The sequence below is a fragment of the Klebsiella sp. FDAARGOS_511 genome (genome assembly GCF_003812845.1).
GTDB lineage: Bacteria > Pseudomonadota > Gammaproteobacteria > Enterobacterales > Enterobacteriaceae > Klebsiella > Klebsiella grimontii.
The window spans coordinates 1,541,097-1,598,767 of the sequence record NZ_CP033824.1; the positions used below are offsets into that span (position 1 = coordinate 1,541,097).

At 49.7% G+C, this 57,671-nt stretch carries 54 protein-coding genes (1 of these 54 only partly in view); 24 read left to right on the top strand and 30 right to left on the bottom strand.

The features are described 5' to 3' along the window. From clpX to bolA, 4 genes are all read right to left on the bottom strand, one after another. Positions 1-173 carry the 5' end (the start) of an ATP-dependent protease ATP-binding subunit ClpX gene (gene clpX, locus EGY08_RS08500; protein ID WP_004099538.1) on the bottom strand. The gene continues 1,102 nt to the left of window position 1, outside the view, so 173 of the gene's 1,275 nt are visible here — the first part of the coding sequence; it begins with the start codon at positions 171-173; its stop codon lies off the left edge, out of view. Positions 174-305: 132 nt separating this feature from the next. After that, positions 306-929: an ATP-dependent Clp endopeptidase proteolytic subunit ClpP gene (gene clpP, locus EGY08_RS08505; RefSeq protein ID WP_003021624.1), complete on the bottom strand. Its 624-nt coding sequence runs from the start codon at positions 927-929 to the stop codon at positions 306-308. Between the two features lie 315 nt (positions 930-1,244). Further along, entirely contained in the window at positions 1,245-2,543 is a 1,299-nt protein-coding gene (tig, locus tag EGY08_RS08510; RefSeq protein ID WP_004129807.1) for a trigger factor, read from the bottom strand. 347 nt (positions 2,544-2,890) lie between these two features. Then, entirely contained in the window at positions 2,891-3,208 is a 318-nt protein-coding gene (gene bolA / locus EGY08_RS08525; RefSeq protein ID WP_004133447.1) for a transcriptional regulator BolA, read from the bottom strand. A 303-nt stretch (positions 3,209-3,511) separates the two neighbouring features. On the opposite strand from bolA, the gene EGY08_RS08530 reads away from it, so the two are divergent. From EGY08_RS08530 to EGY08_RS08565, 8 genes are all read left to right on the top strand, one after another. Beyond that, complete coding sequence (locus EGY08_RS08530) at positions 3,512-4,090, top strand: lipoprotein (RefSeq protein ID WP_004129805.1); 579 nt, start codon at positions 3,512-3,514, stop codon at positions 4,088-4,090. A 45-nt stretch (positions 4,091-4,135) separates the two neighbouring features. Continuing rightward, on the top strand, positions 4,136-5,611 hold the full coding sequence (ampG, locus tag EGY08_RS08535) for a muropeptide MFS transporter AmpG (RefSeq protein WP_004129801.1): 1,476 nt from the start codon (positions 4,136-4,138) through the stop codon (positions 5,609-5,611). 479 nt (positions 5,612-6,090) lie between these two features. Continuing rightward, positions 6,091-7,038 carry a cytochrome o ubiquinol oxidase subunit II gene (gene cyoA, locus EGY08_RS08540; RefSeq protein ID WP_004129799.1) on the top strand — a complete coding sequence of 316 codons (948 nt, stop codon included), beginning with the start codon at positions 6,091-6,093 and terminating at the stop codon, positions 7,036-7,038. Positions 7,039-7,057: 19 nt separating this feature from the next. After that, positions 7,058-9,049, top strand: coding sequence for a cytochrome o ubiquinol oxidase subunit I (gene cyoB, locus EGY08_RS08545; RefSeq protein ID WP_004129794.1), 1,992 nt, complete (start codon positions 7,058-7,060; stop codon positions 9,047-9,049). Continuing rightward, positions 9,039-9,650 carry a cytochrome o ubiquinol oxidase subunit III gene (locus EGY08_RS08550; RefSeq protein ID WP_004099525.1) on the top strand — a complete coding sequence of 204 codons (612 nt, stop codon included), beginning with the start codon at positions 9,039-9,041 and terminating at the stop codon, positions 9,648-9,650. Before cyoB ends, EGY08_RS08550 begins: the two co-directional genes overlap by 11 nt. Further along, positions 9,650-9,979, top strand: coding sequence for a cytochrome o ubiquinol oxidase subunit IV (locus EGY08_RS08555; RefSeq protein ID WP_004099523.1), 330 nt, complete (start codon positions 9,650-9,652; stop codon positions 9,977-9,979). Before EGY08_RS08550 ends, EGY08_RS08555 begins: the two co-directional genes overlap by 1 nt. Before the next feature lie 11 nt (positions 9,980-9,990). After that, positions 9,991-10,878: a heme o synthase gene (cyoE, locus tag EGY08_RS08560; RefSeq protein ID WP_004129778.1), complete on the top strand. Its 888-nt coding sequence runs from the start codon at positions 9,991-9,993 to the stop codon at positions 10,876-10,878. Positions 10,879-11,156: 278 nt separating this feature from the next. Further along, positions 11,157-11,489: a hypothetical protein gene (locus tag EGY08_RS08565; RefSeq protein WP_004129776.1), complete on the top strand. Its 333-nt coding sequence runs from the start codon at positions 11,157-11,159 to the stop codon at positions 11,487-11,489. A gap of 35 nt (positions 11,490-11,524) precedes the next feature. On the opposite strand, the gene EGY08_RS08570 is transcribed toward EGY08_RS08565, so the two are convergent. Beyond that, positions 11,525-12,283: an IclR family transcriptional regulator domain-containing protein gene (locus EGY08_RS08570; protein WP_004129774.1), complete on the bottom strand. Its 759-nt coding sequence runs from the start codon at positions 12,281-12,283 to the stop codon at positions 11,525-11,527. Positions 12,284-12,436: 153 nt separating this feature from the next. Here EGY08_RS08570 and EGY08_RS08575 point away from each other — a divergent pair, with 153 nt between their 5' ends. The 10 genes from EGY08_RS08575 (at position 12,437) to EGY08_RS08625 (ending at position 24,969) form a co-directional block, all read left to right on the top strand. Next, positions 12,437-13,258, top strand: coding sequence for a shikimate dehydrogenase family protein (locus EGY08_RS08575; RefSeq protein WP_004129772.1), 822 nt, complete (start codon positions 12,437-12,439; stop codon positions 13,256-13,258). Continuing rightward, positions 13,255-14,931 carry an FAD-dependent oxidoreductase gene (locus EGY08_RS08580; protein ID WP_123828404.1) on the top strand — a complete coding sequence of 559 codons (1,677 nt, stop codon included), beginning with the start codon at positions 13,255-13,257 and terminating at the stop codon, positions 14,929-14,931. Before EGY08_RS08575 ends, EGY08_RS08580 begins: the two co-directional genes overlap by 4 nt. 13 nt (positions 14,932-14,944) lie before the next feature. Beyond that, the gene (locus EGY08_RS08585; protein ID WP_004099512.1) at positions 14,945-15,265 is read left to right on the top strand and encodes an NIPSNAP family protein; all 321 of its coding nucleotides are present in this window, start codon (positions 14,945-14,947) and stop codon (positions 15,263-15,265) included. Between the two features lie 10 nt (positions 15,266-15,275). Further along, the gene (locus EGY08_RS08590; protein ID WP_049114705.1) at positions 15,276-16,979 is read left to right on the top strand and encodes an FAD-dependent oxidoreductase; all 1,704 of its coding nucleotides are present in this window, start codon (positions 15,276-15,278) and stop codon (positions 16,977-16,979) included. Positions 16,980-17,041: 62 nt separating this feature from the next. Beyond that, positions 17,042-17,860, top strand: a complete 819-nt coding sequence (locus tag EGY08_RS08595) for a sugar phosphate isomerase/epimerase family protein (RefSeq protein WP_123828405.1) — start codon at positions 17,042-17,044, stop codon at positions 17,858-17,860. Between the two features lie 10 nt (positions 17,861-17,870). Continuing rightward, entirely contained in the window at positions 17,871-19,235 is a 1,365-nt protein-coding gene (locus EGY08_RS08600) for an MFS transporter (protein WP_112165824.1), read from the top strand. A gap of 406 nt (positions 19,236-19,641) precedes the next feature. Next, positions 19,642-21,042 (top strand): MFS transporter, encoded by a 1,401-nt coding sequence (locus EGY08_RS08610; RefSeq protein ID WP_004129763.1) that lies wholly within the window; start codon positions 19,642-19,644, stop codon positions 21,040-21,042. A 92-nt stretch (positions 21,043-21,134) separates the two neighbouring features. Next, a complete protein-coding gene (locus EGY08_RS08615; RefSeq protein ID WP_123828406.1) occupies positions 21,135-22,313 on the top strand; it encodes a Gfo/Idh/MocA family protein in 1,179 nt (392 codons plus the stop codon). 156 nt (positions 22,314-22,469) lie between these two features. Further along, on the top strand, positions 22,470-23,855 hold the full coding sequence (locus EGY08_RS08620; RefSeq protein WP_087828764.1) for an MFS transporter: 1,386 nt from the start codon (positions 22,470-22,472) through the stop codon (positions 23,853-23,855). A 787-nt stretch (positions 23,856-24,642) separates the two neighbouring features. Further along, complete coding sequence (locus EGY08_RS08625; protein WP_004129757.1) at positions 24,643-24,969, top strand: hypothetical protein; 327 nt, start codon at positions 24,643-24,645, stop codon at positions 24,967-24,969. Positions 24,970-25,130: 161 nt separating this feature from the next. Here EGY08_RS08625 and EGY08_RS08630 read toward each other — a convergent pair whose 3' ends face one another. From EGY08_RS08630 to EGY08_RS08715, 18 genes are all read right to left on the bottom strand, one after another. Beyond that, positions 25,131-26,117: a hypothetical protein gene (locus tag EGY08_RS08630; protein ID WP_004129755.1), complete on the bottom strand. Its 987-nt coding sequence runs from the start codon at positions 26,115-26,117 to the stop codon at positions 25,131-25,133. A 10-nt stretch (positions 26,118-26,127) separates the two neighbouring features. After that, positions 26,128-27,060: an ACP S-malonyltransferase gene (locus EGY08_RS08635; protein ID WP_004129753.1), complete on the bottom strand. Its 933-nt coding sequence runs from the start codon at positions 27,058-27,060 to the stop codon at positions 26,128-26,130. Positions 27,061-27,069: 9 nt separating this feature from the next. Beyond that, complete coding sequence (locus tag EGY08_RS08640; RefSeq protein WP_123828407.1) at positions 27,070-28,458, bottom strand: hypothetical protein; 1,389 nt, start codon at positions 28,456-28,458, stop codon at positions 27,070-27,072. Then, a complete protein-coding gene (locus tag EGY08_RS08645) occupies positions 28,455-29,243 on the bottom strand; it encodes an outer membrane lipoprotein-sorting protein (protein WP_004129747.1) in 789 nt (262 codons plus the stop codon). Before EGY08_RS08645 ends, EGY08_RS08640 begins: the two co-directional genes overlap by 4 nt. Before the next feature lie 9 nt (positions 29,244-29,252). Next, positions 29,253-30,563: an ABC transporter permease gene (locus tag EGY08_RS08650; RefSeq protein ID WP_049114699.1), complete on the bottom strand. Its 1,311-nt coding sequence runs from the start codon at positions 30,561-30,563 to the stop codon at positions 29,253-29,255. Next, positions 30,563-31,159, bottom strand: coding sequence for a hypothetical protein (locus tag EGY08_RS08655; protein WP_227635273.1), 597 nt, complete (start codon positions 31,157-31,159; stop codon positions 30,563-30,565). The genes EGY08_RS08650 and EGY08_RS08655 overlap by 1 nt, the downstream gene beginning before the upstream one ends. Positions 31,160-31,190: 31 nt before the next feature. Further along, positions 31,191-31,898 (bottom strand): ABC transporter ATP-binding protein, encoded by a 708-nt coding sequence (locus EGY08_RS08660; protein WP_004129744.1) that lies wholly within the window; start codon positions 31,896-31,898, stop codon positions 31,191-31,193. Positions 31,899-31,911: 13 nt separating this feature from the next. Beyond that, positions 31,912-32,874 (bottom strand): ATP-binding protein, encoded by a 963-nt coding sequence (locus EGY08_RS08665; protein ID WP_123828409.1) that lies wholly within the window; start codon positions 32,872-32,874, stop codon positions 31,912-31,914. Further along, positions 32,875-34,095 (bottom strand): beta-ketoacyl synthase N-terminal-like domain-containing protein, encoded by a 1,221-nt coding sequence (locus EGY08_RS08670; RefSeq protein ID WP_123828410.1) that lies wholly within the window; start codon positions 34,093-34,095, stop codon positions 32,875-32,877. It abuts the gene before it with no gap. Between the two features lie 4 nt (positions 34,096-34,099). Beyond that, on the bottom strand, positions 34,100-36,661 hold the full coding sequence (locus EGY08_RS08675; protein ID WP_112165836.1) for a beta-ketoacyl-[acyl-carrier-protein] synthase family protein: 2,562 nt from the start codon (positions 36,659-36,661) through the stop codon (positions 34,100-34,102). A gap of 81 nt (positions 36,662-36,742) precedes the next feature. Beyond that, entirely contained in the window at positions 36,743-37,903 is a 1,161-nt protein-coding gene (locus EGY08_RS08680; protein WP_087828321.1) for a glycine cleavage T C-terminal barrel domain-containing protein, read from the bottom strand. Between the two features lie 31 nt (positions 37,904-37,934). Next, positions 37,935-38,216 carry an acyl carrier protein gene (locus EGY08_RS08685; protein ID WP_004129731.1) on the bottom strand — a complete coding sequence of 94 codons (282 nt, stop codon included), beginning with the start codon at positions 38,214-38,216 and terminating at the stop codon, positions 37,935-37,937. A 19-nt stretch (positions 38,217-38,235) separates the two neighbouring features. Next, positions 38,236-38,784 carry a 3-hydroxyacyl-ACP dehydratase FabZ family protein gene (locus EGY08_RS08690; RefSeq protein ID WP_032742060.1) on the bottom strand — a complete coding sequence of 183 codons (549 nt, stop codon included), beginning with the start codon at positions 38,782-38,784 and terminating at the stop codon, positions 38,236-38,238. A 3-nt stretch (positions 38,785-38,787) separates the two neighbouring features. Further along, positions 38,788-39,543: a 3-oxoacyl-ACP reductase family protein gene (locus tag EGY08_RS08695; protein WP_004129725.1), complete on the bottom strand. Its 756-nt coding sequence runs from the start codon at positions 39,541-39,543 to the stop codon at positions 38,788-38,790. A gap of 18 nt (positions 39,544-39,561) precedes the next feature. Then, positions 39,562-39,930, bottom strand: coding sequence for a holo-ACP synthase (acpS, locus tag EGY08_RS08700; protein ID WP_075208570.1), 369 nt, complete (start codon positions 39,928-39,930; stop codon positions 39,562-39,564). An 18-nt stretch (positions 39,931-39,948) separates the two neighbouring features. Then, the gene (locus EGY08_RS08705) at positions 39,949-41,595 is read right to left on the bottom strand and encodes a ShlB/FhaC/HecB family hemolysin secretion/activation protein (protein ID WP_049114694.1); all 1,647 of its coding nucleotides are present in this window, start codon (positions 41,593-41,595) and stop codon (positions 39,949-39,951) included. A gap of 64 nt (positions 41,596-41,659) precedes the next feature. Then, complete coding sequence (locus tag EGY08_RS08710; protein WP_123828411.1) at positions 41,660-44,317, bottom strand: filamentous hemagglutinin N-terminal domain-containing protein; 2,658 nt, start codon at positions 44,315-44,317, stop codon at positions 41,660-41,662. Between the two features lie 1,223 nt (positions 44,318-45,540). After that, complete coding sequence (locus EGY08_RS08715) at positions 45,541-46,032, bottom strand: YajQ family cyclic di-GMP-binding protein (protein WP_004129715.1); 492 nt, start codon at positions 46,030-46,032, stop codon at positions 45,541-45,543. Positions 46,033-46,174: 142 nt separating this feature from the next. Here EGY08_RS08715 and panE point away from each other — a divergent pair, with 142 nt between their 5' ends. Next, positions 46,175-47,086: a 2-dehydropantoate 2-reductase gene (gene panE, locus EGY08_RS08720; protein ID WP_004129706.1), complete on the top strand. Its 912-nt coding sequence runs from the start codon at positions 46,175-46,177 to the stop codon at positions 47,084-47,086. Further along, on the top strand, positions 47,049-47,639 hold the full coding sequence (gene yajL / locus EGY08_RS08725; RefSeq protein ID WP_004129704.1) for a protein deglycase YajL: 591 nt from the start codon (positions 47,049-47,051) through the stop codon (positions 47,637-47,639). The genes panE and yajL overlap by 38 nt, the downstream gene beginning before the upstream one ends. Positions 47,640-47,697: 58 nt before the next feature. On the opposite strand, the gene thiI is transcribed toward yajL, so the two are convergent. Then, positions 47,698-49,146, bottom strand: coding sequence for a tRNA uracil 4-sulfurtransferase ThiI (gene thiI / locus EGY08_RS08730; RefSeq protein ID WP_032742058.1), 1,449 nt, complete (start codon positions 49,144-49,146; stop codon positions 47,698-47,700). Between the two features lie 198 nt (positions 49,147-49,344). Here thiI and xseB point away from each other — a divergent pair, with 198 nt between their 5' ends. The 4 genes from xseB to EGY08_RS08750 are packed head-to-tail and all read left to right on the top strand — an operon-like array spanning position 49,345 to position 53,403. Further along, positions 49,345-49,587, top strand: a complete 243-nt coding sequence (gene xseB / locus EGY08_RS08735) for an exodeoxyribonuclease VII small subunit (RefSeq protein WP_004129702.1) — start codon at positions 49,345-49,347, stop codon at positions 49,585-49,587. Further along, complete coding sequence (gene ispA / locus EGY08_RS08740) at positions 49,588-50,487, top strand: (2E,6E)-farnesyl diphosphate synthase (RefSeq protein ID WP_004129701.1); 900 nt, start codon at positions 49,588-49,590, stop codon at positions 50,485-50,487. It abuts the gene before it with no gap. A gap of 18 nt (positions 50,488-50,505) precedes the next feature. Beyond that, positions 50,506-52,368, top strand: a complete 1,863-nt coding sequence (dxs, locus tag EGY08_RS08745) for a 1-deoxy-D-xylulose-5-phosphate synthase (protein WP_004129698.1) — start codon at positions 50,506-50,508, stop codon at positions 52,366-52,368. A 60-nt stretch (positions 52,369-52,428) separates the two neighbouring features. After that, positions 52,429-53,403 carry an aldo/keto reductase gene (locus tag EGY08_RS08750; protein ID WP_004129695.1) on the top strand — a complete coding sequence of 325 codons (975 nt, stop codon included), beginning with the start codon at positions 52,429-52,431 and terminating at the stop codon, positions 53,401-53,403. Positions 53,404-53,543: 140 nt separating this feature from the next. Here EGY08_RS08750 and pgpA read toward each other — a convergent pair whose 3' ends face one another. From pgpA to nrdR, 6 genes are all read right to left on the bottom strand, one after another. Then, a complete protein-coding gene (gene pgpA / locus EGY08_RS08755; RefSeq protein WP_032721293.1) occupies positions 53,544-54,011 on the bottom strand; it encodes a phosphatidylglycerophosphatase A in 468 nt (155 codons plus the stop codon). Between the two features lie 25 nt (positions 54,012-54,036). Beyond that, complete coding sequence (gene thiL / locus EGY08_RS08760) at positions 54,037-55,014, bottom strand: thiamine-phosphate kinase (RefSeq protein ID WP_004129692.1); 978 nt, start codon at positions 55,012-55,014, stop codon at positions 54,037-54,039. Between the two features lie 75 nt (positions 55,015-55,089). Continuing rightward, positions 55,090-55,509, bottom strand: coding sequence for a transcription antitermination factor NusB (nusB, locus tag EGY08_RS08765; RefSeq protein WP_004099457.1), 420 nt, complete (start codon positions 55,507-55,509; stop codon positions 55,090-55,092). Between the two features lie 19 nt (positions 55,510-55,528). Further along, positions 55,529-55,999 (bottom strand): 6,7-dimethyl-8-ribityllumazine synthase, encoded by a 471-nt coding sequence (gene ribE / locus EGY08_RS08770; protein ID WP_004129690.1) that lies wholly within the window; start codon positions 55,997-55,999, stop codon positions 55,529-55,531. A 93-nt stretch (positions 56,000-56,092) separates the two neighbouring features. Continuing rightward, a complete protein-coding gene (ribD, locus tag EGY08_RS08775; protein WP_049114422.1) occupies positions 56,093-57,196 on the bottom strand; it encodes a bifunctional diaminohydroxyphosphoribosylaminopyrimidine deaminase/5-amino-6-(5-phosphoribosylamino)uracil reductase RibD in 1,104 nt (367 codons plus the stop codon). Positions 57,197-57,200: 4 nt separating this feature from the next. Further along, on the bottom strand, positions 57,201-57,650 hold the full coding sequence (nrdR, locus tag EGY08_RS08780; RefSeq protein ID WP_004099449.1) for a transcriptional regulator NrdR: 450 nt from the start codon (positions 57,648-57,650) through the stop codon (positions 57,201-57,203). Between the last annotated feature and the right edge of the window lie 21 nt (positions 57,651-57,671).

The following is a 57,671-nucleotide window of genomic DNA, read 5'->3' on the forward strand; positions in this document are numbered from 1 at the left end:
TGCGGCGCGACTTCTTTAATTTCTTCGCGAATGATGTCGTTACATAAATCAACGCATTCGTCGCAGATATACACGGATGGCCCGGCGATTAGCTTACGCACTTCATGCTGGCTTTTGCCGCAAAAAGAGCAGTACAACAGTTTGCCCGAACCATCTTTGCGTTTATCTGTCATGAGTCCAAACCTCTTATTAAGTTCTTTGTGCCGCACACGACGACGCAAATGCCATTCTCAGGCGCAAACCGCTGGAAAGCGTTGTGCCGCCCTCTTACAAACAAGTATAGCGGCCCCCTTGCGCCCGGGGCATCAATTACGATGAGTCAAAATGGAGTCGACGAGGCCGTATTCCACTGCTTCTGAGGCAGACAGGAAACGATCGCGCTCGGTATCACGCTCGATCTGCTCAAGGGATTGACCCGTATGATGTGCCATTAGTTCATTCATGCGGCCTTTCACTTTCAGGATTTCGCGGGCGTGGATTTCGATATCCGTCGCCTGGCCCTGATAGCCGCCCAGCGGCTGGTGAATCATCACGCGGGAGTTCGGCAGACAGAAACGCTTACCTTTAGCCCCAGCGGTCAGCAGGAAGGCGCCCATCGAAGCCGCCTGCCCCATACAAATAGTGCTGACGTCCGGTTTGATGAACTGCATAGTGTCGTAAATCGACATCCCGGCGGTAATCACGCCGCCCGGAGAGTTAATGTACAGATAGATATCTTTTTCCGGGTTTTCCGCTTCCAGAAACAGCATCTGCGCCACGATCAGGTTAGCCATGTGATCTTCTACCTGGCCAGTCAGAAAAATGACGCGCTCCTTGAGCAGACGGGAGTAAATATCAAATGAACGTTCGCCGCGTGAGGTCTGTTCAATGACCATCGGCACCAGGGCCATATGGGGTGCAAAGTTGTCTCGTTCGCCACTGTATGACATTTCCGTCTCCTGGATTAATTTGAAAAAAACCGCTGCACTGATTGTAACCTTACGGACGGATTATCAGCCAGAATTTCTGCCATCGGGCAGAAGTGCATTGATGCACGCTTCATTACGGCGCATGGTTATACCGCTGCGGTTACGTCTCCCGGTTATGGGGATGACGTTGCCTTAATTCAAGCATAACAATCTTTTGTCGTAACGCTATCACTGAAATCGCCTTTTCGCACGTATCCTAAGGCTATCATTGCAATAAAAAAACCCGCGGCCTTTCGGCAACGGGTTTTTACTCAAACCTTAAACCTTGCGGCGAAATTACGCTTGCTGGTTCATCAGTTCGCTGAAGGAAGTGGCTTTTTCAGACACTTTAGCTTTCGCCAGCACGGCTTCAACAGCCTGCTCTTCCAGAGCGACGTTGCGCATGTTGTCCATCAGCTCTTTGTTTTTGCTGTAGAACTCAACGACTTCTTTCGGATCTTCGTAAGCGGAAGCCATCTCTTCGATCAGGCCTTTCACGCGATCTTCGTCAGCTTTCAGCTCGTTGGTACGAATCACTTCGCCCAGCAGCAAGCCAACAACAACGCGGCGTTTAGCCTGCTCTTCGAACAGCTCACGCGGCAGTTCCAGAGCCTGTTGCTCGTTACCGCCGAAACGCTGAGCAGCCTGGCGGCGCAGAACGTCGATTTCGCTGTCAATCAGCGCAGCTGGAACATCGATATCGTTAGCTTTAACCAGACCTTCGATAGCCTGAGATTTAACGCGGTTACGCACAGCGCCTTTCAGCTCGCGCTCCATGTTTTTACGCACTTCAGCGCGCAGACCGGCTACGGAACCATCTTCAACGCCGAAACGCTTGATGAACTCTTCAGTCAGCTCTGGCAGTTCACGTTCTTCAACTTTCTTCAGGTTGATAACGAACTTAGCCGCTTTACCTTTCAGGTTTTCAGCGTGGTATTCTTCCGGGAAGGTCACGTCGATGGTGAACTCTTCGCCAGCTTTGTGGCCTTTGATACCATCTTCAAAGCCCGGGATCATACGACCCTGGCCCATCGCCAGTACGAAGTCAGAAGCTTTGCCGCCTTCGAACTCTTCGCCGTCAACGGAACCGGTGAAATCAACGGTAACGCGATCTTCGGCATCAACAGCGCCGTCTTTGTCTTTCCAGTTAGCCTGCTGCTTACGCAGAGTATCCAGCATGGTGTCAACGTCAGCGTCGGTCACTTCAACAACCGGTTTTTCAACTTCGATCGCTTCCAGACCCTGCAGTTCAACTTCCGGATAAACTTCGAACTCGACCGCGTAGGTGAAATCTTCACCCAGCTTGTATTCGCCCGGAACATAGTTCGGCGCGCCGGCCGGATTAATTTTTTCTTTGATGATCGCGTCAACGAAGTTACGGCTCATCAGGTCACCCAGCACGTCCTGGCGAACAGATGCGCCATAACGCTGAGCAACAACATTCATCGGCACTTTGCCTTTACGGAAGCCGTCAATGCGAACTTTTTTCGCTACGTTGACCAGCTCGCTTTTGACAGCATTCTCGATGCTGTCAGCGGCGATAGTAATCGTTACACGGCGCCCAAGGCCCTGAGTGGTTTCAACTGAAACTTGCATCTTGTTACCTCAAAAAAATCACAGTGCTCGGTCAACTCTGGAAGCGCGAACAGGTTGCTTCGCAGAACCGGGATGCCCTCTTCAAATCAGAAACACATTCCCTGTCGTCAGAATCATCCCGAAGACATTCATAATAAAAGACGCGGCATTATAGCGGCATCACTTTTGTGAGTCGAGAACGGTTGTCGCCCACTGCTGCGGCTTTTTTCACATTTCCCGAGCAAATTTGCCTGTAAAAAAGCGCAAGCTGCACATTTTCCAGGCAAAACAAAACGGCCCGCAGGCCGTTTTCTCATAAATCTTCACGCAACATACTGGAAAAGCTCCAGCGGTTGCAAATGCGATTTCTACGCGATACTCCCAGCCCCGCGACAAGGAGGAGAAGCAAAGACGGTATCCTGTAGCCCTTCCCACTCTTTGATTGTGTAGGTATGCAACGCCAGAGCGTGCACGGTGCTTGATAGTTCCTCAGTCAACGTTCCGTAAATCATACGGTGACGATTAAGAAAACGCTCGCCAAGGAAGCGATCGCTCACCAACACCACTTTAAAATGACTTTCAGAGCCCGCAGGAACGTTGTGGCGATAACTTTCATCCACGACTTCAAGATACACCGGGTCGAACGCTGCCCTAAGTTTTGCTTCGATCTGTTCACGTATCATCATGAATTTTCTCCTCCGACAACGCTGTATTGCCGCCATTCCCTTTAAATGTTAGCCGCTTTTACCGCTTCCATTGGGCGAAAACAACAAAAAATTGGCATTCCTCTGATATTTTCATGCAAAAGTATCGGCTTTACTGGTCTGGTATCCTGAAAGCCCCATCTGAATTGCGATATGCGATGCTGCAAGGACAGAAAACGCACAAGACGATGAATTTACATGCGTTGCCACTTCCCCTTGCCGTTGGCGATGTTATGATGGCGGGAATTGTCCTCATTACTACTCCCATGCGTTGAGACCCTGAACATGTTTAAGAAAATTCTTTTGCCTTTGGTCGCGCTGTTTATGCTGGCCGGATGCGCCACTCCGCCGACCACTATTGATGTATCACCGAAAATTACCCTGCCGCAGCAGGATCCCAGCCTGATGGGCGTGACCGTCAGCATTAACGGCGCCGATCAGCGTCCGGATCAGGCGCTGGCGAAAGTCACTCGCGATAACCAACAGGTTACGCTGACCGCCTCCCGCGACCTGCGTTTCTTATTGCAGGAAGTCCTCGAGAAACAGATGACCTCCCGCGGCTATATGATTGGTCCGAACGGCGCCGTTGACCTGCAAATTATCGTCAATAAACTGTACGCCGACGTGTCACAGGGCAACGTGCGTTACAACATCGCCACCAAAGCCGATATCGCCATCATCGCCACCGCCGCCAACGGCAACAAGATGACCAAAAACTATCGTGCCAGCTACTCTGTTGAAGGCGCATTTCAGGCCTCGAACAAGAATATCGCCGATGCGGTTAATAGCGTTATGACCGATACCATTAGCGATATGGCGCAGGACACCAGCATTCACGATTTTATCAAGCAAAACGCTCGTTAATTTAAGTTGCAGACCCGGCCCCGCGTCGGGTCTGCACAACAAGACATGTCCAATCATTACTTACGCATTTTTACGCAGCCAAAATCAGCGATCCTGCTGATCCTTGGTTTTGCGTCTGGATTACCGCTCGCCCTGACCTCAGGCACGCTGCAGGCGTGGATGACCGTTGAAAATATCGATCTGAAAACCATCGGTTTTTTCTCTCTCGTCGGCCAGGCCTACGTCTTTAAGTTCCTCTGGTCGCCGCTGATGGACCGCTACACGCCGCCGTTTCTCGGCCGTCGTCGCGGCTGGCTGCTGGCAACCCAGTTTCTGTTACTGATTGCTATTGCGGCGATGGGATTCCTTGAACCCTCCACGCAGCTGCGCTGGATGGCGGCGCTGGCGGTCGTCATCGCCTTTTGCTCCGCGTCTCAGGATATTGTGTTTGATGCGTGGAAAACTGACGTGCTGGCCGCGGAAGAGCGAGGCACCGGCGCGGCAATCAGCGTGCTGGGCTATCGTCTGGGGATGCTGGTTTCCGGCGGGCTGGCGCTATGGCTGGCCGACCGCTGGCTAGGATGGCAGGGAATGTACTGGCTGATGGCCGCGTTGCTGATCCCCTGCATTATCGCCACGCTGCTGGCCCCGGACCCCAGCGATGTCATTCCGGTGCCGAAAACGCTGGAACAGGCGGTTGCCGCGCCGCTTCGAGACTTCTTCGGTCGCAATAACGCCTGGCTTATCCTGCTGCTTATCGTCCTTTATAAGCTTGGCGATGCTTTTGCCATGAGCCTGACCACCACCTTTCTGATTCGCGGCGTCGGTTTCGACGCCGGCGAAGTGGGCATGGTCAATAAAACGCTCGGCCTGTTCGCCACGATTGTCGGCGCCCTGTACGGCGGCGTGCTCATGCAGCGCCTGACCTTATTCCGCGCACTGTTGATTTTTGGCGTGCTGCAGGGGGTATCCAACGCCGGATATTGGCTGCTATCCATTACCGATAAGCACCTTTTCTCCATGGCGACGGCGGTATTTTTCGAAAACCTGTGCGGCGGGATGGGCACCGCGGCGTTCGTCGCGCTGCTGATGACGCTGTGCAACAAATCCTTTTCAGCCACCCAGTTTGCCCTGCTCTCGGCGCTTTCCGCCGTCGGGCGCGTTTACGTCGGCCCCATCGCCGGCTGGTTCGTCGAGGCTCACGGCTGGCCGGCCTTCTATCTCTTTTCCGTCGTTGCCGCTGTGCCGGGTATTTTGCTGCTGTTAATTTGCAGGCGTACCCTGGAACACACCCAGCGGTCAGAGAGTTTTATGCCGCGCACGCTCTTTCCTCAGATCTACGCGCTGGCCTTAATTATTCTGGCGGTTGGCTGCCTGATGCTGGCGATATGGCTACTGCTGCTGGTGCTGAACGCGCTGGATTACACCAATTTCTCCTTCCTCGCGGGCCTGCTGGAGATCGCCGTACTCACCGCCGTTGCGGGTATTTTACTCGGCGCTTTCCTTGACTACCTGGCATTACGCAAAACCGAGCTGATTTAATCGTTACAGAAACGTTATTGGACGTTGTAATTACCATGGGTAATTATAACGTCTTATTAACGATTTTATATTTAGGCTACTGAGTTTGTTGTTTTGTGCGTTTTAGATTTCTGGAAATTATTGACAATTTTTATGCGAATCTTTAAATAATTTAAACGATTCAGCTTTACTGGTTTTATTTTCCGCTTTTATGATGTCTTTTATTTGATAATTAATTGTTAATTATTTGTGTTGTTTTGCAGATGGTTATGCTCATTCTCTTATAAACCCCCTGGTTCTTATCCCTTTCGTTATCAATCCCGCGTAAATCAAGCTTTGCAAGCGATAATGTCACACTCCGTAACATATGTGACAAGGCAAGCAGAAGCCGCTAACATAGAACAGACACAGCTCCAACTATGTTTACAGTAATGCAACCTTCCCGTAAAATGCCCGTACACTTTAAGCGCCACCAGATTCCGTGGAATTGAGGTCGTTCAATGAGACTTAGGAAATACAATAAAAGTTTGGGATGGATGTCATTAATCGCAGGCACTGTATTACTCAGTGGTTGTGATTCTGCACTCCTCGACCCAAAAGGACAGATTGGACTGGAGCAACGCTCTCTGATTCTGACGGCTTTCGGCCTGATGATGATCGTCGTTATTCCAGCCGTCTTGATGGCAGTAGGATTTGCCTGGAAGTATCGTGCGAGCAATAAAGATGCGAAGTATAGCCCGAACTGGTCACACTCCAACAAAGTTGAAGCCGTGGTCTGGACGGTTCCTATCCTGATCATCCTGTTCCTGGCCGTTCTGACCTGGAAAACAACTCACGCATTAGAGCCGAGCAAACCGCTTGCTCACGATGAAAAACCCATCACTATCGAAGTCGTTTCGATGGACTGGAAATGGTTCTTCATCTATCCGGAACAAGGTATTGCTACCGTCAACGAAATCGCCTTCCCGGCGAACGTACCGGTACACTTCAAAGTGACCTCCAATTCCGTGATGAACTCGTTCTTTATCCCACGTTTAGGTAGCCAGATTTACGCAATGGCCGGGATGCAGACTCAGCTGCACCTCATCGCGAACGAAGCTGGTACTTACGACGGTATCTCCGCCAGCTATAGCGGCCCGGGCTTCTCTGGAATGAAGTTCAAAGCTATCGCCACGCCGGATCGTGCAACCTTCGATCAGTGGGTAGCGAAAGCCAAACAGTCTGCGAATACCATGGACTCCATGGAAACATTCGACAAACTGGCTGCGCCTAGCGAATACAACAAAGTGGAATACTTCTCTAACGTGAAACCGGATTTGTTTAAAGATGTTGTTAACAAATTTATGTCTCACGGTAAGAGCATGGATATGACCCAACCGGAGGGCGAGCACGCAGCGCACGAAGGAATGGAAGGCATGGACATGAGCCACGCGGAAACCGCTCACTAAGGGGCCGAGGAAGAAAACGATGTTCGGAAAACTTACACTGGATGCAGTGCCCTACCATGAACCCATTATTGTGGTTACGGTGGCTGCAATTATCATTGGGGGACTGGCGCTTCTGGCAGCCATCACTTACTTCGGTAAGTGGTCCTACCTTTGGAACGAGTGGCTGACTTCGGTTGACCACAAACGTCTCGGTATCATGTACGTTATCGTAGCAATCGTTATGTTGCTGCGTGGCTTTGCTGACGCCGTTATGATGCGTAGCCAGCAGGTGCTGGCCTCGGCCGGGGAAGCAGGTTTCCTGCCGCCTCACCACTACGATCAGATCTTTACCGCCCACGGCGTTATCATGATCTTCTTCGTAGCGATGCCGTTTGTTATCGGTCTGATGAACCTGGTGGTTCCGCTGCAGATCGGCGCACGCGACGTTGCTTTCCCCTTCCTTAACAACCTGAGCTTCTGGTTCACCGTTGTGGGTGTGATTCTGGTTAACCTCTCTCTGGGCGTCGGTGAATTCGCGCAGACCGGTTGGCTGGCCTATCCGCCGCTGTCGGGAATTGAGTACAGTCCGGGAGTCGGGGTCGATTACTGGATCTGGGCTCTCCAGCTATCCGGTATTGGTACAACGCTTACCGGTATTAACTTCTTCGTAACGATTATCAAGATGCGTGCCCCTGGCATGACCATGTTCAAGATGCCGGTGTTTAGCTGGGCATCTCTGTGCGCCAACATCCTGATTATCGCCTCCTTTCCAATTCTGACCGTCACCGTCGCGCTGCTGACCCTGGACCGCTACCTGGGCACCCATTTCTTTACCAACGATATGGGTGGCAACATGATGATGTACATCAACCTGATTTGGGCCTGGGGTCATCCGGAAGTGTACATTCTGGTTCTGCCGGTATTCGGTGTCTTCTCCGAAATCGCAGCGACCTTCTCGCGTAAGCGTCTGTTTGGCTACACCTCGCTGGTATGGGCAACAGTGTGTATTACCGTTCTGTCGTTCATCGTTTGGCTGCACCACTTCTTTACTATGGGTGCGGGCGCGAACGTAAACGCCTTCTTCGGTATTACGACCATGATCATCGCTATCCCAACCGGGGTTAAGATCTTCAACTGGCTGTTTACCATGTACCAGGGCCGCATCGTCTTCAACTCAGCAATGCTGTGGACGATTGGCTTTATCGTGACCTTCTCCGTAGGTGGTATGACCGGCGTTCTGCTGGCGGTACCGGGCGCAGACTTCGTGCTGCACAACAGCCTGTTCCTGATCGCGCACTTCCATAACGTCATCATCGGCGGCGTAGTGTTCGGTTGCTTCGCAGGTCTGACCTACTGGTGGCCGAAAGCCTTTGGCTTCACCCTGAACGAAACCTGGGGCAAACGCGCTTTCTGGTTCTGGATCATCGGCTTCTTCGTCGCATTTATGCCGCTGTACGTGCTCGGCTTTATGGGTATGACCCGTCGCCTGAGCCAGCAGATTGACCCGCAGTTCCACCCGATGCTGGTTGTTGCAGCCTGCGGTGCGGCGCTGATCGCCTGCGGTATCCTCTGCCAGCTGATTCAGTTCTACGTGTCTATCCGCGATCGCGAGCAGAACCGTGACCTGACCGGCGACCCGTGGGGCGGCCGTACGCTGGAGTGGGCAACCTCTTCTCCTCCGCCGTTCTACAACTTCGCTATCGTTCCTGTGGTTCACGAGCGTGACGCGTTCTGGGAAATGAAAGAGAAAGGCGACGCGTACAAGAAACCGGCTGGCTATGAAGAGATTCATATGCCGAAAAACAGCGGCGCGGGCATCGTTATTGCTGCTTTCGCAACGGTGTTTGGTTTCGCAATGATCTGGCACATCTGGTGGATGGCGATTGCAAGCTTCGTCGGCATTCTGGCGACCTGGATTATTAAGAGCTTTGACGAGGACGTGGATTACTACGTGCCGGTTGCAGTAGTCGAAAAACTGGAAAATCAGCATTTCGATGAGATTAACAAAGCAGGGCTGAAAAATGGCAACTGATACTCTTGCGCATAACGCCCACGCGCACGAACACGGGCACCATGATACAGGACCGATGAAGGTATTCGGTTTCTGGATCTACCTGATGAGCGACTGCATTATCTTCGCCACTCTGTTCGCGACCTATGCCGTTCTGGTGAACGGCACGGCAGGCGGGCCGACCGGTAAAGATATTTTCGAACTGCCGTTCGTTCTGGTTGAAACCGCGCTGCTGCTGTTCAGCTCCATCACCTACGGCATGGCGGCTATCGCCATGTACAAAAACAACAAGAGCCAGGTGGTTTCCTGGCTGGCGCTGACCTTCCTCTTCGGGGCAGGGTTCATCGCAATGGAACTCTATGAATTCCATCACCTGATTGTTGAAGGTATGGGTCCGGATCGCAGCGGCTTCCTGTCAGCGTTCTTCGCGCTGGTCGGTACCCACGGTCTGCACGTAACCTCTGGTCTGATCTGGATGGCGGTGCTGATGGTACAGGTTTCTCGTCGTGGCCTGACCAGCACTAACCGTACCCGTATCATGTGCCTGAGTCTGTTCTGGCACTTCCTGGACGTCGTGTGGATCTGCGTGTTCTCTGTTGTTTATCTGATGGGGGCGATGTAATGAGTCATTCTACCGATCATAGCGGCGCTTCTCACGGCAGCGTGAAGAGCTACATGACGGGGTTCATCCTGTCGATCATTCTGACGGTTATCCCGTTTGCAATGGTGATGAGTGGCTCCGCATCGCATGCGGCTATTCTGGGAACCATCCTGGTCACTGCAGTTGTGCAGATTGTGGTACACCTCGTGTACTTCCTGCACATGAACAGTAAATCGGACGAAGGTTGGAACCTGACCGCATTTATCTTCACCGTAATCATCATTGCTATCGTAGTCGTCGGTTCCATCTGGATTATGTGGAACCTGAACTACAACATGATGATGCACTAAGAGCGGCGAGTATGTTTAAGCAATACCTGCAAGTAACGAAACCAGGCATTATTTTTGGCAACCTGATCTCCGTGATTGGCGGTTTCCTGCTGGCCTCAAAGGGCCACATAGACTATCCGCTTTTCATCTGGACGCTCCTCGGAGTATCCCTGGTGGTCGCCTCGGGTTGTGTTTTCAACAACTATATCGACCGTGATATCGATCGTAAGATGGAACGGACGAAAAACCGGGTGCTGGTCAAAGGGCTGATCTCGCCAGAAGCTTCGCTGGTATACGCCACCCTGCTGGGTATTGCTGGCTTCATGCTGCTGTGGTTTGGCGCCAACCCCCTCGCCTGCTGGCTGGGGGTGATGGGGTTTGTGGTTTATGTCGGCGTTTACAGCCTGTATATGAAGCGCCACTCCGTCTACGGCACGCTGATTGGTTCTCTCTCCGGCGCTGCGCCGCCGGTGATTGGCTACTGTGCGGTGACCGGTGATTTTGACAGCGGCGCCGCTATTCTGCTGGCTATTTTTAGCCTGTGGCAGATGCCTCACTCTTACGCTATCGCGATTTTCCGCTTCAAGGATTATCAGGCGGCGAATATTCCTGTTCTGCCGGTAGTGAAAGGCATTTCTGTGGCGAAAAACCATATCACCGTTTACATCATCGCTTTCGCCGTTGCGACCCTGATGCTCTCTCTGGGCGGCTACGCCGGATACAAATATCTGGTTGTCGCTGCGGCAGTGAGCGTCTGGTGGCTCGGAATGGCGCTGCGCGGTTACAAAGTGGCGGATGATAAAGTCTGGGCGCGTAAGCTGTTCGTCTTTTCCATCGTGGCCATTACCGCACTGTCGGTGATGATGTCCGTCGACTTTATGGTCCCGGATTCACATAATTTACTGACTATGGTTAGATAAAACCCTAATCAGCACCTGCCGAACGGCTCCCGCTTGCAAGACCGGGAGCCGTTTCTTTATCCCCCCTTCACTCTTCTGATTCATATTATGCAAATCAACTCCCTCCATTCGTTCATATCTATCGAAGTTACCTTCCTTCTCAACTCATTAGGTTCATAGAAAAATCATATAAAAATCATAGCCCTGGCCGGAACACCATCTGGTTTATCTCTATTTAGCGGTGTTAGTCTTTCGCGGTGAGCTTGTGCTCACTTATCCCGTTTAATAAGGAAATAAAAATGAAAGAATTAACATTTAACGAAATGGAGTACGTTTCTGGTGGTTTTAATTTAGTTGGCGCCGCAACCGGCTTTACCGATTTTGTGGTCAATTCCGGGCTGGGATTCAGCTCTTTTGTCGCTACCTCAGGAGCTGCATTCGCAAGCTTCGTGATCGACAGCACCGTTGAAATTGGCAAGTTTGTTGCTGGTCAAACCAACTGGAATACCTTTGTTACTAACGGCGCCAATAACTGGAATGGCTTTGTCAACACCGCGGCAAACAGCTGGTCAACATTCGTGAACAACGCTGGTGCAGACTGGAACGGCTTTATCGACACCGCTAAAGCATAATACATCGGGCAGGTACCCACCTGCCCTCTCTCTGACTACCCCACCAGCATTGCCTGAGCGCTATAAAGCAAATCCAGATGATCGCGGCACAGGGCCTCAATCGAGGTTCTGGACTGATGGCTGGTTAAGCTCAGCGCTCCCCAGTAGATCCCTTCCCGGTCTGACAGCGGTACGGCCAGCACTAGCATGCCAATTTCAAACTCCTGCTCAATCGCGGCATATCCCTGGCGGCGCACCTGGGCGATCTTCTCCAGCAGGGTCGTAACGTCGGTTACCGTATAGGGCGTGCGCTGTTCGCGTTTGATCCGTTGCAAAACATTCTCACACTCGGCTTCCGCTAACGACGCCAGCCATAGCCGACCACCAGCGGTACAGTAAATCGGCACCCGCTCCCCCAGGCGTACTGAAGTCGAGTTAAACGGCGTATGCTTACTGCGGGCGATATACACCAGCTCATCATCATCTATCACCCCCACCGAAGCGTGCTCTTCCGTCCGGCTGGCGATGTACTCAACGATCGGCCGTACCATGCGCGGGAATTGCGCTGAGTCAACATACGCCTGCCCCAGCCTCAACGCTTTGGGCGTCAGCCAGTAGTAACGTCCGTCGGTTTGCAGGTAGCGCTCGTGCAGCAGGGTAAGGAAAAACCGCCGCGCGGCGCTTTGCGTCAGGCCGCTCATTTTCGCCGCCTGCGGCACGGTGAGCCGCGGATGCTCTTTTGAAAATAGCTGGATCAGCGCCAGCCCCTTTTGCAGGCCGACGATCAGATCGCGGGGATGAATCTGGTTTTGCATACTTGTTCACACTTTCGCAACAATTAGATCGGTTTAGTGCGATTATCGCAGTAGTGGTGCGATTAACAACCAGTATGGTCGAATTCTGCGTTGTCGCTCTCAGCTTCCGCTGAAATACTTTCACAACATTCATTTAACAAAATGAGGTTTGAAATGGTCAGTGGATTCACTCAGGTCGTCGCCGTCATCGGTCACCCGATTACCCAGGTTAAATCGCCGGAGAATTTCAACCGCTACTTTGCAGACCAGCAGATGGACAGCGTCATGATCCCGGTGGATATCGCACCGGAAGCCGTTGCTGACTATCTGAAGACGCTGCGCGGCTGGCACAACATGAGCGGCGTGCTGGTCACCGTTCCACACAAACAGCGGGCCGCCGCCCTGGTCGACGAGTTAACACCGCGAGCTCAGCACCTCAATGCCATTAACGTCATCCGTAAGCTGGCCGATGGCCGTTTACAGGGCGATATGCTCGATGGCGTCGGTTTTCAGCTTGCCGCAGAGGCGCACGGCTTTAGCGCCGCCGGTAAAAAGGGGCTGCTCTCCGGCTGCGGCGGCGTCGGCAGCGCTATCGCGTGGGGGCTTTGCGAAGCAGGCATCCGTCAACTGGCGCTTTATGATCAGAATCCCGCCACGCTCCAGCTGCTTCATAACCGACTGGCGACGCATTTTCCGCACGTTCACCTTACCGATCTGCCCGCTACGCTCAACGGCCTGGATTTGCTGGTGAACGGTTCCCCGGCGGGAATGGCCGGTTTCGATCCGTTACCGCTGCCGCAAACGCTGCTGGAAACACTCCCGGTATCAGCGCATGTCGCGGACGTGGTTACCGCCCCGGTTATCACCCCGCTCCTCGACTTCGCCCGGGATCGCGGCTGCACGATCCAGACCGGGCCGGAGATGGCGCTGGCGCAGATGAAACTGATGGGGCAGTTCATCGGCGCCATTGCGCAGGAACAGGGAGCGGCGGCATGAAAAGCTGGGACGTCATCGTTATTGGCAGCGGCGCCGCAGGCTTTGCCGCGGCGGTGACCGCCTGCTGTAAAGGACTGTCGGTGCTGATGCTGGAAAAAGCTCCGCAGTTTGGCGGCACCTCCGCCATTTCCGGGGGCGCGGTGTGGATCCACGACAGCGATCAGGCGCGGAAAAAAGCAGCAGGCGGCAGCCCGCAGGAAATCGAAACCTATCTGCGGACGATTATCGGTGAGCCTCATTATCGTCAGGATCTGGTAGATGCCTTTATCGCTTCGGGACGCGAGGCGCTGGCGTTTCTGGAAAAAGAGGGGGCAGTGAAATATAACCTGCGCCCGCTCTCTCCAGATTATTACCCGGATGAGCCCGGCGCCGTTGATGTCGGACGGGCGCTGGAGGTGGTGGAGTTTGACGGGCGGGAGCTGGGTGAGCAATTTCGCGACCTCCGCTCTCCCCCACCGGGAATGCTACTGTTTGGCGGGATGATGGTTAACCGGGTTGATATCCAGCACTTTCTCGATATGCGCCGCTCCCTTAGCGCGTTCGCGCACTGCGGCAGACTGCTGCTGCGCTACGGTCGCGATCGCCTGAGGTACCATCGCGGTACCCGCCTGGCGATGGGCAACGCGCTGATCGCCCGCATGGCGACGCTCGCCTTTCGCAAAGGCATGCAGCTCAGGCTCAACGTCAACGTGCTTTCGCTGAGCGAACACAATGGCGAGGTGACCGGCGTAGAAATTGAGCACGAGGGTCAAAAGCAGACTCTTGAAGCCCGCTGCGGCGTGGTGCTGGCAGCAGGAGGTTTTGCCGCAGGCAAGCTGGCTGAACGCTATCGCCCCCAGACCCGCGAGCACTACACCATGTCCCCCGCCGCCAACGACGGCGCCGCGCTGCGCCTTGCCGCCGCGGTCAATGCACGGGAAGGGGCTGACCTGCCGTCTAACTTTTTCTGGGCGCCGGTCTCGGTTTTACAGCATCCCGACGGCACGCAAGAGCGCTTCCCTCATCTGGTCACCGATCGCGCCAAACCCGGCGTGATTGCCGTCAACCAGCGCGCGGTGCGCTTCGTGAACGAGTCTAACTCTTATCACCACTTCGCCAGCGCCATGCAAAGCCGGGCAGAAAATGCCCCCTGCTTTCTGATTTGCGATGCCCTGGCCATGAAGCGCTACGGCCTCGGCCTGGCGCGCCCTGCCCCGGTCAATAATGACGCGCTGGTGAAAGCGGGCTATCTGCATAAGGCCGATACGCTGCCTGAACTGGCGCAGCGGCTCGGGCTGGATCCGCATACGCTCGCTGAAACGGTGGCTCGCTATAACCGCGATGCCGTTCAGGGCCTCGACCCGGCGTTCACCAAAGGCGGCAACAGCTATAACCGAGCGATGGGCGACCCTGGCCACCGGCCAAACGCCTGTAACGCTCCGCTGACCCGCGCGCCGTTTTATGCCGTCACCCTCTATACCGGCGATCTCGGTACCTCACGCGGCCTGGTCACTACCGCCGATGCTCAGGTGATTAACCAGCAGGGTGAACCGATTAAAGGCCTCTACGCCGTGGGTAATGATATGGATTCGATGATGGCCGGAACCTATCCCGGCCCCGGCATTACGCTCGGCCCGGCGCTCACCTTCGGCTATCTCTCAGCCAGCCATATGGCGCAACAACACGCACTGTAAACAGGAGAAGATCATGATCTATGAAAAACGCACCTACACCATCAATCCGTTGAAAATGGCCGACTGGCTGGCGCTGTACAAAAGCGATGCTTACGCCGTGCAAACCGAGCATCTCGGTAAGCTCATCGGTTTCTTCTTTACCGAAATTGGCGTGGTCAATCAGGTGGTACATATCTGGGCCTACGAGAGCCTCGACGATCGCCTGGTGCGTCGGGCGCGTATGGCGCAGGACGAACGCTGGCTGACGTTCTCGCGCAAAAACCGCGAGCTGGCCGCCGTCGAGCGCCTGGAGTCGGTGCTTCTGCGCCCCACTGATTTTTCACCACTGCAATAAGGAGAGAGTTATGAGCGGGCAGATGAACGTGGATGTTCTGGTCGTCGGCTCCGGCGCTGCGGGGCTCTCTGCCGCCGTCACCGCCGCGCTCGGCGGCGCCAGCGTGCTTGTTGCAGAGAAAGAGTCGGTCATTGGCGGCACCAGCGCCTGGTCCGGCGGCTGGCTGTGGATCCCGCGTAATCCGCTGGCGCGTGAGGAGGGTATTGAAGAAGAACCCGACGCGCCGCTCGCTTATTTACGCCATGAAATGGACGGTGAGCCTGCCGATGCGCGTCTGCTCGCTTACTTACAGTACGGACCGGAGATGATCGACTTTTTCCGCCGCCGCACCGCCGTGCAGTTTCTCTCCGGCAGCAAAATGCCTGATTTTCATGCTTCGCCAGGCGCTGCGCTGGGCGGCCGCTCAGTCACGGCACAGCCTTTTGACGGGCGGTTGCTGGGCGACTGGCTACATCGCCTGCGGCCTCCGCTGGAGACCATCAGCCTCGCGGGGATGGGCATTGCCGGCGGTACGGATATGGCGCACTTTTTTAACGCCACCCGCTCAGCGCGCTCGGCGCTGTACGCCACCCGCCGCCTGCTGCGTCACGGTTGGCAGCGGCTGCGCGCCGGCCGCGGACAGCATCTGGTTAACGGCAACGCGCTGGTCGCCCGCCTCCTGCGTTCGGCGCTGGATGCGGGTGTGAATTTTCAGCTTAACGCGCCGGTAGAACGTCTGCTCACCGACAACAATGGCGTTACGGGCGCGATAGTACGTAGCGACAGCGGCGCGCTGGAGGTTCGCGCCGGCGCGGTGATCCTCGCCTGCGGAGGCTTTCCCCACGACAGGCAGCGTCTGGCCGAACAGGTGCCGCACGCCGCCAGCGGCTACGGCCACTTTTCCGCCGCGCCTCCGGGGAATCAGGGGGATGGCATTCGGCTCGGCGAAACGGTCGGCGGCCAGTTTGATCATTCGCTCAGGCACGCCATGGCCTGGGCGCCAGTGTCGCGTGTTACCCTCGCCAGCGGAGTGCAGCTCCCCTTTCCGCATCTGATTGAGCGCGCGAAACCCGGCTTTATTGCCGTGTTGCCCAACGGCAAACGCTTCACCAATGAGGCCGACTCTTATCATGATTTTATTGCCGCGCTGCTGGAGGCGACGCCGCCGGGCGACACGCCGCAGGCGTGGTTGATTGCCGACAGCCGGGCGCTGCGGCGCTACGGATTGGGCCATGCTCGCCCCTTCCCGTTTACCCCAGAGGCCTGGCGCAGGACCGGATATCTGCAGACGGGCGAAACGCCGGAAGCGCTGGCAAAAGCCTGTGCCATGAATCCGCAACAGCTAACGGAAACGATCGCCCGGTTTAACGACTTTGTAGACCAGGGCGAGGATAAGGATTTTCAGCGCGGCGCATCGGCATACAACCGCACGCAGGGCGATGCCAGTCGCTCTTCGCACCCAACGCTTGGGAAGCTCAGCCATGCGCCTTTTTATGCGGTACGCATTTTGCCCGGCTCGCTGGGCTCCTTCAGCGGATTAATCACCGATGAAAATGCGCGGGTTCTCAACGCGCAGCAGCAGCCGATTCAGGGGCTTTTCGCCGTCGGCAACGACATGTCGAGCGTGATGCGGGGATTCTATCCCAGCGGCGGTATCACGCTGGGTCCGGCGATGACCTTTGGTTATTTGGTCGGAAAAAACCTGGCAGAAAATATAAATAAAACAACTCAGTAAAAGCATTCCACCAGGGACGGCAATACGCATAACAACAACCTGCAACTGTACTGGAGTCCTTCATGAACATGCGAACCCTGTCACTCGCCGCGCTTACCCTACTTGATGTCCCACCACCGGAACAGGTGCGCATTGCGGCCCAGGCCGGCTTCACTCACGTTGGCCTGCGCCTGCTTCCCGCAACCCCGTCGGATCCGGATTACGCCATGCTCGGCGATACCCCCGCCGTTCGCGATACCCTGGCGGCGCTGATGGCAACCGGCGTTCGCGTTTCCGACGTTGAGATTGTCCGCCTGACGCCGGATTTTGCCCTGAATACCCGATTGAGGCTGTTCCTTGATACCGCCGCGCGCCTTGGCGCGAAGCAGGTTTTAGTCGCCGGCAACGATGATAACCGGGCCCGCAGTGCGGAAAATCTCGCCCGACTTGCCGAAGCCGGCCTGGAGTATGGTTTAACCATGAACCTGGAGCCTATGCCATGGACCCACCTGCGCACCATCGCCGAAGTCCAGGCGCTGATCGCCGTCAGTGGCCGCAGCGATATCGGTATTTTAATTGATGCCATTCACTTCTGGCGGGCAGGCGAATCCCTTTCGACCCTCGCCACGCTCCCGCAAAATTGCCTCAACTATATGCAGCTTTGCGATGCCTTAGCGCAATCCCCCGCTAACGAGCAAGAGTTGATTTACCAGGCGCGCGCCGCGCGCCAGGTGCCCGGTGAAGGCGGACTCGACCTGCACGGTCTGATGGCAGCGCTTCCGGCCACGCTACCGGTATCCATCGAGGTTCCGCTAAGCGGCGCTCGGGGGGCGCTGCCGGCGCTCGCTCGCGCTCAGCTGCTGTTTAACGCCGCGCAGTCCTACCTGCGCCCTTGCGCATAAGGAGAGTCCCATGACACAGACTCAACGCCTGGACGTCAGGGAGTTAATCAACGCCAATCCGCTCAGCCGCTTTCAGAAGCTGGTGGTGTTCTTAGGCTTCTGCGTTATCGCGCTGGACGGCTTTGATATCGCCATCATGGGATTTATCGCCCCAACGCTGAAGCAGGAATGGGGAGTAAGCAACCACGAGCTCGGTTTTGTCATCAGCGCCGCGCTGATAGGCCTGGCGCTGGGCGCTATTTTCTCCGGCCCCCTCGCCGACTGGCTGGGACGGAAGAAAATTATCATCAATAGCGTCTTCTTCTTCGGCTTTTGGACCATCGCCACCGCCCTTTCACAAAATATTGAGCAGATGATGGTCTTTCGTTTTCTGACCGGACTGGGGTTAGGCGCCGCCATGCCGAATATCGGCACCCTGGTGTCAGAGTATGCGCCGGAGCGTCAACGCTCGTTCCTGATTACGATTATTTTTTGCGGCTTCACCTTTGGCGCGGCAGCGGGCGGTTTCTCTGCATCCTGGCTGATCCCGCAGTTTGGCTGGCACTCGCTGATGCTGCTTGGCGGGATCCTCCCGCTGCTGTTCGCTCCGGTCCTGATCTGGCTGTTACCGGAATCGGTGCGTTTTTTGGTGGTTAAGCGCGCGCCTGCTGAACGTATTCGGCGGATTATGCAGCGCCTCTATCCGGGACAAATTCCCGATGAGGCAGAGTTCAGCTTACCGGCCCAGCCCGTCCAGGCAAATGCCATGCGCATCGTTCTCTCCCGCCAGTATCGCTTCGGTTCGATGATGCTCTGGCTGGTTTACTTTATGGGGCTTTTTTTGGTCTATCTCCTCGGTAGCTGGCTACCGACGCTGGTAAAAGAAGTCGGCTTAACGGTCGGCCAGGCGGCGGTGATGACCGCAATGTACCAGGCGGGCGGAACCATCGGCTCGCTGTTTGCAGGCTGGCTGATGGACCGGATCAACCCCCATCGGGCTCTCGGACTGATTTACGCGGTTGGCGGCCTGTTTACGATGGCAATGGGCTATGCCGCGGCAAGCTTTGCGCTCATCTGCCTGCTGGCATTTATCAGCGGAGCCTGCTTAAACGGCGCCAATACCGGCATGAACGCGCTCTCCGCCCGCTACTATCCTACCGAAGCGCGGGCTACCGGCTCCAGCTGGATGCACGGTGTTGGCCGCATGGGCGCGATCCTGAGCGCCTTTGCCGGAGCGGAAATGCTGGCGCTGAATATCAGCTTCGAAAGCGTTTTCCTGATCCTTGGCATTCCCGCCGCGATTACCGTCGTCGGGCTGGCGGCCAAAGGTATTTTCGCGGCTGGTCCGACGGCAAAAGCCACCGCTTCAACCACGCCCGTCAGAAGTACATTTTAAACGGTGATGCTAAGGCAGGCGTGTTTCAAAAACACGCCTGCCAAAAAAGAAAAATTAATTTCATTTAAATGAATAATGAAAAATGAAAATACCGTGCAGTATCGATTCACTTCACAAAACCACAGCGCAAAATCATTAAACCCATACAATAAACAAATCAAATATCGTTCAGAAAAACACTTAATAACCTTATCAATCAGAATGACTTGATAGCTGTAGCCAAAAAATTTACGGCTCAATTTTTACGGTTTTTCGATCCGCCTCGCATATACAGAAATTAAATTCCAAACAAACATTGAAATGAAATAAATATTTCCTTATGTTCTGGCTGATATTCAGGATAAGGTCGTGCCGGTGGAACTGGCGCAGAGGTCCTGACTTGTCCTTCCAGACAAAGGAATTGACCATGAGTGAACAGCAGATTCTTCTCTCTCCCGCGGCAGCACGCGGCGATAAGCTAAGCTGGGCTACCCGAATCGCTTACGGCGGCGGTGATACCGCCTGTAACGTCGTTTTCGGCATGATCGGCACGGTTTTAACCCTCTTTTATACCGACTATGTCGGCATCAGCATCGCCACCGTTGGCCTGGTGATGCTGATCTCACGTCTGTTTGATGGCGTTTCCGATGTCATCATGGGCCTGATGGTGGAACGCACGAACTCTCGCTGGGGTAAATCACGCCCCTGGCTGCTGTGGATGAGCGTGCCCTACGCCGTATCGGCAATTTTACTGTTCACCGTCCCGCAGACCACTGGCACGCTGCAGTTTCTCTATCTGCTGGTCGCCTATAACTTCTGCACCACCGTGTGCTATACCGCCATCAACCTCCCCTATGGCAGCCTCTCCGCGATGATGACCCGCGCCTCCTGGGAAAGGGATATGCTCAGCATCACCCGAATGTCGATGTCGCCTTTTGGTCGTATTCTCGCCGTTGCCTGCACATTGCCGCTGGTGAAGTACTTTGGCGACGATCAGGCGGCGTGGATCAAAACCATGTCTATTTGGGCTTTTCTGGCGCTGCTGTTGCTGCTGTTTTGCTTTTATAAATGCGAAGAGAAGGTCGTCATCAAAGCGCGAGAGAAACAGGGAAACGTACCGGTAAAAACCCAGCTTTCCGCGCTTTTTCGTAACCAGTACTTCTGGGCCAGCGCAATCCTGTGGACCGCACAAAGCGTGTACTACACCGTGGTAGGGATCGCCCTGCCTTACTACTGCCGCTACGTGCTCGGCGATGATACCTTCTATAGCTCCATTTTCGTTGCCGAAACCGCGTGCATTATTATTTTCACCTTCCTGAGCTCAGTGCCTATCCGTAAATACGGTAAACGCAACGTTGCCCTCTGCGGCATTGTGCTGGCGACCATCGGCCAGGTGCTGTTTATGTTTAACTCTGATGATTACCACTGGGCGCTGGCAAACGCGATTATTCGCGGTATTGGCTTCGCCCCGCTGAATGCCGTGCTGTTCGGCTTCTGCGGCGATGCCGTCGAATTCGGCCAGTGGAAAACGCGCGTCAGACAGGAAGGGATGATCTTCTCCGCCGGTTCCGTAGGGACGAAACTCGGTGCAGGTATTGCCGCCGCGGTTATCTCCGGCCTGCTGAGCATGGCGGGTTACGTCAGCTCCAGCAGCGGATCCGGCGTTCAGCCGCAAAGCGCTATCGACATGATTAACCACGTCTATCTCTACGGTTCTTTCTTCCTGTGGATAGTCGTCATTATCACCCTGCTGTTTTACCGCCTGGATAAGCAATACCCGCAGATCATGCATGACCTGAAAGAACGCGAAGCGCGTGGCGAGATGTAAAACCTTAGAACCAGGCCCGCGCTCGGCGAGCGCGGGAATACAGCAGAACATCTGAAATCCGTAGTATCTCTATCATTGAGGAGTGCACCATCATGTTAAACGGCATGAAACCCTTATCCCGCTCCCTGCGCTGGGGCATGGTCGGCGGCGGCGGAACCAGCCAGATTGGCTACAGCCACCGCTGTGCGGCGCTTCGCGACAACGTCTTTACTCTGCTCGCTGGCGCGCTTGATATCGATGCCGAGCGCGGCCGTCAATTCGGCGAGCAGCTCGGCATCGCTCCTGAACGCTGCTATGCCAATTATCAAACGCTGTTCGCGGAGGAGGCCAAACGCCCTGACGGCATTGAAGCCGTATCGGTGACTACGCCGAACAATACTCACTTCGCTATCACTAAAGCGGCGCTTGAAGTCGGGCTGCACGTTATTTGCGAAAAACCGCTGTGCTTCACCGCCAATGAAGCGCGCGAGCTGCTGGCGCTGAGCAAAAAGCAGAATAAAATTATCGGCGTCACATACGGTTATGCCGGGCACCAGATGATCCAGCAGGCGCGACAGATGATAGCGGAAGGAATGCTCGGAGAGATCCGCATTATTAATATGCAGTTCGCCCACGGTTTTCATAATGAAGCCGTTGAGCTGCAGGCTGAATCCACCCGCTGGCGGGTCACGCCAAAATATGCCGGCCCTAGCTATGTGCTGGGGGATCTGGCGACCCACCCGCTATTTATTGCCGAGACGATGGTGCCGAATCTGAGCATCACCCGCCTGATGTGTGCGCGTCAAAGCTTCGTCAAATCCCGCGCGCCGCTGGAAGATAACGCCTTTGTGCTGATGGAATATAACAACGGCGCCGTTGGTTCACTGTGGACCAGCGCGGTCAACAGCGGCGCAATGCACTCGCAAAAAGTCCGCGTCATTGGCGAAAAAGCCAGTATCGAATGGTGGGATGAGCGTCCAAATCAGCTCAGCTATGAGGTACAGGGCGAACCGGCCCGCGTCCTCGAGCGTGGGATGCCCTATCTCAGCCAGCAGGCGCTGGCGGACGACCGCATTGGCGGCGGTCACCCTGAAGGGCTGTTCGAGGCGTGGGCCAACCTCTATCGCCGCTACGCCATCGCCATCGACGCCATGGATCGCGGGGACCGGGCGTTCCTCGAGACCTTCTGGTATCCGGACGTCGAAGCCGGCCTGCACGGCGTTTACTGGGTTGAGCAGTGTGTCAAATCCGCCGACGCGGGCGGCCAGTGGGTTGACTTTAACTGCCATTAATCTCTGCACACCAGTGGAGGCTCCTCCACTGGTTTTTTTCTGCCTACCGTACTCACCTCATCATGCAACACAGTCGTAATATCTGTTAAACAAACATTTATTTACGCTTCTGTTTCCCCCCACTACACTAGGCGCAGTTTTTATATTGAGGTGGTAATGAACGATAATAAAATGACGCCAGGCGAACTGCGCGCGACCTGGGGTTTGGGGACCGTATTCTCTTTGCGCATGCTCGGCATGTTTATGGTTCTGCCGGTTCTGACCACTTACGGCATGGCGTTACAGGGCGCAAGTGAGGCCCTTATCGGCCTGGCAATCGGCATTTACGGGCTGGCCCAGGCGATATTCCAGATTCCTTTCGGACTGCTTTCCGACCGCATTGGGCGTAAACCGCTGATCGTCGGCGGCCTGTTAATCTTCGTCATCGGCAGCGTTATCGCGGCGCTTTCCGACTCTATCTGGGGCATTATTCTTGGCCGCGCGCTGCAGGGTTCCGGGGCGATTGCCGCCGCGGTCATGGCGCTGCTTTCCGATTTAACCCGCGAGCAGAACCGCACTAAAGCCATGGCGTTTATCGGCGTCAGCTTTGGCATCACCTTTGCTATTGCAATGGTTCTCGGGCCTATTGTTACCCACCAGTTGGGCCTGCACGCCCTGTTCTGGATGATCGCCTTCCTGGCGACGCTCGGGATCCTGCTAACGCTGTGGGTAGTGCCAAACAGCCAGAATCACGTGCTGAACCGCGAGTCTGGCATGGTGAAGGGCTGCTTCAGCAAAGTCCTTGCTGAGCCAAAACTACTGAAGCTCAATTTCGGTATTATGTGCCTGCATATCATGCTGATGTCGACTTTTGTCGCCCTGCCGGGACAGCTGGAAGCCGCCGGTTTCCCCGCCGCCGAGCACTGGAAAATCTATCTGGTCACCATGTTGGTCTCATTTGTGGCGGTGGTACCATTTATTATCTACGCCGAAGTGAAGCGCAAAATGAAACGCGTCTTCCTGTTGTGCGTCGCCATCCTGCTGATTGCTGAAATCGTACTTTGGGGCGCCGGAGGCTATTTCTGGGAACTGGTTGCCGGCGTTCAGCTATTTTTTCTCGCATTTAACCTGCTGGAAGCGCTGCTGCCGTCGTTAATCAGCAAAGAATCACCGGCCGGCTATAAAGGCACTGCGATGGGAATTTATTCTACCAGTCAGTTCCTCGGCGTGGCCATCGGCGGAGCGCTCGGCGGCTGGGTGGATGGCTTTTTTGATTCGCAAACCGTCTTCCTGCTCGGCGCCCTGCTGGCGATGCTGTGGCTGCTGGTGGCCAGCACCATGAGCGAGCCGCCGTACGTTAGCAGTCTGCGTGTCGAGATCCCTGCCGATGTGATGGCGGATGAAATGCTACAGCAACGTCTACAGGCTCAAGCAGGAGTTAAAGAGGTACTTGTAGTTAGCAACGAACGTTCGGTGTATATCAAAATCGACAGTAAGATTACTAACCGCTTTGAGATTGAGCAGGTGATTAAACAAGGAGCAGTTCAGACCGCTCCCATATAAGGTGGTTAAGCAGTCAGGGACATGATACGTGACTTATGTGATTGTCCCTGTTGCGTACTGGCAAAAGCTTGCGTTACGGTCTCCCCTCCCAATTATCTTCGCTGCTTTAAGCGTTGGTTATGAGTTATCCTTCTCATCGCCTTAAAGCTAGCGCTACGCTTCAAATTCTCACTTCAACCCACTATGAGTCCTCGACAAACAAGCAGAAAGCGGCATGAGAAGCATCGTAATAAACGCACCGGGAGGATACCAGCTCCGCAAAGTCCCCTGGAATTATAACCATTCAGTTGCCCTGGCCAGGAGATAACCTTCAAAAGTAGTTTTATTAGCATTGGAAATGATAAGCATGTGCTGACTGCGGGAGTATCTATGTTAGAACGAAGAAAACTATGTTCAACTATAGATAGCTTATTCTAATGGATAGCAGAATACAGCCATTCACAAACGACAACATAGCATCACTTTGTGAATTCACAACTTCCGCAAAATAAATTTTAATATTCACAATAAAAAAAGGGACATAGTCACCACTTTCAGTAAAAGTGATAAAAGATTGATAGTGAATTAATAGCCATAAAACATAAAGCTAATCAATTATAAAAACTCAATTATTTAGTATTTTGATTGGAAGCGCAAATTTATCATCACGCTAACGATTCATAATGAATTACCGATTCATTTGAATATTCACTATTATCGCAACAGGTCTCTGGTTAATATTTACGAGGGTTTACTCTGCATGCCCGCAACTAAGTAATTGTAAATAGTCATATCACAGGAATAAAAAATGAAAGAATTAACACAATATGAAATGGAAAATATCTCGGGTGCTGGCCTCTTTGACCTGCCTTGTGCACTAGTTGATTTCACTATTCAATCAGCATTTGGTCTGATTAAAGTCGGTATTGATGGCTCCCTGACCGTTGCCAAAACGGCGGTGGAAACCTCTCTGGATATATTCAGCAACTTACTAAGCGGCTCCCCATCCAGTATTGGGAGCATTCTGGGAGATCACTTCAATTCAATGATGTATGAAAAATCAGGTATCTGGTCAAACTTCGCCTATGATGCAGCGACGGGCTGGGGCGACGTGGTCTATTCTTTACAGAAATAAAAAACAAGCCAGTCAGGAAACTGACTGGCTTTATCCATTCAACAACACGTCTGTTCCGATTAATACTCAAATATGTAGTTCCATATAATCCGAGCCCTCTCATTCAAGACTGTAATGTGCAGTGCTATCGTGCATATCTCCTCAGTAACTCTGGTTACATTTTAACGTTGAATTCGATCACAACGAAAATACATATCACATGCGATGATATAATCATTATGCCAATGCCAGTAAGCATGAAAGTAGAAATAAAAAAACGAAGGCAGAGAGCTGGATAAAAAATAAATTACAAAACAAATCTTAAAACCAGAAAATGCCAAAATCACATTGAGCGAAATTATCCAAAAAAATTGAATGATTAAAACCAAGAATAATCTAAGCCATATTGCTTTATTATAGAGCCATGGCCAGGGTATTGACTTTGATAGATGGAAATCAAATTCCCGCAGGAACAATCTTCCGAGAAAAATGTAGCGTTTCGACGGGCGTATGAAGATCATGTCTAAGAACAAAACAATAACACAAAGAATAAACATCGCTATTATTAGTCTAGCTGAAAAAAAACCATCGGCCAAAGAAAAATCATCCTGATTTGCCAAAGGGCTTACTATCAAGCTATTCATTAAAAAGGTGATAAAAAGATTGAAACAGACGTAATGATGAAGATTCCTCCAGACTACCTTTTGAACAGTTAACTCCTTCATTCGCTTCACATAGCTATAACGTGCAAAATTAAATGCCAGGTAAATAGTAAATGGGGTAATAAATGCAATACAAAGTAGTGCATGAACAGATGACATAAACGACAGACAGCCCGTAATGAGAAGATAAAACATCACAAAGCATGCGAAGGTGACGACCGCCGGATGCCACAAAAAGGCCTCATGCGATGATATGGTTTTTCCCTGGAAGCAAGAAAAATCAATATGTTGCATGACACATTTATATCCCCAGTAATTTTTCAGCTCGTAAATAAAAGAAAATACAATTAATGCCAGGATGATGCTCAGGCTCAATATATTACTCGGCAGTAAGATATAACCATTGTTCTTCCAGAAAAGAAAAAGTAAAAAAACAGTTAAAAGGTAAAGATAAATAATCACTCGCTTATCCTGATAACGAGTAAATTTTGAATAGTCCGGGATCATAGCATCTCCATTACAAGCCAATCAGTTTTCTACAATGCACGATATTGTCTGGCGTTAAACGCCGGAAGTCATAAAGTAGTTGTCCTAAATAGGCTTTATTGCTGAACTCCAGAAAGGTTACCGGCTGAGAATTATTTAATTGAGCCGTAATAGAATTTGTCCATTGCACTGTATGAGTCAGATGTAAAGCCAGATTTTCTTTGATCTGTTCGGGAAGAAATTCTGCTTGTCCGGTAACATTCATCAGCACGCTGTGCTTAGGTGAACGAATATCGATTTTTTGCAAAAAATCTCGCATCAACTGCACACCATCGGTCATTAAACATGTATGCCATGCTCCGCTAACCCCCAACTTAACCACCTCCAAACCGGCACCGTTCAGAATATGTGATATGCGCCCCAGGTCAGCAGTTGCGCCGCCGATAACCTGCTGACGACAGCTATTATCGCAACTCACTTCCACAGGTATCCCAGATGCAGAAATCATATTAGTTAAGGTTTTAAAATCCGCCCCCTTAACCGCTAGCATAGTTCCTTTATGAATTTTACTTAAATCATTCATAATGTTTGAACGGGTTTGTATCATCTTAAAAAGTGCCTCCAGGCTAAATGCACCCGCAGCGAAAAGCGCACTGTATTCGCCAACGCTATGCCCACAAGAACCCACGATTGACAAATTGGTCATTTTTTCAAGACAGAGACAATGGAGCGTCACGTTAATAGCCGTAACGGCAACTTGCTGAGCTGTTGTCTGGACCAGGCGATTCATCGGCCCGCGCTCACATAGACGACGAATATCCATTTGGGTAATGTCGCTAGCGCAATCCCAAATATTCTTTGTCACTGCATTCAGATCCCATAAATCAGCCCCCATTCCAATAACAGGATTACCTTGGCCTGCAAAGATAAGAGCGACAGGACGTGTTGATAGCTGTGATACCATAAAATATCCTTATAGGTAGTATTTAAAACCGACATAAATGCTTAAGGTTTCACCAAAAAGAGCAAACTCTGATTCAGAACTTCCCAATGAGCTGTATGCACCGGAATATAACTCAAGCGGCGCCCACTTACCTTGCAAGGGTTTAATAAAATGGGCGCCAAACAATACACTTCCATCCGTTATATTTATCATTGTATAGGGTTGCAAAGTAGACTGGTCATTATTATGCAGACTAAAATAGGTATTAAAATAATGTTTGGATAACAGCATACCTCTATTTGAAGTATTACTAATTTCTGAGGCCATAAGATACTTATAATTATCAAACGCCCGATCTAAAAAATCGTAGCCAGTCCTGTACCCCATCAAGCGAATGAAATCAATTTGATCCTGCCAGGCCTTTTTCGAATATCCCTCACTCTGAAAATAGTACTCTAAACCGAATACGCTAAAGCTATCTGTCGTATACTGCCCACCAAGCGCAAACTCAACGCCTTGTTTATCCTCCGCAGAATAGAGTGAGGATGGAAAAACACCAGCCAGTACAGCCTCTTTTTTATCGGTTGAGAAGTGGCGCCACTGCTGGCCTTTATGCCAGGAAAACTCTGCATTAATTAAAAACTGTGATGTATAATTATATATTTCTGATAATGAAAATGCCGAATTATCACCTAATAATAGATTAGCGGACAGCCGATGGTTAGCCAGGCGGTAATCATTATAGCTTAATAGGTAGCGCTCTTCGCTATTTGAGCGCTGTGCTGCAGACCAATTACCTGATGATTCATAGTACTTATCGATACTGCTGAATCGGGGAGCTACTGTAAGTAAAAAATTATACTCCTGGTACTCTTTGGATAATGTGGCACCCCAAAAAGATTCGCTATAAGCTGATTCCATTGCTGGCCCATAAATCCGAGTGGCTTTAAAGCCGGAATAATAATTTGTCAGCAGTGTAGCAGGGGATTTTAAGAAAAACGCCCCCTTCGAAGGTCGCAGCTTCCCACCTTCAAGTCGTGTTGTATCAGATAAAGCATAGGTAAAACGCAGTTGATCTATCAATATTCTTGCATGATTTTTATCTTTTTCAAAAGCTCCTGGGCTGCGAATCGCATAATAACCTAAGGAATAAAATGAAAAATCCATATTGAGGTTATTATCTATTAGTTCGCACTGGCCTTTTATACCTAACGCAACATCATTATAAGCGTTGTTGGTTGTGTACGGATTGCGACCATCAATTTTCCAAATTGACGGCTCTTTATTTACATATGAAATCTGCTCTGTCAAAGTAATATCCATATTATCTTTCAACTCACTCCCGGACAGGCAATGTCCATGAACCCAGGTAGAAACAAAAGTAAAAAAAGGAATAAGGACCGGGAGAGATATTTTCATTGCCCCCCCCTTAACATCGCCTCTTTCGTGAAGAAATACTCAGGTAATGTTTCAAGTCTGACGTTACTATATTTCATCACTGAATAGCCTTTAGCATATCTAGTACTCTGTACAACAATTTCAGATGGTCGATATTTCCCTAAAATCTGCTGATAATTCCTATATAAGACTTTTTTGAGCAATTGGTTGTCAAGGGAGTAATAAGATGCTTGATAGGGCCTGAAATCCTCTCCTTTTTCGACCAGATATATCACCTTTGGATAAGTTACCTTATCCGATTTACGCTTCAGTGATAGTCTGTAACAGACTTTCTGTCCGCAAGATTCAGTGCCTTCGATTATAGAATCGTAGGCGTACTCAAAATTAGTTACGATAACGTCTGCATTTGAAATTTGGCCACTCAGTCTTTGTGCCGGTGAAATAGGTATAGGTTTTCGCAGATCAGGCGTATAAAACCAGAGTTCGTACCAATCAGAGAGCATAATCTTCCCTTTATCCCGTGGAGGATAAACAAATCGAACTAAAGAACGTGCATCTGCCCGCGAGCCATTTTCAGGTTTCATAAAACGCATTGACACATCGAGAATTTGTTTACTCTCCGGTTGTTCGCCACCCTCTTTATATTCAAGAACCGTTACCGTATAGCGGAAAGGTACATTAGGCGAACGAATATCATCGGCCAAACGTATAATATCCGTGGCCTGTAGCGCCAGAGTCTCGGCTATTGAATAGGACGAAGAGAAAAAAGCAATAAAAATAAACAAGCGCCATTTCAGGTGTTTCATATTCATCCCTCAGGAATATTTAAACGCAGCAGAAATATTGAGCCGTGATGCACGATACGAAGGAAGAATAGACGCAAGAGCTGATGTTAAAATCGGTAAAACCAGCGTAGTCCAGAAAAGCTCGACATTATCTATCTTAATAAACGCGGTATAACCTACCGATTGGCCGGGGGATGGCGACATAGCAATCCCATAAACATTGATCATCGCAGCCAAACAATATCCCACCACAAGACTCCCTATGGCACCAAACACGCCGATAAAAATGCCTTCCAGCCAAAATAATAATGTCACATGGGAGGCCTCCAGACCAATAGCTCTCAGGGTGGCTATTTCACGCGTTCTCTCAGCGATATTCATCGTTATTGAATTACCAATCATAAATACGACAATAAGCGCCACAATAAGTTTGATAAAAAAATATATACCTGAGAGCATTCCCTCAACCTGTTGATAAAAAATAGATGTTTCTTTCCAGTCCTTTGCAACCAGCGGCAAATTATTGTCAGTAATATATTTTTTTAGTTTGACCATAAATGCATCAACGTTATTATTATTCAGCAATATAAGCACTTTACTCACACCATCTGTGCCCATAATCCTTTGTGCTGTATCTAGCGGAACTTTCAATGCTACATCATCATAATCTTTAATACCGGATTCAAATATCCCACGCAATTTTAACGATAAAGCTCCCTGGCCACCTGACGTGTTAACCACCATAACATCAAGCCAGTCACCATAACCAGCGGCAAGCGTTTTTGCCAGCCCACTACCTATTGTTGTTTCATTACGTTTTACGCGAGATAAATCACTACCCAATATTATTTTATCAAAGGCGCCTAATTTCAGGGCAGGTAAAGGCTCAACCCCCTGAGCAGAAAAATAGCTTGAGGTTTCATTTTCATATTGAGAAATAATTCCTGTAAACTCAAGCTGCCCCGAAAGAGTCGATATATCACCAGCTAGCGAAGAATTATTCATCATATCATGCTTTAGATCAGCATAATTATTGATAAGGTATTTACTCTTATTTGCAGTATCAAAATACCCCTTATTATACACTTGTACATGACCAATATTTGTTCGGATTATTTGCTGCTGGAGAATCCAGAAAGAATAACTAATGAAACCGCCATATAAAAAAATGGCCACACCGCCAAGAATTATCGCACACGTCGTCGACAAAGATCTTCTGCGATGCCTTAATAAATTCAAAAAAGAAAACCTGGCATCACGAAAGCGGAAAATGACACAATAGATGAGAAATAAAAAAATTATAATCACAAAACCATTTACGAAAACCATATCCATTGACATTATTTGACCCTCGCTAAGGGATTAATAATTTGCGTAACTTCGTCAAGATCCCAACTAGATGAACCGTTATAATACATATCAATTTTTTTATTTGGGTTATGCGCCTGTAACATTGATAATAATTGGCTTGCCTGTTGATATAGTTTACAGTTATAAAGTGCTCTGTAACGCATATCATTGACGTTATCTCGAATTCTACTACTTAATTTTTGTTTTAATAGTATTTCGCTGTCCTCGAGAGTAATGACGCAACGTCCCAAATCTGCAGGTAGGTACGCATCGACCTTAGCACGCAGATATCTGATAAGTGGTTGGTTTTGATTTAAATCCACAGCTTCATCGAGATAAAAGAAACCTGTTTTTGCGTACTCAGAAGCCTTAATAATATCATTAGTACCCACAAAATAATTTGCTTGTCTCAACATCCCGTAGGCGTAAAAAACCAGCGAAGCAATGTTCCCTGTCTCTTTGAACTCATCGGATAAAGATTGGGTTGTTTTTGCTAACACGTCAGGCTGAGTTGGAAACCCATTATGGAGTATGCTTTCTACTACAGGCGCATAAGAGGCGGCAGCAGTGGCGGATACTACAATCATAGACAGGCTCAAGCATAGTAACCTGAATAAATTATTTATATGAATCATAAGCTAATTCTCCATCACGGATTTCCACCACTCGTCGCGCGCGCTCAGTTAGCTGAGTAGAATGGGTCGAGATGATAAAAGTGGTGCCTGTTTGATGATTGATATTTAGTAGAAGATCCAGAATTGCGTCTCCCGTCGCCTGGTCAAGATTTCCCGTAGGTTCATCTGCAACGACAATCTGAGGTTCATGTGCAAGTGCTCTTGCTATGGCGACACGCTGTTGTTGTCCGCCAGATAGCTGCCCCGGTTTCCGATGTCTCAGATCGGATAATCCCACGCTATTCAGAAAATGGAGGGTTCGCTCCTTTGCCGTTCTGGCATCAAAATGGCCATTTAGTATCAATGGATAAAAAACATTATCAAATACATTAAGTACTGGAATTAAATTAAAGAACTGGAAAATAAATCCCAGATGTTTACTACGAATTGCTGCCAGATTTCTCTCTGACAACGCATTCATATTTTTATTGAGAAAAATAACATGCCCCGCAGAGGGGTTATCAATTCCGGATAATATATTTAGCAATGTACTTTTGCCGCTTCCAGAAGGCCCACATAAAGCCATAAATTCTCCAGCAGCTATATCAATGTTAATATTTTTAAGCGCGACAACCTCATTCTCATCCATTCCGTAATTTTTATAAACACCACACAATGAAATATCTGGCAATTCTTTAATATTAGTTCTCATTGTTGCCTCACGGTTAATACCAGGTATCAAAATAACTAAAGCCGTTATTACAGTCAGGTAAGATTGTTCTCATGCGACCGCCATTAAATGCGTGCTGAAAAATATAACACCAGCTTAAAGCTGGTGTTATACAGCCACTGAAACCATATTTCTTCTCAAGATCAAGTAATTTTACAGAATTGTTAAAAAACGGCGTTATTGAACAGCCTTCGCCAGAAAATGCGATCAGATCAATATCTGATTCATGATATTTATTATACCGAGAAAAGTCTGTACTCAAATAGGGTCCACAGTTTATTTTTAGGTCACCGGTAGCCTGGCTAAAAATAAAACATCCTACGCGTTCAATGGATAAATTCATACCAGGGATGTTTCGCGATTTTTTCGTTTCACGCCGGGGGGTGATATTTGCTGCGGTAAAAGCTAACAATGGTATGGAACGATAACCACCACAAATAATGACAAAATCAAAGACATCCCAGTTTAAATAGTCCTGTGCCAGACGCATTGCCTGAATCAGCGCATTTTTTTCCCCGCGGATTTTACAAGTCACATTATCTACAGAAAATTTTTTTACTAAGTTTTTAGGTAGCGTATCAATAGTAGATAAATGCAGCGTACTAATATCATATTCAAAGCTAGCCGCTTCTCCCCATGAGTCAACATAGATGAAGGCGGTTCGTGATTTCATCAATAGCATACGTTCCTTCTGGGATAACGTCTGCATTGCGGCATCGGATACTTTTTCTAACGCCGAGATATACGCCATGTAATTAGTTCTGTTCACTACTTCTTTAACATAGGCATCTGTGCGAGTACCAAATCGCTTAAAAGCCCAGCTATTTGCATCAGTATTTTTCAAGGCCATATTATAGGAATGTGCTTCCCAAACATTAAGCCAACTGGGACTGTATAAAAATAAAGGCGCCTCTGGCTCAATAAGAGACCATGATAATAAATGCATAACATCATCCATTTAGCTAGCTTCCCTGCCGGTATTGGACAGCAATGCTGTGATAATAGATCCATCTACCCCTAAGCCGGTTTTAAGTAAATAGTTTTTGTTATGTTTTATTACCCCCGGTCCGGTAAGAAAGTGGCGTGCTATATCATTAATAATAGGTTCATTAATTACCGGTTTTATTAGCTCATGACAACTAATTGTATAATGACCAATTATTAAATCTACCAATCCAGAACCAGTGGCGGTATAACCTATTTGTCCTTTGTAAGCGAGGACTGGTAGCGTATCCCCCCCTGCCAGAATAGCAATAGCTTTTGCTTCAATGCTGTCACTGAACGCTGTACCATTACCATGAGGGATAAACGCGCACACATCCTCAATTTTAACTTTCGTATCATTCAATAGTTTATTGACTAGTTTTAATATACAAGTACTCTGCCAGTAAACATCGTTACTTCTACTGGCATTAATCTGTTTATAAGTAGTCTTGATACTCACTCCACCAACAATTTGTCTGGCCTGGCGATGGAGGTCACTTTCAAGTAGCATAACGCTATAACCTTCAGCAAAGATCACCCCTTTACTATTTACACCAAACGGTTGAACGATATCTGTATCCAACATTGATTGAGTTGAGAGAAACCAAATATCTTGGGATTTTATCTGAGATATATTAATAATGAGCGCAAGCTCTATACCACCGCTTTCAATTGCCTGACTTGCCAAATGCACGGCTGTAAGCCCGGAGTTACTGGTGCAATTAATATTAGGTGGTAGATGCCTCAAACAATATTTTTTAGCCAAAAGCGCTGCGATTATGTCCTGAGACATATTTTTGACGCATAAATTTGTTATTGAAGGAGTCAGCGCGAGATCTTCAATGTCATTATAAGTAGTGAAAGAATGATAATCGATAACATCAACTCGAGGCCCTATACCAGTAGTATAGACTCTGATATTATCTTCTCGAAGACAACTCACATCCAGCATTGACTGCTTCAAGGCCTCATCAATAAGGCGATAGAGTAATTCAGGAATACTATCATTGCTATATTCCATCTTTGCAACATTGACATTATTACGAAGCCCACACTTAATAGCTTCATCATTCGACTTGAACCAAGGTGAAGTTTTCACACTCTTTCCCTGTTTCAGATTTGCAATGAGCTGTGAACTATTATCGGCAAATGGTAAATGAACGCTATAGCCTGATATAATAGACTTCCTGTCCATCGTATTATCCTTTGATAATAATTGCGTAGTAGTTTCCGCCTTCCGTAGCCCCTACTAGCAATATGTATTTAATTTTGATACTCAAAGGCTGATGCACAAAATTTATACGTTGATCATTAAACTCGCTGGTATAGGGTATAGCCGGAACTGCCTGCTTTTTAATGCAATCAAGAAGTATGACCAGGTTCAACAAGCCTGAGCACGAAGCCACGAAGCCAAAAAAGGCGTTGTAGTTAACTACCGGGACTGCTGGATTAACCTGACGAAATGATTCATGTATAGCATTCAACTCGATAGTTGAATTCTCGATGCTTCCATTGCTAGTACCACATACCAAATCGATATCTCTGGCATTGATTCCTGCATCATTAAGCGCGCGTTCGATGGCTAACGCCATTGCGCTGGATTTTTCATCAATTTGAGTAACATCAAAATAACTGTTATTGCATGATTTACCATACCCGACAACTTCCGCTAAAACTTCTGCACCACGTGCAACCGCATCCAGCGGATCTTCGAGCATTAACATACACGCACCTTCACCAGGTACGTAACCCTTCACTTCTTTAGCATAGACCTGATAGTCACTGACTTCAGAAGCCTCGAGGATCTTCTGCGTCACAGCATCCATATATAAAGACATTGAAGGGAAATACTCATCAGCGCCCCCGACAATAACTTGCGGCTGAAGCTGCTGGCGAATGATTTCATAACCATATGTTAATGCACCAAGAGCCGCATTTTCACCGGTTGCAAGAGTAGTGGTGTAACCTTTTACCCCTTCAGAAATACCGCAAAAAGTTGCAATCGCATTCATCAATGAGCCAGGAAACTCCGACGTGCGTACCTTTCCAGGGTCTGGCTTAAGGCTCTGCAAATATTTATAAGTCGTCTCTTGTGGACCACGTGCCATGCCCATAATCAGACCGAGTTCTTCTCCATCACGCTTAATACGTCGCTTAGCCATATTTAGTGCTTCCGTAAGCGCAATTAGGGCAAAGGTGCCGCCGCGAGTAGCCTTACGCGAATCGAAACGGCGCAGGTGTTTACGCGGTTCAAGCCCTTTGACCTGGAAAGTTTTAAAGGTGGTTGGTTCATGCGAAACTTCATGGCGGGCGATGCCATAATTTTCCCCAAAAAGCTCCTCAAACTGTCTGCTCTTTATTAAAACATCCAACAAATCTTCAGCTTCATTTAATACATCTTGAGGGAAAATAATTTTCTCAAGCTCGACGGCACTGCTTTCAATTTCATTAATATTCGTAAGTATTTCATTGATACGATGCCCAATAGCGGATACAGCCCCTATGCCAGTTATCGCTACCCTTTTGGCCTCATATGAAGTAACCGGAACCGACCCTGGCCTGGTGCTAACGATCATGCAGCAGTTGTTACCACCGAATGCGTAGTTATTCTTCATAAAGATATTAATATCTTTTTTCAGGAACTCATTCGGGACATAATCCAGATCACAGTTAGGCCGTGCCTCAGTGAAATTAAGGGTGGGTAGAACCTGTTGGTCAGGCAAAGTTACCAGGCAAGCTATAAGTTCAACGATTCCGGCAGCGCCAATATTATGGCCAAAGTAGGATTTAGTAGAGCTGATCGGAATATTTTTAATGTCGCGAAATACTTTCTTCATCGCCAACGTTTCGATTTGATCGTTAGCTTCAGTACCGGTGCCGTGCGCATTTATATAATCAACCTGATCAGGTGTAATCCCCGCATTAGCCATGGCCTTTAGCATAACCTGTACTGCGCCGCTGGCTCGCGGATCGGGCCCTGTTTCGTGGTAAGCGTCGCAGGATGTGGCATAAGAAAGAATCTCGCCATAGATGGTAGCGCCGCGTGCAATGGCGTGTTCATACTCTTCTAGTACAATAGCCCCCGCACCCTCGCCAATTGACATACCGGATTGGCCGGAGAAAGGTGAACAGGATACAGGATGCATGACATTGAGTGCATAAAATCCAGCAAAGGTCGGTAAATAGATCGGTTCCGTCCCAACTGCCAGCATAGCTCTACTCTTACCATTCTGAATAAAATCGAATGCCATACCTACAGCATTAGGGCTCGCGGTACAGGCCGTTGCAACCAATTCGACCCCACCTTTCAGTCCTAACAATGTCGAAACGCTGGAGCAACAGGAAGAGAAGCCACCGGAGTACAACGCCTTACGTAAGGAAAAATCTTGAATTCGCTGCTCAAAAAATGGCAGGAAGGCTTCAGTACCTGCAGAGGAAACACCAACAATTAAGCCCATCTCATCAAGGCAACGATGGCTGTTTACCAGGCCGGCCTGTATCAAGGCGTCCCTACCAACCTTATATGCCCACAGCGCAGCATTATCGAGCGAAGCGATAATCTCCTCAGATAATTCAGAACAGTCGATATCATGTAGTACTTCGGCCGCCCGTGCGTTTTTAAACCATTCCGAAAAACGCACGCTATCTGTAATACCATTTTCCTTCTGTAACAGCGCTAGCCTGAAATCTTCAATGTTATCCGCAAGAGATGACAGAATGCCCATCCCGGTGATAACTACTCTTTTCCTGTTTGTTTTCATAATATCCGGAAAACCCTTGATTTAAACAACAAAAAAATAACGACCGCTGGTTAGCTAGTTAACCTTAATACTATCTAAGCTTTATAAAACACTTTTTGCCTTTGATAGGTCAATATAACTATGCGTTGTTGGGTTAACCAGCAAACTAAAGTTATATATAAAAGGTAAGGTTTTGGTTTTTGCCGCAATATCACCATAAGCAGTTTTTATTGTATAACCATCTATATCTGATAGTGCATAAGGATTATTAATAAACGCCAACGCTATCCAACTTTGCGCAGCAGGAGAATATACGGCATTAATCACAAGCCCAACAGTCTGTCCATTAACCAGGATTTTATCACCCTTGCTAAGCGACGCGCAATTAACGCACGGAACAATACCAACGACTTTACGAGCAGTAGTCTGGGCAGACATCAGCTCTGCAGCAGCTTTACCATTGAAATCTTCCTTGTCATACTGGATAGCCCACTGCAATTGTAATTCGACAGGGTTTGTTGAATATTCGGCATAAATGCTTTTATCCCAACCAGGGTTTTCTACACGAACTATACGCTGGTAATCTAAGCCGCCAGTTTTAAGTAAGTACTTAGTTCCAAGTTTTTGTAATTTAACCCATAGCTCCACAAGCAAAATTTGAGGGCCAATCACCTGATAGGCAAACTCCCCATGCTTACCGCAGCGAAAGACAATTAAGCCATCGTCAGTATTCATATATTCGCAATAAGGAAGACCGATGATATCATATCCATAGATCTCGGACATCAACTCCCAGGAATATGGGCCTTCAAGCATGATAGCACCCCAGTCATCTTCTTCCATGGATTTTATTTCCGGGATCTCCTGAATACCTAAATCATCATATTTTGCCGCTGCTATATTAAGGACTTCTATAATTCTGGCAACAGAAATATCTTCAGACAGGATATAATAACCATCCATTGTACATAGCACATACATATCACCAAGGATAGTCCCGTCGTCATTCAAGACGAGTGAATAAATGCCTTGTTCATCTCTTACAATTGAAATGTCAGCAGAGGCAATATGATTTACCAGGATCCATGCATCATCGCCTGTTACGCTAACAATTGCCATATGAGAATAGTCAACCAGCAAAGCATTTTCTCTCACCGCTTTATATTCATCTAAAATATCATGATAGGAAGAAGGTATGCTCCGGTTGTTATAATTTCCCATCACAGCATTACTTTTTAAATGTAAATCGAAAAGCGAGCTCATAAAACACCTTTATAAATTAACATTATTGATATCAGGAATGTTTTTTCTGAATAATAAATGACGCAAGGCTATTAATACTTCTCATATATGAAGGATCATCGCCCTCCTGTACTTGAATGTTAAAAGCTTTATCAAGCATGACGATAACCTCCGTCGCATCTACAGAGTCAAGCTTCAATCCATTGCCAAATAGTGGAGTATCGTCATCAATTTGATGCTCCTCACGTTGAATATTAAGCCGATGAATAAGCTCCGCTTTTATAGTCACAAGTATTGATTTTCTTTGGTCGATCTTCTCATTAATGTCAGTCATAATATTCCCTTACGATAAATTATAACACTTCCCGAAAATTGATAATGGTGCCCTGGCTAATAATTTTCTTTCCTACATTGGCAATTACCGAATAATGCTTAAAGCCATTATTATCAGAAAACGCGAGTTTACTTACTACTTCAATAGTATCCCCAGGATAAGCTGAGGCTTTAAACTTCAAATTTTGCGCAGCCAGTACTCCACGTACCTGCGCCCGACGCATATGTATAACTTCAAGTAGATCAGGTTGATCTATCCATGTATGGATATCACGCAGAGTTCGGAATTCTCTCCCAGTGCGTAGCTGATAAATATCGCAAATATCACATAAAAAAGATAAATATTCACTAGCCTGTCCAAATATCTCTGAAATAATAGCACCGGGCATGATAGGATCTTCAGGAAAATGGCCAAGAAGATACGGTTCATTATAGGTGACATGCTTTGTCACTTTAACATATCCATTCTCGCCATACTTAAAATCATCTATTCTATCCACCATTAGCAATGGCTGGCGCCACCCACCCATAGCCAGAAAGACTTTCGTCGGGATCTTAAATTTGGACATATATCACCGCATAACCATGCCACCATCGATGACGATGGTTTGTCCGACAATATAACTGGAAGCAGAAGAGCTCAAATAAACGATAGTATTTGCAACTTCTTCACATTTACCAAGGCGCTTAAGCGGAATTGAATTAGTGACTTCACGCACTACCGTACGAGACACTTTTTTAACCATTTTTGATTCAATCATTCCCGGCGCAACGGCATTTACTCGTACCCCCCGCGGCGCAAGCTCAGCAGCCAGCGTCCGTGTGAAACTTAAAATGGCACCTTTGGAGGCGCTATAATTAACCTGACCAATACTCGGAACAAGAGCAGCAATAGATGCAACGTTAATAATCGTAGGATTATTGGCCGAACGTAACAAAAGCAAGACCTCTTTAGTCAAGCGAAAGAGCCCCAGAAGATTCATATTAATAACAGAGCTAAAATCATCAAAACTCATAGCAGCAAAGAGGCTATCTTTCACTATTCCTGCATTGTTCACTAAGACATCCAGTTTCCCCTTATCTCTGGATAATTGTGCACATATGGCCGATACATCCTCCTGATTTGATAGATCTCCCTGCAGAAGATGCAGTTTTGTTCCTGCAGGATGATGTTTTTGAAGCTCAATTAGCTGTGCCTTATTTGTACAGTAAAGAGCATAAACGACGCATCCTTGCTCAAGAAACTTGCCGCAAATGGCGTGACCGATATCACCGCTGGCTCCAGTGACTAATACGGTTTTATCAACGAGATCATTATAATTATACATTTATATTGATTACCTTAATTAACAAAGAATGGTCACCGCGATTGCATGAGTACGGCAATGAGAAATACTTAAAGAGATATTAAGAACTCCTTGTTCATTGAGGATTTCCTTAAGTCTACCGGATATCAAAAATTCAGGCTTTCCATATTCATCATGCGTGACCTCAATATCATGAAAGCGGATTTTATTGCTAAACCCATAACCCACTGCTTTGACAATTGATTCTTTTGCCGCCCAGAATCCCGAAGCACGCTCATAATCGGGGTTGTGCGGATTAATTTTATTAATCTCAGCATGAGTAAACACTCGCTGTAAAAAGCATGAATTGCTATTCATTAAGGCTTTAGTAATTCTTTCCACTTCAACAATATCCGTGCCAACACGCATGATTTATCGCTACAATAGTTATAGTTGATAATTAAAGTTGAACTTAACCTTATACTTATCCACATTTAAATTTTCGGGGTAGACAAAAGGACTCGATAATGATAAATCGTACTCCAAACCATAAACAACTCCTTTTAAACCTGTTATTCCGCCCATTATTTTTTTACTCTCAATCTCTTGTACCGGGACCTTACCGATGATTTGGCCATAATCCAGACCAAAATAGGGAGTTATGTTTCTATAACCAGTAATAATATTGAGCGTATTCTGTATATAGAATCCTTTATTACCATAGATTCCTCCGCTATCATCAAAGCCACGAACACTCCATCGGTCGCCTATAGTAAGCTGATCCTGTAGAGTAAGATTATCCGGTGTATACTGTACACCGAGATTAAGTTCATAATAAGCGTTAACCGGTACTGAAGTGAGCCATTTTATATAATTCACATTCAGATTCATGATCTGACTCTGGCGACTCACATCTCCGTTACGCATATCTGGCGTTTCTGTACTTCCTAATGCTTTGATAAAACGTTGCCAGCTTAAACTAGAATCTAATACGGCCCCGGTAAAATTTTTCTTATAGTTTACTCCGAATTTCAAATTACTCATATCGCGCTTTTGTAAAACTAATTCCTCTCCCCCTAATGTATAATCATACTTGCGTCTGATGAGTTCTGCACTGGCGTAAAGCTTTGAGCTCGAATCACGATGCAGCATCCTTGTTCCCTTGAGACTAAAGTACTTGGTCTCACCAACATAGTCAAAATCATAGTAACCAATATCAATACTCTGTTTTGATTTACTTCTACTATAAAAAAGGCTTAATTCAGAGTATCCAAAAGGAATACTATAGTAGGAACTAACATTTTTATACCCACCTGTCTGACTACTCGTACCGGCCAAATAAAAAAGATCGCTAGATTTCGTTAAATTATAAAGATAACCAGTTGTCCCTAAGAGTTGGGTGCCAGTACTTTTGTCACCAAAGTTATTATATGTTGTTCTTAAATTCCATCTTTTAGTACGCTGAGGTTTGATTTCTACTTCACTGGTGCCATTGTTAACGCCAGGTATGATATTTATCTTTACATCAACCCAAGGCGTCCTCTGTATATTTTCTAAACCCTGCTCAATATCTCTGATATTCAGAATATCACCTTCTTTAAAGGGCAACCCCCATGTACTTATATCATTATCAGCTATGATAACCTTTGATATTTTCCCGGGAATAACTCTTAACTTTAGTTTTTTAGTTAAAAGATCCTGAGAAGGTATTTCGACTCGGGTTGTTATATACCCAGAATTAATAAAGTGATCTTGCAAAACCACAGCTGCTTTTTGTAACCCATTGACCCCCAAACACATACCGGCGACTCTTTTTTTTATTTTATGTATCCAGAGATCGTCAAGGAAATCATTTTCGAGAACAAGCTCATCAATATTATAGCAAGGCATCTCTGGTGGAAAGTCACTATCCACCGCTGTTTTCTCTACGGCTTGCGAAAAAACATCTTTTTTTTCAATCTTCCGCTCTTTGATTGATGTATTATCATTACTCTGCTGTTCTTTTATCATACGCCCTAACGGCATATCTGCAAATGTCTTTGAGCTGAAGATCATTAATATCAGAGCCGTACTGAAAATATATCGAATATCCATTTCGTATCCTAACAGATAAAAGCAGCAATCCCTTGCTGCCTTTACCTTATATTTAGCGTTCTATTTATTTACCAACTACAGTGCCAAATATATTTGTTATATTTGCATCTGTCTGAATCCCCTGAGCCCCTCCAAAGACGGCCCAAAAACCAGTATTAAAAACTTTTTTGGCATTGATTACTGCTTTTCCTTCGGTATACATATTCAAATAATTGTAGATATTATTTGCGACATTCAAATTCAATTGCGATGTAGCAACCAGGTTACCCATATTAGAGATATTATTCGCATCGACCCTGGTAGTATACCCAGTGATATTACCATTTGCATTGTTAGTCAAATCAGTATTGGTAGTAATCGTCAATAGCTTACCAGAAACGATATCTTTATTGTTAGCAACAGTGTATCCACTAACGTTCAGATTACCATCAGCATTAATGGTATGAGAATTTCTTAAATAGCCGGTAGTTTTTACAGTCACATCCCTCTTCCCACTAATCCAGCCATTATTGAAATAATCACCATTAACATTTATGAAAATATCTCTATCCGAGGAAATAATACCAGTTGCAGTATTTTTAGCGATAGATCCATTACCGTCTAAAGACAGAGAGTCAACATTGATATTCATGTCGCCTGAACTGTAAATAGTTGAATAACTCGCAGCAACATGTTTGGCAGCGATGTTCATTTTGCCGGAATTAGCAACCACCTGCCCTTTGTTGTTTGTCAGGGTACCGGAAAGGTTAATATTTGCATCTCCCGACTGAGAGACAATACGCCCAGAGGTATTGTTGACGTTTTTTGCGCTAATATTCAGGTTGTTACCAGCTATTACGCCGCCTTCCTGGTTCATGAAACCTAAATATTGCCCTGCGTAAGGACCGAACATATTACTAGCGCTCACATTAATATCGCCCTCCGCCTTTAACGTCAAATTTTCATCGGAGACCATCATTGAATACTTGCTGTCCAGATATGAACCTGATTCAACGTTGATATTTTTGGCGAGAATCAATGAGCTGTCATTAATAATTTTGTTAGCTTTAACAGATACGTCACCCTCGGTAGAAGTTAACACAGCAAGACGGCTATCAAATTTGTCGCTAAGCTCGATATTGATACCTTTTACACCAGTGATACCTGTTTGGCTGGTCCGCAGTTCACGTCCTTCGATTGAGATATTCTGACTACTTTCCATTTTTCCCTGGTAGTTATCGATATCTCGAGCCGTCTTTAATTTAATATCACCTGCTGAGGTGATTGTTCCAGCATTATTAAAAATATAATCTGCAGTGATCTCTGTTGCGCGTCCAGAAATTATTCCTTTGGCTTCTACACCGGCCGGATCGAGTGATTTATTATTATTATTTTTAACGGCTTTAGTAGTTTTTATTTTTACATCGGCTACGCTGGACCGAATCAATCCAGTTATATTTTCAATGTTACCAGCACTATCAATCTCTACGTTTCCGTAGGAATCAATAACACCAGAGTTATTGTTCATAGAGCTATTCTTCAGACTGATATAATTGCCATGCATTTGGCCATTACTATTGCTGAGCTCTCCGCTCTCGATAAGTACAATGGCAGCTTCGATACCAGCATTTTTGCTTATCCCAGAATTGTTTAGTTTATTATTATTGGTATTAACCGCTAACATTCCTCCTGACGCTATCTTACCATTGGCATTATCCAGTGCACCGCTTAGAATGTTGATGTCTGATGCAGCTGAAATATTACCCCCGTTGGTATTATTGATGCTGTTTTTAGCAGTCTCAATTGTAATACTTCTACCACTGTTAATTTTACCGCTTATATTATCCAGAGCACCATTAGTATTTACAGCTATGTCGCCACTAGATTGGATTATAGCGCTGTTATTTATTAGCCTACCGTTGCTAGTGATATTAAGACCACTGGCACCGCCGGCTATAGTCCCTTCATTACGTACCCCAACGCCGCCTTCAGTGCTAATCAAATTAATACGGTTGGCATACATACCACCGAGTTTAGAGACATCCACGCCATAGGAAGCTGCTTTATCGATGGCCTCCACTGCGCCGGTGATAGAACCATCGACATCAATAACGTTATTGCCTGCGATGACTGATAGCTCATCAACCCTCAGACTACCATTCACTTTGACGCTACGGGCTAAAATTTCTGTAGGTGATTCGCTCTGGAAGTTACCAATGGCAATATTGCCGCCCTTCACGGTATAAACTGTTAATGCACCATCTTTTACATTTGGCTTACCGGTCGTCAGCGTCCCTTTTTCCGCATTGATAAAACCGCCCCCTTGGGTTGTAATCCCATTTGGGTTAGCAATAATCAGATGAGCTGAGTCGCCTGCCACTTCCATCATCCCGTTAATGGTACTTGCATTTTTTGAAGTTACTTCGTTCAAAATAACTTTCGCGGTTCCACCCGCGAGATTAGCATTACCCTCAATCTGCCCCGCCAGTGTCGTTTGCACGGCGCTGGCGGAGTTATTGAAAATAACCCCTTCTTTGCCCACGTTCAGTGATTCATAAACGTTATGTGAAAGACCTTTGCTATTTGCTTCTTTAGTATTCACAACAGGAACACCGTTTGCTAACGTGACGTTCCCATTAATAATTGAGATATCAGCATGGGCTATTACCGGCAAAAGCAGTAATATAGAAGCAGCAAGAGGATTTAATTTTAGCATTCTCTTTTTATTCGCGTAATGTTTCATATAAACCTTTTCAGATAGTATTGATAGAGCACGGCCTAATGGAATTACACAATGTGCAGTATCGTCATTCACATCAGGCCATTTTTAGTACACTAATTTGCGTACCGATCCTTGAGTGTAAATCACATTCAATTCATCAACATCTTGTATAAAGTAGCCAATATGATTTATGAAATATATGAAGCATAAACTTTAATGTTTTTTAAGCAAAACGTATTGCGGATTATAATTTGAAATTACGAAATTCATCCTCTACAGAGGTTGTTACCCGTTTAAGCTTATACCTGTACTGCACCTTATCGTTAAGGCCGCTTATATTATCCTTATCGGCCACAGCGATTTCATACAACACTTTACTGACTTCGCTATACTTTCCCCGAATAGTTTTATAAATAAAAGTGAATTATCACCCATTATATTAACTTCCAGAATTTCATGACTAAGATCAAAAATGAATATTTCCTGAAAAATAATCCTCAGGGTTTTACCATCCTCGACTCTGTGATGACTCTTTTCTCCTGCAAATCAAAGGAATAACACCGTCTAAAAACACTCACCAACTCTTTGATTTTGTTGGGTTTAAATCTCAACCTCAGATAAAATCACCATTCACCCAGGTACTATTCGCTAGAAAACTCATTTCACAAGATTAATAGAGTGAGAAATCTTGTAAGCATCCAGATGTTAGTATTACTCTGCTGAAATCACTTTGCCCCCCTATACAATGTGTTGTTGAACATTAAATTATAATAATAAAAACCAGGAAAATAATAATCACGATGAATAAAAAAGCTTCATATTTCCCGATCGTACAAATTTTACATAGCGGAAAAATAGTGAGTATCCAATAATCCAACCGACTTTTTAATCGATAAAAACGCTAATAAGTAAATGAATAGGCTACTGAGGAGTTAGCGTGGCAGAACATGAATTATAAATTTGAATGCAAGTTTAAAGACATAACCTTGCTGCCTATCGCCAGCATTATGCAACTGGCGTACTCTGTACCGCTTGCCAATCATACTCGATACGCGGGTTTGATACCTGAGAACAGGGCCCAGTTGAAGGCTGAGAGGGGACTGATTAATTGAAGTGAATATTATTGTGTAGTTGAACTCATTTATTTCACATTTAAAAGTCATGATTAAGAATGTGAGTGAAAATGAGCTGCGGCTTATCCGGTCTCATGAGCCGGATAAGCGCAAACTATCTGAACATGCTGACTAATCGCGGAAATTCTTGAACTGAAACGGCTGACCTAAATCACCGCCGCGCACCAGCGCCATAACCGCCTGCAGGTCGTCGCGAGACTTACCGGTGACGCGAATCTCTTCGCCCTGGATCTGCGCCTGTACTTTCAACTTGCTGTCTTTAATCAGCTTGACGATTTTTTTCTGCGTCGCGCTTTCAATGCCCTGCTTCAGCTTCGCATCGACAAACCAGGTTTTACCGCTGTGCACGAACTCATCCGGCACCTCAATAGAACTGCCTTCGATTCCGCGTTTCAGCAGCTTAGCGCGCAGAATATCCAGCAGTTGGTTAATCTGGAAATCAGACTCGCTGAGGACCTTGATGGTCTCGTTTTTTTCGTTCAGCTCAAAGCTCGCTTCGACGTTACGAAAATCAAAACGCGATTCAACTTCACGGGTCGCGTTCTCTACGGCGTTTCGAACTTCCTGAAGATCGACTTCAGAGACAATATCGAAAGATGGCATCTTTTCCTCTCCTTCCGTTTCTTTTGCGTTGCATAATACCCGCAACGCGACATAACTCAACTTGTTATCCCGAAAGGATAACTGATAACGCTATACTTTAGCCATGAGCACCTGATGCAGCACTCACAGGTGAGGAGGAATAATGAAAGTAACCGTACTCGGATGCGGTGCACTGGGACAGTTATGGCTAACTGCGCTGTTCAAACACGGACATGAAGTCCAGGGCTGGTTACGCGTCCCACAGCCATTCTGTAGTGTCAATGTGATTGAAACCGACGGCAGCGTGTTTAATGAATCTTTTACCGCTAACGATCCTGATTTTCTCGCCAGCAGCGACCTGCTGCTGGTCACCCTCAAAGCCTGGCAGGTCTCTAACGCGGTAAAAAACCTGAGCGCCATTCTGCCGTCGTCAGTACCTGTTCTGCTCATGCACAACGGTATGGGTACCGTTGACGAGCTTAAGACCCTCAAGCAGCCGCTGCTGCTGGCTTCGACAACGCAGGCGGCCCGCCGCGACGGCAACGTGATCGTCCACGTCGCCAACGGCACCAGCCATATTGGCCCGGCGAAAGCCTATCCTGAGGATTATAGCTATCTCGCCGATGTACTGCAGGGCGTGCTGCCCGACGTCGCCTGGCATAACAATATCTACCCCGCGACCTGGAGCAAGCTGGCGGTAAACTGTGTCATTAACCCGCTGACGGCGTTAAAAAACTGTCAGAACGGCGATTTACGCGAATACCCGCAGGAGGTCGCCGCGATTTGTTATGAAGTTGCGGCGGTGATGGATCGCGAGGGGATGCATACCTCACCGGAAAACCTGCTATTCTATGTACATCAGGTTATTGAAAGTACGGCAGAAAATACCTCCTCTATGCTGCAGGATATTCTCGCTCAGCGCCATACGGAAATCGACTATATCACCGGTTATCTGTTAAAACGCGCCCGAGCCCACGGTATCGCCGTACCTGAGAATACCCGCCTGTTTGAACTGGTAAAGCGTAAGGAGAATGAATATGAGCGCGTCGGCACTGATTTGCCTCGCCCCTGGTAGCGAAGAGACCGAAGCGGTCACCACCATTGATTTACTCGTTCGCGGCGGGATAAAGGTCACCACCGCCAGCGTCGCCGGCGATGGCAGCCTGACTATCGTCTGCTCACGCGGCGTTAAGCTGCTGGCCGATGCGCCGCTGGTGGAAGTGGCCGACGGCGATTTCGATATCCTTGTTCTGCCCGGCGGCATTAAAGGCGCGGAGTACTTTCGCGACAGCCCGCTGCTGGTTGAAACAGTACGCCAGTTTCATCTTTCCGGGCGCATCGTAGCGGCTATTTGCGCCGCGGCGGCGACCGTGCTGGTACCGCATAACCTCTTCCCCATTGGCAATATGACCGGGTTTCCGGCCCTGAAAGAGCAAATCCCCGCCGAGCAGTGGCAGGATAAGCGCGTCGTTTGGGATGCTCGCGTTAAGCTGCTCACCAGTCAGGGGCCGGGAACCTCTATTGATTTCGCCCTCAAGATGATCGATCTGCTGGTTGGACGCGAAAAAGCGCATGAAGTCGCCTCCCAACTGGTGATGGCGGCCGGTATTTATAACTACTACGAATAAACGCAAAACGGCAACCCTGGGTTGCCGTTTTTGATGATTGCGCCTTGCTCCTGAGAAACTAGGGGCGATAAACCTTCACATTTTCAAAGCCCTGCTCGCGCAGATACAGCGCCTGCAGGCGGCTCATCACCCCGCGTTCGCACCACAGCAGCCAGGTTTTACTCTGGTCGAGATCGCCAAATTTGGTGCTCAGCTTATAGAAAGGAAGCGAAACGACGTCCACGCCCTCCACCTTCAGCGGCTTATCGTCCTGCTCGTCGATAGAACGGATATCGAGGATCACATCGTTAGGGCCAAAACCGCTAACGGTTTCCACTTCCACCACGTCCTGCTCGGTCTGCTGAGCGATATCGCGGATATCAATATTGCTCGCTTCCGCCACCACTTTATCAAGAATGCTGAAATCGAAGTGCTCTTCTTCCGCCTCGATCTTCGCCTTCACCGCTTTCACGGTCGGGCTCTTCGAGATAACGCCGCAGTATTCCGGCATGGTGCGGGCAAAATCTTCGGTGCCTATTTCACGCGCGAGGTCAATAATGTGCTCTTTATCGTGCGAAATCAGCGGACGCAGAATCAGCGTATCCGAGACGTTGTCGATCAGGCGCAGGTTGGTTAGCGTCTGGCTGGAGACCTGTCCCAGCGCTTCGCCGGTAACCAGCGCCTGCACGCCGTAGCGTTCGGCGACTTTTGACGCCGCGCGCACCATCATGCGCTTAAGCACCACGCCCATCTGACCGTCGTCGACTTTCTCAAGGATCTCGCCCACCACCGGCTCGAAGTTAATCGCCACGAAGCGCACGCGGTGCGAGCTGCCGAAGCGGTTCCACAGATAGTGCGCAACCTGACGCACGCCGATTTCATGGGCAGCGCCGCCGAGGTTAAAGAAGCAGTAATGCACGCGGCAGCCGCGGCGCATCAGCATATAGCTGGAGACGCCGGAGTCGAAACCGCCGGAAATCAGCGACAGCACGTCTTCCTGGGTGCCGATAGGGAAACCACCGATACCTTCGTAGCGCCCTTTCACCAGCAGCAGACGATCGTTTTCGATCTCGAGGTTGACCGTCACATCGGGGTCGGTCAGCTTTACGCGCGCCGTTTCAATATGCTGGTTCAAGCCGCCGCCGACGTAGCGCTCCACTTCGATTGAGGTAAACTCATGCTTACCGCGACGCTTAACGCGCACGCAGAATGTTTTACCTTCCAGCGCTTCACGCCACAGCGGCAGCGTCTGCTCGAAAATATCGTGCAGGGAAGTATAAGGAACGTCTTCGACTTCCAGTATATGGTGGATACCCGGGATACGGGTCAGGGCGTCACGAATGGCCGGACGCTGATTTTCATCCTTCGCCCGGACCTCGATATGATCCCAGTGACGAACGACGGCAAGCGTCTCATCGTAGTTTTTGAGAACGTTACGAATGTTCCCGGTTAAAATTTTAATGAAGCGCAATCGCACAGATTGGCTTTTGATGGTGATTTCCGGGAACAATTTAATGATAAACTTCATGGCGACACTATTCGTTGGCAAGCCCGACGGGGCTTTAAGCATAAAAAGTTGTACAGGCGCAACCGGCGTCTGCATCCAGGGCGCGGAGTATACCACTATTGGGCGCTTTTCACCTGGCATTGCGCGTTATTTGATTAACCGCGCGACTTCGTTACCATATTGATAGCCATCGAGACATTACAAGAGTCTATATTCACTATGCCAAAGAAAAATGAGGCCCCGGCCAGCTTCGAAACCGCCCTGGGCGAGCTGGAGCAAATAGTTAATCGTCTGGAAAGCGGCGCGCTGCCGTTAGAAGAAGCGCTCGGCGAATTTGAGCGCGGGATCCAGCTGGCGCGCCAGGGGCAGGCAAAGCTGCAGCAGGCCGAGCAGCGCGTACAAATTCTACTGGCGGATAGCGAAGACGCGCCGCTTACTCCTTTCACGCCGGACGCTGAATAAATGGACTTCCCGCAACAGCTACAGGCGTGCGTTGAGCAGGCTAACGAAGCGCTGCGCCGTTTTATCGCCCCGCAGCCTTTTCAGAACACTCCGCTGGTTGAAGCCATGCAGTATGGCGCATTATTAGGCGGCAAACGCCTGCGCCCGTTCCTGGTTTACGCCACCGGCGACATGTTTGGCGTCAGCCGCGCTACGCTGGACGCCCCTGCCGCCGCCGTTGAATGCATTCATGCTTATTCGCTGATGCACGACGACCTCCCGGCGATGGACGATGACGATTTACGCCGCGGCCAGCCGACCTGCCATATTAAATTCGGCGAAGCGAACGCAATTCTTGCCGGAGACGCTCTACAAACGCTGGCGTTTTCTATACTAAGCGATGCGCCCATGGCTGAAGTGCCGGATCGCGATCGCCTGGCGATGATTTCCGAACTGGCGCAGGCCAGCGGCATCGCTGGCATGTGCGGCGGTCAGGCGCTGGATCTGGAAGCGGAAGGCCATCAGGTTGACCTGGCGTCGCTGGAGCGTATTCATCGCCATAAAACCGGCGCATTAATTCGCGCCGCGGTACGAATGGGCGCGCTGAGCGCAGGTGAAGCCGGGCGTAAGGCGCTACCCGCTCTCGATCGATACGCCGAAAATATCGGTCTCGCCTTCCAGGTCCAGGATGACATTCTCGACGTGGTAGGGGATACTGCCACCCTTGGCAAACGTCAGGGAGCCGACCAGCAGCTGGGCAAAAGTACCTACCCCGCCCTTCTGGGACTTGAGCAAGCCCGGAAAAAGGCCCATGACCTGATTACCGATGCCCGCCGGTCGTTAACTGAGCTGGCCGCGCAATCTCTGGATACCACGGCACTGGAAGCGCTCGCGAATTACATAATTCAGCGTGATAAATAAACAATAAATGAGTCTCTGATGAGTTTTGATATTGCCAAATACCCGACCCTGGCGCTGGTGGATTCCACCCAGGAGTTGCGTTTGTTGCCGAAAGATAGCCTGCCGAAACTGTGCGACGAACTGCGGCGTTACCTGCTGGACAGCGTCAGCCGTTCCAGTGGGCACTTTGCCTCCGGCCTCGGCACGGTAGAACTGACCGTGGCGCTGCACTACGTCTATAACACCCCTTTCGATCGCCTAATCTGGGACGTCGGCCACCAGGCTTACCCGCATAAAATTCTGACCGGACGCCGCGATCGGATCGGCACCATCCGCCAGAAAGGCGGGCTGCACCCCTTCCCGTGGCGCGGAGAAAGCGAGTATGACGTCCTGAGCGTCGGCCACTCGTCTACTTCCATCTCCGCCGGCATCGGGATAGCCATCGCCGCTGCCAAAGAAGATAAGCAGCGCCGCGCGGTCTGCGTGATTGGCGATGGAGCGATAACCGCGGGAATGGCGTTTGAAGCAATGAACCACGCTGGCGATATTAAACCCGACCTGCTGGTGGTACTCAACGACAATGAAATGTCGATCTCCGAGAACGTTGGCGCGCTAAACAATCATCTGGCTCAGTTGCTTTCCGGCAAGCTCTACTCCACGCTGCGCGAAGGTGGTAAAAAGGTCTTCTCCGGCGTTCCGCCGATTAAAGAGCTGCTCAAACGCACCGAGGAACATATCAAAGGGATGGTCGTCCCGGGAACGCTGTTTGAAGAGCTGGGCTTTAACTATATTGGGCCGGTGGACGGTCATGACGTTATCGGTCTGGTTAATACACTGAAGAATATGCGCGACCTGAAAGGGCCGCAGTTCCTGCATATTATGACTAAAAAAGGCCGCGGCTATGAGCCCGCCGAAAAAGACCCGATCACCTTCCACGCGGTGCCGAAATTCGATCACACCAGCGGCGTGTTGCCGAAAAGCAGCGGCGGCCTGCCCTCTTACTCGAAAATCTTTGGCGACTGGCTGTGCGAAACCGCCGCGAAAGATGACAAGCTGATGGCCGTTACGCCAGCGATGCGCGAAGGTTCGGGGATGGTCGAGTTCTCAAAAAAATATCCCGACCAGTATTTCGACGTGGCTATTGCCGAGCAGCACGCGGTGACCTTTGCCGCCGGGCTGGCAATTGGCGGCTATAAGCCGGTGGTGGCGATTTACTCCACCTTCCTGCAGCGCGCCTATGACCAGGTGATTCACGATGTCGCCATCCAGAAGCTGCCGGTGCTGTTCGCTATCGACCGCGCGGGTATTGTCGGCGCAGATGGGCAAACTCACCAGGGCGCGTTTGATATCTCCTTCCTGCGCTGCATCCCGGATATGGTTATCATGACCCCGAGCGATGAGAACGAGTGCCGCCAGATGCTGTATACCGGTTATCACTACAACGACGGCCCGAGCGCGGTGCGCTATCCGCGCGGCTCCGGTACCGGCGCGGCGTTTGAACCGCTGGCTTCGCTGCCTATCGGTAAAGGCGTGGTGAAACGCGAAGGCGAAAAAATCGCGATTCTGAACTTCGGCACGCTGCTGCCGCAGGCGGCAAAAGTCGCGGAAAAGCTTAACGCCACCCTGGTGGATATGCGCTTTGCCAAACCGCTGGATGAAGCGCTGGTGCTACAGCTGGCCGCAGAACACGAGGTACTGGTCACCCTGGAAGAGAACGCCATTATGGGCGGTGCCGGCAGCGGCGTAAACGAGCTGCTGATGTCGCGCCGCCGCGCGGTTCCAGTGCTGAATCTCGGCCTGCCTGATTTCTTCATCCCGCAGGGAACCCAGGAAGAAGCGCATGCCGACCTCGGCCTGGACGCCGCCGGCATCGAAGCCAAAATCCACGCCTGGCTGGCATAATTGCCGTCACCGCTCCTGCTATGCTTAAAGGATACCCTTTACCCGTAGCAGGAGCGCACTATGCACTACATCCCTCTTGGCGATACCGATCTCCGCGTTTCCCGACTCTGTCTCGGCTGCATGACCTTTGGCGAACCGGACCGCGGTAACCATGCATGGACCTTACCGGAAGAGAGTAGCCGTCCGCTGATAAAATACGCTCTCGAAGGCGGCATTAACTTCTTCGACACCTCTAATAATTACTCTGACGGCAGCAGCGAAGAGATCCTCGGGCGCGCGCTGCGCGAATACGCTCGACGCGATTCCGTTATCGTCGCCACCAAGGTTTACCATCAGGTGGGCGATCTGCCGCAGGGGCTGTCGCGCGCGCAGATCCTGCGTTCCATCGACGACAGCCTGCGTCGCCTCGGCATGGAGTATGTCGATCTGCTGCAGATCCATCGTTGGGATTACACCACGCCCATTGAAGAAACCCTCGAAGCGCTAAACGACGTCGTCAAGGCGGGTAAAGCCCGCTATATCGGCGCATCGTCGATGCATGCCCGCCAGTTTGCCCAAGCGCTGGCGTTGCAGACGCAGAATAACTGGGTCCGCTTCGTCACCATGCAGGATCACTACAATCTGATTTATCGTGAAGAAGAAAAAGAGATGCTGCCGCTGTGCAGTCGTGAAGGCGTCGCGGTGATGCCGTGGAGCCCACTGGCGCGTGGCCGCCTGACGCGTCCGTGGGGGGAAACTACCGCCCGTCTGGTATCAGATGAAGTCGGTAAATCGCTCTACAACGCCATGGATGAGAATGATGAACAGATTGCGACAAACCTGGCTGAAGTCGCGGAAGAACTTGATGCCAACCGCGCCCAGGTCGCGCTGGCCTGGCTATTGAGTAAACCGGGCGTTGCCGCGCCGATTATCGGCGCCTCAAGGCAGGAGCAGCTGGATGAGCTGCTGCATGCGGTCGATTTAACGCTGAAGCCGGAGCAGATTGAAAAGCTGGAGACGCCGTATAAACCGCACCCGATCGTCGGGTTCAAGTAACGCACGGTTCCCTACCTGATTCCCGGCTCGCGCTGCGCTTAGCCGGGCTACAGGTTCACCAGCATCTGCGGACGACGAGTTCACCACCGCCTCCGGGAACGCCTGCCTGCTCGATTTCCCAGGGGCGGGCCGGATTTTATTTAGAAAAGACCGATCGGCCAGTGGTGGCCAATCACGTACAGCACCCCGGCGGAAATCACCCCGGCGACGATATCGTCGACCATGATCCCCATCCCGCCGTGAATATTGCGGTCGAACCAGCGGATAGGCCACGGCTTCCACATATCAAAGATGCGAAAAATCACAAAGCCGGCGGCGACCCACTGCCAGTCCATCGTCGGTAAAGCCATCAGGGTAATCCACATCCCAACGAACTCATCCCAGACGATGCTGCCGTGATCGTGGGTGCCCATATCTTTCGCCGTACGGTGGCAAATATAGACGCCAATGCAGATGCTCATCATCACCGCCAGCGAATAGAGCTGCCAGGGGAGTAACGTCAGCAGATACCAGAAGGGGATCGACGCCAGCGACCCCATTGTGCCGGGAACTACCGGGCTAAGGCCGCTGCCGAAGCCCGTTGCCAGCAGATGCCAGGGATTGCTCATCTTCAGGCGGCTTTTCGCCGCATCTCTACTCCGCGCCAAAATGATCGTATCCCTTAAAATCGAACGTAACGGGCTTACCTTCCCGCATGAACTGCAGACCTTCCGATTGCGGAAGTATCTGTCCAATACAGGTAAAGCGCGCGCCGAGATTGGCAAGGGCCACGTCCAGCGCCCCGCGATTGAGTTCAGGCACGGTAAAGCACAGCTCATAATCTTCACCGCCGGAGAGCGCCCAGCGCAGCGCCTGTTCCGTCTCAACCTGGCGCAGCATCGCATCCGAGAACGGCATCGCATCGAGATCGACGCGCGCGCCGCAGCCGCTGGCGTCAAGAATATGCCCCAGGTCGGAAATCAGGCCGTCGGAGAGATCGATGGCGGAATTCGCTAAATCGCGCAGCGCCTGCCCCTGCAGAACCCGCGGTAGCGGACGCAGATGACGCGCCAGGAGATAATCCGCGTCGGCGTCATCTTCAACCTGCAGCCGATCCTGCAAAATCGCCAGACCCGCGGCGCTATCGCCGGGCGTGCCGGTGACGTAAATCCAGTCTCCCGGCTTCGCCCCGGAACGCTTCAGGCCGCGTCCCGTCGGCACAAAGCCGTGGATACCCAGCGTCATCGACAGCGGTCCGCGTGTGGTATCGCCGCCAATGAGCTGCATATCATAATAGTTGAGCTGCACAAACAGGCTGTCGCTAAAGGCTTCAAGCCAGGCTTCGTCCGCTTCCGGCAAGGTCAGGGCCAGGGTTAACCACGCCGGTTCAGCGCCCATTGCCGCCAGGTCGCTCAGGTTGACCGCCAGCGCTTTATAGGCGAGGTCGGCAGGGTCGATATCGGGTAAAAAATGGTTTCCCGCCACCAGGGTGTCGGTGCTGATTGCCAGCGTTTTTTTCTCGGGGATGTTCAGGAGCGCGCAGTCGTCGCCAATGCCGGTTTCAACATCAAGACGAGCGCTTTTTACGCGATCAAAATAACGGGCAATCAGGGAAAATTCGCCGCATGCCATACGTTATGCCTCAGAAAAAGAAAAGAATAAGGCCGGTTTGCAAGAGTGAGACTCTACAAAAACCGGCCCTGGAGTTTACTTTTTGTTGGGACGAATTACCGGGGCAGCTTTGTCCAGCACGCCGTTGACAAACTTATGGCTATCTTCAGCGCCAAAGGTTTTCGCCAGTTCGATGGCTTCGTTAATCGCAACTTTGTACGGTACATCGCTACGCTTTGACAGCTCAAACAGTGCGATACGCAACACCGCTTTTTCCACCTGACCCAGCTCGTCCAGCAGACGAGAAAGATACGGCTTCATCAGGCCGTCGAGATACGCGCTGTTAGTCGCCACTCCGGACAGCAGTTCGCGGAAATACAGAACGTCTACATCTTTCACATCCTGTTCCGCCAGGAACTGGTATTCGACATCAGCGATGTCGTTTTTGGACAACTGCCAGGAGTAAAGCGCCTGGACAGCACACTCACGGGCGCGGCGACGAGCAGCAGGTTTCACGGAATTCCCCTTACAAAAATCAGGCCTTGATGGCTTTCAATACGTTAATCATTTCCAGCGCGGTCAGCGCTGCTTCAGCGCCTTTGTTACCGGCTTTGGTGCCAGCGCGTTCGATGGCTTGTTCAATACTTTCTGTGGTCAGAACACCGAAGGCTACCGGGATTCCGCTGTCCTGAGCGACGTGCGCCAGGCCATTGCTTGCACCGCCAGCCACATATTCAAAGTGCGCAGTGCCGCCACGGATAACGGTACCCAGCGCGATCACCGCGTCATACTTACCGGTTTTCGCCAGTGCGTCAGCCGCCAGCGGCAGCTCATACGCGCCTGGAACCCAAACAACGGTAATGTTTTCATCTTTGACCTGGCCAATACGCTTCAGGGCGTCAATCGCGCCATCCAGCAGGCTGTCGTTGATAAAGTTGTTGAAACGCGCAATGGTGATGGCGACGCGAGCGTCCGGGGTAGCAACGTTAGCTTCAATAATGTTCATACTCTTCCTTCGGGTTCAGTTCATTTGGCCCCGCAAGGGGGGCGGATTCTATCATAATAATCGGCGCACTGCTTTCCCTTTTGTCCGGGGAAATCAAGCGTTCACTAAATGCAGGCAAATATCCGGGCCTACATGACGTATCTCATTGAATTTGAAATGGGGTGCTTGCTCAAGTTTCTCAAGCCCCGGCAGTACACATAATCCGCGCGCATCGCTGCCTAACAGTTTAGGCGCAATATAGACGATAAGCTCGTCCACCAGCCCGGCCTCGAGCAGCGCGCCGGCAAGGGTGGGGCCTGCTTCCACCCAAATCGTATTCATTTGCTGTTTGCCCAGCAGCATCATCAGTACAACCAGATCCAGGCGACCGTTATGCTCCGGCACCAGCAGCGTGCGTACGCTCTCCGGCCACTGGCGTTCATCTTCTCGGGTACGGGCAAATAGCGTTTCACCTGCCTGCTCCACGATGCGATGCTGCGGGGTGACGCGATTCCGACTATCGATAACGATGCGTAGAGGCTGACGCAGGTTTTCCTGGGGGTACAGCGCCTGAGTGTCGGCGTTGAGCTCGTCCCAGCGTACGGTTAGCGCCGGGTCATCCGCCAGCACCGTCGCGCTACTGGTCAGGATGGCGTGGCTTTGCGCGCGCAGGCGCTGCACATCGCGCCGCGCCTGCGGCGAGGTGATCCACTGGCTCTCCCCGCTGGCCATCGCCGTACGCCCATCCAGCGATGCGCCCATTTTTAACTGAATATAAGGAAAGCCGGTGCGCATGCGTTTAAGAAAGCCTTTATTCAGCGCTTCGGCTTCATTCATCATCAGCCCATGGCTGACGTCTACCCCTTCCTGCTGTAAACGGTACAAACCACGCCCCGCGACCTGCGGGTTCGGGTCCTGCATCGCCGCTACCACACGGCTTACTCCCGCGGCAATCAGCGCTTCGCAGCACGGTGGCGTACGACCGTGATGGCTACAGGGTTCCAGCGTGACGTACGCCGTCGCGCCTTGCGCTTTTTCGCCCGCCATGCGCAGCGCGTGCACTTCCGCGTGCGGTTCGCCGGCGCGATAGTGAAAACCTTCGCCGACGATCTCGCCATCTTTAACGATCACGCAGCCGACATTCGGATTGGGGTGAGTGGTGAAGCGTCCGCGCGCGGCCAGCTTCAGCGCTCGCGCCATGTACATTTCGTCCTGCATGGGCTCAGTCCTGTAAGCGGGCGATCTCTTCGCCGAACTCTTTGATATCTTCGAAGCTGCGGTAGACGGAAGCAAAGCGGATGTAGGCGACTTTATCGAGCTTTTTCAGCTGCTCCATCACCAGGTTGCCGATCATTTTACTCGGCACTTCGCGCTCGCCGGTCCCGCGCAGATGGGTTTTTATGTGGTTAAGCGCCATCTCGACGTCGTCCGAGCTGACCGGACGCTTCTCCAGCGCTTTCAGCATTCCGCTGCGCAGTTTGTCCTCATTAAAAGGCTCGCGCACGTCGTTACTTTTTACGACCCGCGGCATCACCAGTTCCGCCACTTCAAACGTCGTAAAGCGTTCATTACAGACCAGACACTGACGACGACGACGCACGGAAGAGCCCTCGCCCACCAGACGAGAGTCGATAACTTTGGTATCTACGGCGAAACAGAAAGGGCAATGCATGGCGCGTCCTGACATGTAGTT

What these genes read in the sequence shown, in the direction of transcription:
- clpP (WP_003021624.1), bottom strand. Translation starts at nt 929, where the DNA reads ATGTCATACAGTGGCGAACGAGACAACTTTGCACCCCATATGGCCCTG.
- tig (WP_004129807.1), bottom strand. Translation starts at nt 2,543, where the DNA reads ATGCAAGTTTCAGTTGAAACCACTCAGGGCCTTGGGCGCCGTGTAACG.
- bolA (WP_004133447.1), bottom strand. Translation starts at nt 3,208, where the DNA reads ATGATGATACGTGAACAGATCGAAGCAAAACTTAGGGCAGCGTTCGAC.
- EGY08_RS08530 (WP_004129805.1), top strand. Translation starts at nt 3,512, where the DNA reads ATGTTTAAGAAAATTCTTTTGCCTTTGGTCGCGCTGTTTATGCTGGCC.
- ampG (WP_004129801.1), top strand. Translation starts at nt 4,136, where the DNA reads ATGTCCAATCATTACTTACGCATTTTTACGCAGCCAAAATCAGCGATC.
- cyoA (WP_004129799.1), top strand. Translation starts at nt 6,091, where the DNA reads ATGAGACTTAGGAAATACAATAAAAGTTTGGGATGGATGTCATTAATC.
- cyoB (WP_004129794.1), top strand. Translation starts at nt 7,058, where the DNA reads ATGTTCGGAAAACTTACACTGGATGCAGTGCCCTACCATGAACCCATT.
- EGY08_RS08550 (WP_004099525.1), top strand. Translation starts at nt 9,039, where the DNA reads ATGGCAACTGATACTCTTGCGCATAACGCCCACGCGCACGAACACGGG.
- EGY08_RS08555 (WP_004099523.1), top strand. Translation starts at nt 9,650, where the DNA reads ATGAGTCATTCTACCGATCATAGCGGCGCTTCTCACGGCAGCGTGAAG.
- cyoE (WP_004129778.1), top strand. Translation starts at nt 9,991, where the DNA reads ATGTTTAAGCAATACCTGCAAGTAACGAAACCAGGCATTATTTTTGGC.
- EGY08_RS08565 (WP_004129776.1), top strand. Translation starts at nt 11,157, where the DNA reads ATGAAAGAATTAACATTTAACGAAATGGAGTACGTTTCTGGTGGTTTT.
- EGY08_RS08570 (WP_004129774.1), bottom strand. Translation starts at nt 12,283, where the DNA reads ATGCAAAACCAGATTCATCCCCGCGATCTGATCGTCGGCCTGCAAAAG.
- EGY08_RS08575 (WP_004129772.1), top strand. Translation starts at nt 12,437, where the DNA reads ATGGTCAGTGGATTCACTCAGGTCGTCGCCGTCATCGGTCACCCGATT.
- EGY08_RS08580 (WP_123828404.1), top strand. Translation starts at nt 13,255, where the DNA reads ATGAAAAGCTGGGACGTCATCGTTATTGGCAGCGGCGCCGCAGGCTTT.
- EGY08_RS08585 (WP_004099512.1), top strand. Translation starts at nt 14,945, where the DNA reads ATGATCTATGAAAAACGCACCTACACCATCAATCCGTTGAAAATGGCC.
- EGY08_RS08590 (WP_049114705.1), top strand. Translation starts at nt 15,276, where the DNA reads ATGAGCGGGCAGATGAACGTGGATGTTCTGGTCGTCGGCTCCGGCGCT.
- EGY08_RS08595 (WP_123828405.1), top strand. Translation starts at nt 17,042, where the DNA reads ATGAACATGCGAACCCTGTCACTCGCCGCGCTTACCCTACTTGATGTC.
- EGY08_RS08600 (WP_112165824.1), top strand. Translation starts at nt 17,871, where the DNA reads ATGACACAGACTCAACGCCTGGACGTCAGGGAGTTAATCAACGCCAAT.
- EGY08_RS08610 (WP_004129763.1), top strand. Translation starts at nt 19,642, where the DNA reads ATGAGTGAACAGCAGATTCTTCTCTCTCCCGCGGCAGCACGCGGCGAT.
- EGY08_RS08615 (WP_123828406.1), top strand. Translation starts at nt 21,135, where the DNA reads ATGTTAAACGGCATGAAACCCTTATCCCGCTCCCTGCGCTGGGGCATG.
- EGY08_RS08620 (WP_087828764.1), top strand. Translation starts at nt 22,470, where the DNA reads ATGAACGATAATAAAATGACGCCAGGCGAACTGCGCGCGACCTGGGGT.
- EGY08_RS08625 (WP_004129757.1), top strand. Translation starts at nt 24,643, where the DNA reads ATGAAAGAATTAACACAATATGAAATGGAAAATATCTCGGGTGCTGGC.
- EGY08_RS08630 (WP_004129755.1), bottom strand. Translation starts at nt 26,117, where the DNA reads ATGATCCCGGACTATTCAAAATTTACTCGTTATCAGGATAAGCGAGTG.
- EGY08_RS08635 (WP_004129753.1), bottom strand. Translation starts at nt 27,060, where the DNA reads ATGGTATCACAGCTATCAACACGTCCTGTCGCTCTTATCTTTGCAGGC.
- EGY08_RS08640 (WP_123828407.1), bottom strand. Translation starts at nt 28,458, where the DNA reads ATGAAAATATCTCTCCCGGTCCTTATTCCTTTTTTTACTTTTGTTTCT.
- EGY08_RS08645 (WP_004129747.1), bottom strand. Translation starts at nt 29,243, where the DNA reads ATGAAACACCTGAAATGGCGCTTGTTTATTTTTATTGCTTTTTTCTCT.
- EGY08_RS08650 (WP_049114699.1), bottom strand. Translation starts at nt 30,563, where the DNA reads ATGTCAATGGATATGGTTTTCGTAAATGGTTTTGTGATTATAATTTTT.
- EGY08_RS08655 (WP_227635273.1), bottom strand. Translation starts at nt 31,159, where the DNA reads ATGATTGTAGTATCCGCCACTGCTGCCGCCTCTTATGCGCCTGTAGTA.
- EGY08_RS08660 (WP_004129744.1), bottom strand. Translation starts at nt 31,898, where the DNA reads ATGAGAACTAATATTAAAGAATTGCCAGATATTTCATTGTGTGGTGTT.
- EGY08_RS08665 (WP_123828409.1), bottom strand. Translation starts at nt 32,874, where the DNA reads ATGGATGATGTTATGCATTTATTATCATGGTCTCTTATTGAGCCAGAG.
- EGY08_RS08670 (WP_123828410.1), bottom strand. Translation starts at nt 34,095, where the DNA reads ATGGACAGGAAGTCTATTATATCAGGCTATAGCGTTCATTTACCATTT.
- EGY08_RS08675 (WP_112165836.1), bottom strand. Translation starts at nt 36,661, where the DNA reads ATGAAAACAAACAGGAAAAGAGTAGTTATCACCGGGATGGGCATTCTG.
- EGY08_RS08680 (WP_087828321.1), bottom strand. Translation starts at nt 37,903, where the DNA reads ATGAGCTCGCTTTTCGATTTACATTTAAAAAGTAATGCTGTGATGGGA.
- EGY08_RS08685 (WP_004129731.1), bottom strand. Translation starts at nt 38,216, where the DNA reads ATGACTGACATTAATGAGAAGATCGACCAAAGAAAATCAATACTTGTG.
- EGY08_RS08690 (WP_032742060.1), bottom strand. Translation starts at nt 38,784, where the DNA reads ATGTCCAAATTTAAGATCCCGACGAAAGTCTTTCTGGCTATGGGTGGG.
- EGY08_RS08695 (WP_004129725.1), bottom strand. Translation starts at nt 39,543, where the DNA reads ATGTATAATTATAATGATCTCGTTGATAAAACCGTATTAGTCACTGGA.
- acpS (WP_075208570.1), bottom strand. Translation starts at nt 39,930, where the DNA reads ATGCGTGTTGGCACGGATATTGTTGAAGTGGAAAGAATTACTAAAGCC.
- EGY08_RS08705 (WP_049114694.1), bottom strand. Translation starts at nt 41,595, where the DNA reads ATGGATATTCGATATATTTTCAGTACGGCTCTGATATTAATGATCTTC.
- EGY08_RS08710 (WP_123828411.1), bottom strand. Translation starts at nt 44,317, where the DNA reads ATGAAACATTACGCGAATAAAAAGAGAATGCTAAAATTAAATCCTCTT.
- EGY08_RS08715 (WP_004129715.1), bottom strand. Translation starts at nt 46,032, where the DNA reads ATGCCATCTTTCGATATTGTCTCTGAAGTCGATCTTCAGGAAGTTCGA.
- panE (WP_004129706.1), top strand. Translation starts at nt 46,175, where the DNA reads ATGAAAGTAACCGTACTCGGATGCGGTGCACTGGGACAGTTATGGCTA.
- yajL (WP_004129704.1), top strand. Translation starts at nt 47,049, where the DNA reads ATGAGCGCGTCGGCACTGATTTGCCTCGCCCCTGGTAGCGAAGAGACC.
- thiI (WP_032742058.1), bottom strand. Translation starts at nt 49,146, where the DNA reads ATGAAGTTTATCATTAAATTGTTCCCGGAAATCACCATCAAAAGCCAA.
- xseB (WP_004129702.1), top strand. Translation starts at nt 49,345, where the DNA reads ATGCCAAAGAAAAATGAGGCCCCGGCCAGCTTCGAAACCGCCCTGGGC.
- ispA (WP_004129701.1), top strand. Translation starts at nt 49,588, where the DNA reads ATGGACTTCCCGCAACAGCTACAGGCGTGCGTTGAGCAGGCTAACGAA.
- dxs (WP_004129698.1), top strand. Translation starts at nt 50,506, where the DNA reads ATGAGTTTTGATATTGCCAAATACCCGACCCTGGCGCTGGTGGATTCC.
- EGY08_RS08750 (WP_004129695.1), top strand. Translation starts at nt 52,429, where the DNA reads ATGCACTACATCCCTCTTGGCGATACCGATCTCCGCGTTTCCCGACTC.
- pgpA (WP_032721293.1), bottom strand. Translation starts at nt 54,011, where the DNA reads ATGAGCAATCCCTGGCATCTGCTGGCAACGGGCTTCGGCAGCGGCCTT.
- thiL (WP_004129692.1), bottom strand. Translation starts at nt 55,014, where the DNA reads ATGGCATGCGGCGAATTTTCCCTGATTGCCCGTTATTTTGATCGCGTA.
- ribE (WP_004129690.1), bottom strand. Translation starts at nt 55,999, where the DNA reads ATGAACATTATTGAAGCTAACGTTGCTACCCCGGACGCTCGCGTCGCC.
- ribD (WP_049114422.1), bottom strand. Translation starts at nt 57,196, where the DNA reads ATGCAGGACGAAATGTACATGGCGCGAGCGCTGAAGCTGGCCGCGCGC.
- nrdR (WP_004099449.1), bottom strand. Translation starts at nt 57,650, where the DNA reads ATGCATTGCCCTTTCTGTTTCGCCGTAGATACCAAAGTTATCGACTCT.